The sequence below is a fragment of the Kitasatospora sp. NPDC034035 genome (genome assembly GCF_055575755.1).
In genome coordinates this window covers 516,449-573,200 of record NZ_JBVISA010000001.1, presented here as the reverse complement: position 1 = coordinate 573,200, position 56,752 = coordinate 516,449, and the positions used below count along the sequence as shown (strand labels likewise).

Sequence of the window (56,752 nt, the reverse complement as noted above, 5' to 3'; positions counted from 1 at the left end):
CGCGACCGTCTTGCCCTGCCCCGCATCCCCGTACACGCAGGCGATCCCGCGCGCGGCGACCGTGTGCCCGATGGCCTCCGTCACCTCGCCCAGCTGGCTTGTCGCGACCACCTGAGCGCCGGGAACGTGCAGCCGCACCCCCAACGGCACGAACCCGGCGGAGCCATCGGGCACGACCGCCGGATCGGGTTCGGCGACCGGTGCGGCCCGGCCGACCTCATCGACCGTGCCCGGCAGCGCCAGGTCGGCCAGTGCCTGGTCATACACCGCCGGCTCCACCCGGCCACGCCCAGGCCGCACGCCCTGCAGAACACGGCCGGCTTGCTGTTCCCGGCGCACCGCCCGGTGCAACGTCCCCAACGACGGCACCAGCCCCGCCGGCTCCTGCCCCGGCCCGCACGCCGCCTGTCCGGTCAGCTCCCGGTGCAGAGCCGCCACGTTCCCGCCCAACTCGGAAAGCCGGGCCCAGAACTCGTCCGTGACCGTGAAAGCGCCACGGCGCGGAACCGGTCCCACACGACCCGACCGCCGGGCAATAGCCAGCCAGTTCCACACCGTCCGCACCGACACCCCAGCCGACTCGGCAGCGATCCGCACATGCACCGACGCCAGAGTCCCGGCCTCATCCAGCACGAGCAGACGCCCAACCACCGCCCGCCGCGTGAGCGCCCGTTCCCGCGACCTGGACGCAGGCGGTTCCACAGCCGCCACGGAGGCCGAAGCCTCCTTGAGCGAACCAAGCGGCGAGGACGTGGGCACGGGATCGGCGGTCATGAACACCAGCCCACTCCCCCGCCATGGCTGGCCACACAGGAATGAGCAACCCCATGTCAGCCAACCACCACGTGTGATAGGCGCAACTCGCAGATCATGGCAGCAGGTTGGTCACCCCGTGACAGCAACAACCAGCGAGACCATCAGACAGAAGCCCAGCCCAGCAGTCCCCTGCCCCTTGAAAGCCCGTTGCCGCCCAACCCGCTGACACCACCCCACCCACTCACAATCCGAAAGCCTCGCACGACGCAGCCGACAGAAATCCAATTCAGGCACACCGAAAAGGGGCCTACGGCCCTCGCCACCGACACCGCGACCGCCAATCCAGACCGCCCGGAAAACAGTGCGCGCCGTCAACGGGGCAATTCCCGGAGCAACACCACCAAACCGAACACCGGGCAGGACGGATCAGGACGGCGGCCAGGACGGGCGCGGGCACGGCGGGCAGGACGGCCGAGCCGGGCGCAGCGGGACCGGCCTGGCGGCCGACCAGAACGGCGGCCAGGGCGCAGCAGCGGGGCGGCGTCGAGGCCGGCGGAGCAGCGCGGCGGTGCAACACGGCAGTGCAACACGCCCGCCCCGGGCCCCTCCCGGCCACATAACGCCTGTTCAGACCCGCAACACGGCCCCGTTTTGCACCCCGGCGCAACACCGCGTTGCACCCCGCACCCCCTCACCAGGCCGCCGAGCACCAGCCACCGAACCCCACCACTAGAACAAAGGCCGGCCCCTGCAGCGGCCGCCGTACCCGACGGCCCTTGGGCGGCAGCCCGACCCGCGGCTGTCGCGCCCACCTGTCGCGCCCCCACCACACACAGGGGCAACCCGGCATCCGCCCACGTCACAGGGCACGACAGCGCCCCACGCGACAGGGGGCGCGACAGCACCCACACCCCGGCCACCAACCCCAGCAACAGCCCTCGTGCACGCCCTCAAGGGTGGCCTGACGGCCACCCAGCACCACCACCCACCACCAAGGACCGCAGCCCGCGGACACGCGGCGCAGCAGCCGGACAGAGCCCAGCACGGCCAGCACACCCCGCCCCGGACAACGGCGCCAGGACGGCCCGGACGGCCTGGACGGCGGCCAGCAGGCGGGCACGCTCCGACCGGCGGGCACGACAGCGACAGCGCAGCCCCGACCGGCCCCAACAAACCGAACACCGACCCCCGACCCCCGCCAACGAGCCCTCACCCGGCCATTCCAACCCGAACCCAAAAAACCACGCCGGTCAATTCGGCAAAACACACCACACGAAATTCTAAGCCGAACACACGCCAGAAAAGACCGCCCACCCGCCCGACCTGGCCGACACCACCCCCAACCCCGCCAACCACCACACACAGTCACCAAACCCGCCGGACGCCGACCCGGCCAAGCACCCCCTACAGGTCTAGCCAAAGGTCCAGACAATTTGGCATCCAGGCCGATTCCACGCCCACAACGACCAAAAGGTCACACCCGCGGCCCTTCGCCGGGTAGAGCTTGGCGTGCAGTACCCGGTCCTCCCCACCACGGGTCATCCGGGGCGCAGACCAGCGCAGCCACCAACTCCCGCATGGACGGAGCGGGCAACACCACGGGCCCAAGCCCTTCGCCTCCCGGTCGCTGACGCACCCCGGACACTCCAAACGGCCCGGGGCGGGCGTCGGAAAGTAGACAGGCGTGCCGTGACCTGTGGCGCGTTGGCTCGTTCAGCCGTCTGTGCTGGAAGATATAACTGACGGGTGGTCAGACGAATTCGGCGACTTCGTGGCGCGGTTCGCGGGCCGCTTCGGGCGCGTGGAGCCTCCTCGGATCAGCCGGTCTTGACCCAGTCCTGGCAGGCGGTCGTCTTGAAGAGCTTGTCTCCGGGCTTGATGGTGATGGTGGCGGGGCCCTGCACGTTGTCGTTGGCGATGATGGAACCGACACCGTCGCCGCCGTTGTTGCGTTCCCAATAGCACATCCCGATGCCACCGGCCTTGGGGCCCTTGCTCTTGTAGGTACCGGGCTGGACGTCGACGCCGACCTCGTAGCTGCCGTCGCCACCGATCGTGTCGCCCTTGGGCTTGTCCGGCGTGCTCGGCGCCACGGGGGCCGCAGGGGCCTCGGCTGTCACGGTGGCGGTGACGGTGGCAGCAGGAAGCGGGGCGGGAACCTTGGCCGCCGCAGCGGGAACGGTGGCCATGGCAGTGACGGTGGGTGCGGCCGCCGGGGTGCTGCTCTTCTTGTCTCCGCCTACCGCCGCGCCGACGGCGATGCCGACGATCAGGGCGACGGGGGCGACGACGCGGACCTTTCGGTAGACGGGGCGCTTGGGGGCATTCTGAACAGGGTGGCTCATGAAGGACGTTCTTCCTCTAAGGGTGGTGCTCGGACAGCGGCGCCACCCTCGCGCATCCCGGAGCGGCGGCGAGGGCATGTGATCGAATCGTGTCCCACAAGCAGAGGAATCGTGGCGTGACCGGCCTGCCCGACGGCGCCGTTGCGGTGCCGGCACTCCGGCGCGATTCCTCGTTCCTGCGACCCCCGAGCGGTGACCGGGCGGCTCGACGGCGTGCGGGACGGGTAGGGAGGCCCTGCAGTGGCGGAGTGCCCGGTCGGAGGTCTCGGGCTCAGTCGGCGGACTCCCGCTGGCCGTCGTCGACGGAGAAGACATCGGGTTGCGTCGGAGCTGGTCGCGCTGCCGATCGGTCAGCAGGGCGGCGAACCTGTGGACCTCGTCGCACGCGTGTAGCAGGGTGCCGTCCAGGCCGGCGAGCAGTGCGCGCAGGTCGCCGTCGTCAGCCACGGCAACGGAGTACTGGCCCACGACGCGGTGCGGGCCGAGGACGCGGTGGTAGCGGGCGACGACGCCGACACAGTCGTGCTCGACGTACTCGACCTGGCGGTCGCCACGCAATGCGGCGAGCTGATCCGCGTCCAGGTCCGCCCCCACGATGATGCCGTGGCGCGTCCGGGCGGCGGCGGGGGCGGCCCCGAGCCTGGTCAGGATGTCCAGGACTCCCGGGAAGGCCCGCTCGGTGTGCGGCCAGTACGTGGGGTAGACCAGGAAGCCGCGCTGCGACTGCGGCCACCCCGCCGAGAACAACGGCGCCTCGTACGCGCCCGCCACACGGACCACGGCTCCCCAAGGCTTGGTATCGGCACGAGAGTCTGCTGCACGCCCGGCTGGACGGACAAGACTCCCGCACGCGAGGCCTACGACATGGCCGGTGGGTGCACTACTGTGCGTTCCATCGCCATGGCTGAAGCCTGTTGCAGGAGATCGGGGAACCAGGCAGGGCAGCCGGGCCGGCCGGGCTCCGTACGGCCGGCCCGGCGCGGCGGCCTCAGCGGAAGTCGTCGGCGTGGTCGGCGGCCCACTGGGCGTAGGTGTGGGCCGGAACGCCGGTGATCTTTTCGGCGATGGCGGAGGTCACCGCCGCGACGCCGTCGGCGGCGGCCCACTGGCCCACGATCGCGTCGGCCACGACCGGGTGCATCGTTCTGGCGACGTCCGCACAGGCCTGCTCGTCGGAGATGTGCTCGACCCGGATGTGACGGCCGATGGCCTCGCCGATGTGCTCGACCTGGCGTTGCAGGGTCAGGGACTCGGCCCCGTGGACGATGTAGGCCTGGTGCGAGTGGCCCGGTTCAGTCAGGGCGGTCACCGCCAGCGCCGCGATGTCCTTCTCGTGCACCGGTGCCGACTGGGCGAACGGACGGGGAAGGCGGACGACGTTGTCGGTGCGGATCGATTCGGCCCACCAGGTGCGGGTGTTGGTCGCGAACGTCCCCGGCCTGAGGAACGTCCAGTCCAGGCCGGAGCGTTGGACGGCCTGCTCGATCGTGCGGTTCAGCCGGGCGACCGGGTGGTCGGCGTCAGGGTCCAGGACGACCGCCACCGACGAGAGCAGGACCACCTGCCGGATCCCCGCTGCCGCGGCCGCCGCAGCGACCTTGTCGATGTCGTAGGGCTGCTGGGGGTCGAGCATTCCGTACAGGAACACCCTGTCGGCACCGTCGAACGCTGCAGGCAGCGTCTCGGGACGCCCCAGGTCAGCGACGACCGAGTCGTACCCGGGCGTCGGGCCCGCGGCTGGGACCCTGCTGACCGCTCTGACCTGCTCACCGGCGGCCAGCAGGCCGCCGGCCACATGACGACCGACGTTGCCTCGGGCGCCGAAGACCACTGTCGGCATGATGGAACCTCCTGCTTGTCGTGGACGTGAAGTGCCCCATCGACGTGCCTGGTTGTCGGCGATGGGGCGGGGAACGGGTGGGGAACGAGCCGGGAGCCGGAGCGCGTCAGGGCCGGATGTTCTCCAGGTCCGCCAGGAGGCCGGGGTGCCTCGGCTCCCAGCCGAGCGCCTGCCGGGTGCGGGTGCTGGACGAGGGCTGGTCGGCCCTGAAGATCGGGCCGAGCGGGCCGTAGGTCTCCTCCGGCACCGGCCCGACCGGCAGGCCCAGCCGCCGACCGATGACGGCCGCGATGTCCCGCACCGCGTCCCCCTCGTCGGCCACGGCGTGCCAGGCAGTACCGGCCTGCGCCCGCTCCAGGGCGAGCCGGAAGAGGACCGCCGCGTCGAGCGCGTGGACGGCGGGCCAGCGCTGGGTACCGTCACCGGGGTAGCCGGAGATCCCGCTCCGGCGTGCGATGTCGGTCAGCAGACCGGCGAATCCGCCCGCGCCCTCGTGGTGGACCGTGCGCGGCAGGCGGACGGACGTGCTCCGGACCCCGCGGGAGGCCAGGCCCAGGATCGCCGTGACCGTGCGGCCGCGGCCGCCGACCGGCCCGTCGATCGGCACCGGGTCGGCCTCGGTGGAGGCACGGCCCGGCACCCAGGGCGTGCCCGAGACGGTGACCAGGGGGCGGTCGCTGCCGACGAGCTCCTCACCGAGGGTGGTGAGGGCGGCGGTCTCCTCGGCGACGTTGCGGGCGAGGGCCTCGGGGCTGCTGAAGTCGTTGCCGAAGGCCAGGTGGACCACCCCGTCGGCCCCGGCGGCGCCGGAGCGCAGGACGTCCAGGTCGGCGAGGCCTCCCCGCAGCGGCTCGGCGCCGGCCGCCTCGGCGGCCCGTGCGGAGGCCTCGAAGCGGGCGAGCGCGAGGACGGTGTGGCCGTGGCCGAGGAGTTCGGCGACAACGGCGGATCCGATCAGACCGGTGCCGCCGGTGACGAAGACGCGCATGGAACCCTCCACAAGTGATGGGACTCTTGTCCCATCACCGTAACAGGGGTGACGGGACAAGAGTCCCATCGCATATGCTGAGCCCATGGGTCGATGGGAACCAGGTGCGCGTGAACGCCTCGTCGTGGCCGCGGTCGACCTGTTCACGGAGCAGGGGTACGACGCCACGACGGTCGCGCAGATCGCCGAGCGTGCCGGGGTCACCAAGAGCACCTTCTTCCGGCACTTCCCCGACAAGCGCGAGCTGCTGGTCGCCGGACAGGAGACGCTGAGCCGGCTGCTGGCCGAGGGGATCGCCGACGCGCCCTGCGACGCCAGTCCGCTCGAGGCGGTCGCCGCCGGTCTCCAGCGCGCCTCGACCGCCATGGGCCCCGGGAGCCGCGAGCTCGCCCCCCGCCTGAAGGCGGCCGTCGCCGCCAGCACCGAGCTTCAGGAGCGCGACGCCCTCAAGACCGTGAGTCTCGCGGCCGCGATGACGACCGCTCTGCTCGCCCGCGGCGTGCCCGGTCCGACGGCGGCTCTCGCGGGCGAACTGGGCGTCCTCGCTTTCAAGCGGGGGTACGCCGAGTGGGCCGAGGAGGACCGTGGCCCCGGGGACGGGCTCGCCGGGTGCGCCTTGGCGGCCCTGAACGAACTGCGTGCGGCGAGCGCGTCGCTGGGCTGACCGAACGGGCAGCGTCCGGCACCGGTGCGGCGGGCGGGAAGCGGACCCCCGGGCTCTTCGGGCTCGCCGCCCTCCCCCACCGATCCCTTGACGCCGACGGAGCGGGGGACGGCAGGGCGGGAGCGGCAGTCGGCTCACCCGGGCCGGGTTCAGCGGCACAGGGTGCGCAGGGCGGTGAGGCAGTCCGCGTCCCGGCGCTGGGGGTCGGTCTCGGCGCTGGCCACCTCGGCATCCCGGTCACCGCCCGCACCACCCAGGCGCAGCAAGGGCCGCCCGGCGCCCACTGCACCGCGGCGGCCGACTCCCAGCAGCTGACCCGCGAGCTGGTCCGGTGCGCGGTGATCGCCGACCGCGAGGCCGGCGCGACCTGGGCCACGATCGGTGAAGCGCTCGGACTCAGCGCGGACGCCGCCCGCGCCCGCTACGGCAACGTCCGCCTCCTGTGGCCCCCACCCCCAAAGCCCGCCTGACCGCCACCGCCGCCCGCCCCACCCACACGAGCGGCCGGCACCAGCCGGACGCGAGAACAAGAGCACAGCACAGCGCAGCGCCCGACCACACCGACCAACGCCCCAACCCACCCACCACAACCACCAGGCAGGGGCCCAGGAAGGTAAGTCGGGTGGTGAGTTCGGCCCGTCACCCCCGATGAGCAGCGCAAACAGGCGGCAAGCTCGGTCGGAGGCCGGTGGCCGAACCGCGCTGCGGACCGAACCCCCAGCCGGATCCCGTACCGGACCACGAGCCGAACCCCCGACCGAACAGCCTGGTCCCCCGTGCGCGGGCAACCAGTCAACGGGACAGACCCGCGTCACGTCCGGCGGTGGCGTCCGGTGGGCCGGGCCGGGCCGCCGGGGAAGGAGGTCAGGCCAGGGTGCGCTCCAGCCAGTCGAGGACGAGGGTGTTCCGCAGTTGGGGGGCCATGGGGGCGCAGTGGTCGCCGGCGCCCTGGGCGGTGGTCAGGATGGTGTGCTGTTTGGGGCAGCGGAGGAGGTCGAAGAGGTGCGTGTCCTGGTCCGGGATGAGGGCCTCGGTTTCGTAGCCGAGGACGAGGGTCGGGCAGGTGACGAGGTGTGCCACGTCGTCGCAGCGGAACTGGCGGATGGCGCGGGCGAGTTGCCAGAGGTCCTGGGGCGCCCGGCCTGCGCGGGCGTCGTGCAGGAACTGGGGCCCGAAGATCTCGGCGCGTTTGGCGAGCAGCGGGGTGGCCTGGCCGAGTTGCGGGAGGACGGCCTCCTGCCAGTGCCGGTTGACGGCTTCCGGGTCGGGATGGTCGGCGAGGTTGCGCCAGGTCTTGGGCCAGGCGAGCCAGTTGTCGACGGCGCCTGGGTCGGCGACAACGGCGGCGAGCCGGGGTTCGAAGGCGGCCGCGCGGATGGCGAGGATGCCGCTCATGCTCCAGCCGGTCAGGGCGATCCGGTCGGGGTCGACCAGCGGGGAGCACAGGAGGTGATCGACGACCGGATGTATGACGTGTTCCCAGTCGGGACGGAAGGGGATTGCGTGCTCGAAGAGCAGGCTGCCCTGCCCGGGCCCCTCCAGGATCAGGGCGTTCCAGTCGCGTTCGATCGCTGCGCAGGCGCCGAAGGCGTAGAGGTCGATGCTCTGGGCGTCGCTGCCGTTGACGAGGATGAGGGTGGGCCGGCGCCGGGGTGTCCCCGGGGGCGTGAGGAGGTAGGCGGGCAGTCCGACGCCCTGGTACGGGATGCGGAGCCGTTGTACGGGCGGGTCGAGGAGTTCGCCCGCGCGGTGCCAGCAGGCCTGCATCTCGGCGAAGACCGCCGGTTCGTCGGCCGGCCGGGCGCTGCCGAGAACGGAGAACAACGCCAGGGACAGGTACTTGGCGGCACGCAGGTAGGCGTCGCGGGCGCCGATCGTGCGGCCTGAGCGGAGGGCGGTTTCCGCGGCGACGGCGGTGCGGCGGCCGAGGGCGAGGAACTCCTCGTGGTAGCCGCGGCCGGACAGTCCGGCCCGGTTGATGCGGTCGACGGCTGCCAGGAGCTCCCCGGCTTCGGCGGCCCGGTAGGCGGTGGCACCGAGGGCAGCGCGGGTCTGGAGGTCGAGGTTGGGCTCTGGGAAGAGCCGTAAGCGGTCGACGGGGGCTGTGGTGGTCAAGGGAAGGTCCCGTTCCGCTCAGGCCCGCAGGCCGTGGCGCTTGGTGTACGCGAGGTGGAAGACGAACAGCGGCGTGGCGATGACCGGCCAGCACGCGTGCATGGCCGCAGGGGCGGCGTCCACCGGCAGCAGGTAGGCGAAGGCGAGCTGGGCGAGGGCGTTGAGCAGGCTGGCCGCGCCCCACACCGCGGTGATCACTCGCAGGCCGTGGCGGAAGGCGGCGTCCTGGTGCCAGCGTCCTTCCCAGGCGCGCAGCCCGTCCTCGCCCGCCTTGGCATGCACGAAGGAGCGGAAGACGACCATCAGAGCCGGGCGTCCGTAACCGACCGAGGCCAGCAGCCAGGCGCCGATCAGTCCGCCGAGCATGCCCGTCCAGGCCTCGCGGACCAGCAGGGCGCGCGGGTCGCCGGTGAGCGAGGAGAGCACCAGCCCAAGACCGATCATGCTGAGGATCAGCAGGGCCAGGAAGTCGAGACGGCGAGTGCGAACCAGCCGGACGAGGATCGTGGCCGCCGGCAGTGCGGCCGACCAGAGCAGGGACCACCACTGGTCCACGCCCGCGAGGCGCAGCCCGTAGTAGAGGCCGAGCGGCAGGACGAGGTCGAGCAGCGGCGGTAAGAAGAGGCGGGACCAGGGGCGCGGAGCGGCGTGGACGGTCACGACGTCTCCTGGTTCCTGGTCGCGAGGGCGAACAGGGTGACCAGTTCGCGCCCGTAGGCGCGCGGGTCGAAGTCGTCCCCGGCGGCGAGCCGGCCTGCGGCCGCATCGATCGAGGCGCGGATCGCGGTGGCCATCGCCTCCGCGTCGAACCGGCGGAAGGCGCCGCTGCGCTGGCCGTCCCGCAGGTGCTGCACCAGCAGCGCGACGGGGGTGTCGAAGCCCGCCGAGCTGACCAGCGGGCTGCCGTCCTCCCGGCGGGCGTTGGCCAGGACGTCCACCAGTGCCCGTACCTCCACAGGGTGCTCCGCCAGGAACTCCAGGTTCGCCTCGATGTAGGCGGCCAGCATTGCGGCCGGTTCGGTGTGCGCGCGGATGCGCGGCTGCATGGCGACCCGCGCCTGTTCCTGGACGGTGTCGACCAGGGCCTGGAACAGGTCCTCCTTGTCGTCGAAGTGGTACGAGATCAGCCGCACGCTGGAGAGCTTGGCCCGTTTGGCGATCTGCGCGAACGAGGCGCGGGCGTAGCCGAGTTCGGCGACGGTCTCGATCGCGGCGGCGACGATCTGGGCGCGCCGCGCGTCGGTGGTGAAGCTCCGGCTGTTCTCCGGAGCGGCCGCGTCCAATGGATTTACTCGCATGAGTAAAAACTAACACGTGTCGGCAACACCTGCGTCACGTAAAACACGCAGTCGCTTCTGAGTCTGGGCGTGCGGAGGCGCGGCACCGGCTACTGCGGGCGCGTGACCGTCCCTGGACGGAACGGCGGAGGCTTCGGCGACGGCTACCAGAAATGACGGTCCCGCGCCATGTCGCGTCCCTGGCCACGCACAGGGATCACGGGTGTCCGCGGGAGACGCCGTGCCGATCGCGGTAGCGGGCGGCGGCGAGCGGGTTGATCGCGAACACCTGCCGCCGGCCGGTGCGCAGGACGGCCACCAGCAGGCCGTGGCTGGTCTCGATCGCCACCGGGATCGGCGCCGCCGGGGTGTCGCCGTGTTCGGCGAGCAGGTCCAGCAGCAGCCGGTAGCCGGCCGCGTCGTCGGTGATCCGGCGCTTGGCCACCAGCGATCCGGCGTCGTCGACCAGGGCGACGTCGTGATGCGATTCGGCCCAGTCGATACCGCAGAAGATCTTCAACCGACTCTCCCAACGTTGCCTGTTTTCGCAGGCCACGAGCACACGCGGGTCACGCGGCGCCCTAATCCCAGGACTCTTCGGTCCGCCATCTCAGTAGCCGTTCATGACACCAGCGCGCCCCGGGGCCCCCGTCTGCGTCAGAGCTCGAAGGCTCGCAGAGATCAAGAAGGGGTCATCCCTGGAACGGGCTCGCACCATGACCACGGAAACACGATCACCAGTGGGTTTCGCGGCGGCCCGAAGGGGCCGGACAGCGCCGCTCTTCTTTACGGACCTCGCAGGTCAAGGGTTGTCCAGGCATCGGCCCGGCACCCACGCGACCACCACGAAACCCACCAACCGCGACAGCACCGCTCTGTCTGAAGGCATCATGAGCCACAAGATGATCAGGTGTCGCGCCAGACAGATCCAGGGCCGCCCTTACCGAGCGATCTGGAACCGCCTTCACATCGGATTAGGGGTTGTCGGATTTACCGGCCACCGGGAAATGGCTGGTGACCTGCGGAAACGCGCGGACGCGGCCGGGAGCGGCGTGGTACCTACGGTGGTACCTGCGCAACTGCCCACGGTGCCACCTGCGGTGGTACTTACGGGGAACTCTGCGACCCTGCCCTGGAACGCGCGGACTGCCTTCAGCTGGCAGAAGTGGCAGATGCCGGATTACCGGCCACGGATGGACCCGGCGATCCAGCGCAGAAGGGCGAGGACGGCGAGGCCGAGGATGATCAAAGGGGCCAGGGAAGTGAAGCGGGTGATCAGCTGTCCCGCGTTGCGGCTGAGTTCGCCCCAGAGGACGCCCGTCGGGACGGCCGCGGCACCGGCCGCTTTGATGGTGTTGAAGACGCGGCTCGGGGTGGGGCCCCTGGAGAATGATCTCGTGACGAACAAGGTGAGCCATAGGCGCAGTCGCTCACCCGCGCTTGCCGAGTCCGGTCGGATGTGGAAGTAGGCCCCGAACAGATCCCACTCCTTGTCCTCCCATGTGAGGGGAGCGAGGGCCGCTTCGGTCAGGAGAACGAGGAACGGAGCCATGGAGGTGCCCAGGAGAAATATGGCAAACGCTGTGTGTCCGACGTGGGCTGGCAGGGAGTGGGTTGAGTCCCCATGGGATGCCACCCACCGGTAGGTGCCGAGCTGTGCGGCTATGGCCGTGGCGGCGAGCACCCCCATGACCGTTTCTGCGGCCCGTCCCATCCGCTGCGGGGTATCGGAGACCAATGGGCGCCGGGGCTTGCGGAAAGGGCCGGGGCCGCCTCGTGCGCGCCCACGCGGGGGCACGGGGCGGGTGGTCTGCCGGCCTGCGCCGGCGTAACGCTGATCCGAAGAGTGGACTCGGGCCTGTGCAGTCGCCAGCATTTCCGGACCGGGAACGGCGTCGGCCGGTGCCGGTTCGGCCTGGAGCTGCTCGACCTGGCGGCGAAGCGTGCGCAGTTCCCGCCGTACGGTGACGAGCTGGGATTCGGCGGTGGTGGCGCGTCTGTCGGCGTGCTCGAGGTCGGTGTGCAGCCCGCGTACGAGCGTGGCGGCGGCATCGAGCTGGCCGCGCTGCTCGGCCAGCTGCTTCTCCAGGGCGGTTCGGGTGGCCTCGGAGCGCTCAACGCTGGCGGTGAGGGCCTGGGTTTCGGCGGCCGCGGCGTGCCGCTCGTTGGCACGTTCGGTCCGCTCGCGCTCCAGGAGCTGGTACAACCGCTCGGCCTCGGCTTGGTGAGCGGTGATCCTGGTCTGCAGGTCGGCGGCTGCCGCGCGGCGTTCCTCAGCGTGTTCCACCTGTTCGTCCTGGAGGAGGGACTCCAGTTCCTTGACCTTGGACCGCGCCTGCTCGAGAAACTCCTGCAAGACGAGGACCTGCTCGGAGGCCGAACCCGCCGCCTGGGCTGCGCGGCGCAGGTCATGCAGGCGGCGTGTGTCGTCGACCGGAGCGCCATGGGCGTCCAGGAAGCTCAGGAAGCCGTTCAGGAACTGACGCGGGGCGGTTCTCTGGCCGGACAGGTAACGCGAGACCGTCGCCGGTGCGTACTTCACCGCTCTGGCTAACCGATCCTGCGTAACACCACCGGCTTTGACGCACTGGTCGAAAGCATCCCTCAGTGCGGACGCATAGTCGCGACCTGCCTTGGTGGTCGCCTTGTTCCTGTCCTCGCCGCTGTTCGCTTGGCCTTCCACCCGTTCCCCGCTTGGCAGTTGACATCCGTTCCGGGAATTGTGCCACCTCGTCGCGATGCAGAAATTGCCAGTGCCCGGGAACAGGAGGCTTTCCACTTCCGCAAGACCGGACCACGGTCGACCGTGAAGCCATGGATCAACGATCAAACCGACCGAAGACCGTGGCTCACCGCCGGACGGCCGCGGCATCCATGCTGCCGGGCCTGGGCACCATCGTGTCCGCGACCGCCGGCGCGCCCTGGTGGCTGGTCGGGCTCAGCTCGGTCCTGGCGTTCCTTGCCATCGCCATGCAGCTGATTCTCCCGCAGGACTCCGCCGACCGGCTCGCCTGGTGGAAAGCCCGCTGGTCCCGCCCGACCTCGCCCCGAACACGGACCAAACACACACATCACCCGCCGTCCGAACCGTCGGGCGGAAGCCACTGACGGCCGGCCGGAAGCTGTGCGGTACTCCCCCGCCCGCAGCAGCGCCATCCTCCGCTACACCCACGACAGCGAGACGCAGCCTCACGCCGACCACCTGGCAGCGCACCCACGTTGCCACCCGGCAGTGGTGGCTCGAGTCCGACGGACCACGCCGACTGGCCGGCCCTGCTACTGGTAACCGCCTTCGAGGACGAGCAGCTTGGCCGGTGGATGCGGGCACAGCGGGCCGGCCCGCCGAGCTCGACCAGGAGCAGCAGGCCCTGCTCGCGGCGCTCGGCATCGAGCAGGGCCAGGAGCTGGCTGCCGCGCGGGCGGCGGCCGCGGCGAAGCCGAAGGTGTCGCGCGCTGACCGGTTCGGTGCCGGCCTGGCGGCGCTCGCGGCCTTCGTCGAGCGCGAGGGGCACGTCCGGGTGCCGCGCACTCACAAGGAGGACGGGGTGTCCCTCGGGTCCTGGCTGAACATCCAGAAGGCCCGCCGGGACAAGCTCAGCCCGGAGCAGCTCGGGCAGCTGGAGGCTCTCGGGGTGGCCTGGTAGAGCTTTGAGTGGGCATTTGATGAGAGTAGTTTGCCCTTTATGTCCTAGTAGGTTCCTCGCCAGGTTGGTGTGGTTTCGTCCGTTATGCGCTTGGCGAGGTTGTCGATCGAGGCGATGTGGATCATGGCTTCGGAGCTGGTCGACAGTGTCTCGTAGTCGCGGGCCAGCCGGCGGCGCTGCATGATCCACCCCAGACTCCGTTCGACCACCCACCGCCTTTTCACCACGTGAAATCCGGGGACGTCGGACTTCCGGTGGACGACCTCGACGTCGATGCCCAAGCGTGCGCCGTGCTCGATCACGGCGTTCTTGAAGCCGGTGTCGACCCAGCTCTTGGAGATGCTTGGGTAGGTCTTCTTGGCCTGGTTGAGGAGGCGTATTCCCAGGGCGTTCTCGGACAGGCTCGCGGCGGTGACGGTGACGGCGAGGATGAGTCCGATGGTGTCGGTGAGGATGCCTCTCTTTCGGCCGACGATTTTCTTCGCGGCATCAGTTCCCTGGCTGGTCAGGGGAACGTTGGTGGAGGTCTTGACGCTCTGGGTGTCGATTACCGAGGCGGTCGGCTCAGGCTTGCGCCCTTCCTTCACCCGGGCCAATCCAGTGAGGTCGTAGTTGAGTTGGGCGAAGATGCCCCTCATCGCGCCAGGCGGCGTAGTAGGCGTAGACGGTGCCGTGGTTGGGGAAGTCGTGCGGGAGGTACTTCCAGGGGATTCCGGTCCGGTTGACGTAGAGGATTGCGTTGAAGACGTCGCGAAGTTCGACCTTTGCGGGCTGGCCGGTCGGCCGACGGTCGAGCCTGGCTTTTCTCCATGCCGTCAGAATCGGCTCGATGAGGGCCCATCGGGCGTCGGATAGGTCGCTCGGGTACGGCTTGCGCTCGGTCATGAAACAGCGTCAGCACAGATGGGACGGAGGATCCCGTTCCACTGCCAGATCGGCGTTTCTATGACTTCTTCGAACCAGACGGACTTCAGGGCGTAGATGCAGGCGAGACAGACAGTCGCTCCTCCGGCGAGAGGGAGGACGTTATTCATCTATCGTGCATAACATCACTAAAGCGGCGCTACCATAAGCCACTTACAGGACTGGATATGCCAAAACGCCCACTGAAGCCCCGTTTACCCAGTCCGTCCGGGGCGGGGGCTTCGATGTGTGCGCGGCTGGTGGTCTACCACCAGCCGGAGCACCCAGGGGCGGAATCATCGCCGGAGCAGACCTGCAGCAAGAGATAGCGAGCTCCGGTGAACGTGCCGTGATCGCGATAGACGCGTCGTTCCTGACCGTCCAGGTTGACATAGAACTTGGTAGTGCGGCGGTGGTCGCTGTTGGGGCTCCACCACTTGCCGTTATAGATGCCGGGGCGCACCCGCCACCAGGACTTGCACACCTGGGCTTCCCAGTTCCCGTCGGTGTACAGGTCGGTGCAGGCCGTGGTGGCTCCGGCGGGGGTCGCGGTGGTGGCACCGGCGATCGGTGTCGCGAAGGTGAGGGCAGCGGTGGTGGCTATGGCTATGGCGGCAGCTTTGAGGGTCTTGCGCATCGATTCCTCCCTGAGGGCCACGTGGGTGGTATGTCGAGAGTGGCGGTGTGGGGGCAGTCCAAGGCCGATTCGGGGATCGAGCCGATGAAGCAGAACCGGCCCAGAGTGGCGGTTTCCCTCCAACTTTCGTCCCCTGCTGCCCAGTTGTTCAGAGTGCCAGGAGCATTCCATGAACGCCATCCGATATATGGCCGGGCTCAGGGTGGACTTTCGCTGTTCTGACGGCCCGTCGATTCTTGTGCGGCCGTGTCGAGGCCGGCTGTGGACCATGCCTGCTGGACGGCGCGGATTTCCTGATCGCGGCGGCCGACGGCCGATCGGAGGCCGAGGAGTTGATCCGCGAGGCCATCGAACGCGACGGCATCGTGCTCGAGACCGTGCACGGCGACTGCGGCACCTTGATGACCTCCGAGAAGGTCTCCCAGTTGCTGGTCGGCCTCGGCGTCATCAGGAACCACTCCCCTGCTAGGGGCAGCAATGACAGCCCATAGGGCGAGAGCCGGTTCACGATCACGAAGTACGCGCCGGATTGCCTGCGGCGGTTCGCCTCGCTCGCACACGCCAGCGAGTGGTTCGACGGATTCACCTCGTACTACACCACGAACACCGGCGCTCCGGGATCGGCCTGCGCACTCCCGCCGATCAGGATCGACGACCCTGCCAGGCGCGGGGGTTGTGTAGGACCGATTCTTGGACCGAGGCGCCGCGGGGCCTCGCGCGGTCGACGCGACGAGGGCTCGGTCGCCTGGTGGGGAAGAGCTGTGGGCCGGTCCGGTGTCGGGGCTGGCGGTGCTCGGCGGTCCGTGTGCCGTGCGGTCGCTCGGCGGCCGGTATTGCGCGCGGCAGCGGGTCGTCGTGCGTCATGGTGTTCGGCAGGGTGAGTGGCCGCGCAACGGTTTCCCTTGTGGGGTGGGGGGTGCGGAAGTTGTGCGGTTCGCGGTGACGGCTTCGATGATGCGGCCGGCGACCGAGTGCGCGTGGGTGTGCAGGTAGAAGTGGCCGCCGTGGTACAGGTGCGGTCCGTGGAATCGCCGGGTGTGGGCGGCCCAGGCTGCGAGGCGTTCTTTTCTCACGACGGTGTCCTGGGTGCCGCCGAAGGCGGAGACGGCGACGGGCAGGGGCGTGGTGTCCGGGGCCGGGCGCCAGGTGTTCACCAGCGCGATGTCGTTGCGGAGGACGGGTTCGAAGAGCCGCCACAGGCAGGGGGTGTCGAGGATCTCGGCGGGTGTGCCTCCTGTGGACCTGAGCCAGTCACGCAGTTGGGCTTGGGTCGATGGGTGGGGGGCTTGCGCTTGTTCGGCGGGGCTGGGCGCTGCGCAGGAGGACAGGCCGGTCCACACCGGTGGGTGCTGTCCGGCGTTGGCGAGGCGCCGTGTCAGTTCGTAGGCGACCAGTGCGCCCATGCTGTGTCCGAAGAAGGCGTACGGGCGGTCCGTCCACGGCTCCAGCTCGTGCAGGAAGAAGTCCACGAGGCCCTCGCCGGTGTCGATCAGCGGGTCGCCGCGAAGACGTCCGCGCCCGGGGGCGTCCAGGAGGCACACCTCCCAGTCGGCGGGAAAGGCCGACTCCCAGCCCTGGTAGAGCAGATGTGAACCGCCCGCGTGGTGGAAGAGGAACAGCCGCACGGCCGCGCCGGGGACCGGTCGCGGGATCGTGAGCGCGCCCTGGGCGAGCGGGCGCCGGGCGGCGGTGACGCTCACCGGACGCTTTCCGTCCCGGAGCTCGCGAGGACGCGCATCGTGGCGAACTCGACGACCTGCGCCGCCATCTCCTCCAGCTGTCCTTGGACGTGGCTGTCCTTGCAGTCTCCGGCGGGTGAGAAGCGTGCCACCGACGTGTTGATCGCGGCGCCCAGCGGCGTGGGCCAGCCGCGCAGCGCATGGGTCACGTCGCGCAGCGCGGCCAGTGTGGAGACGGCGCCCTGCCAGCCGTTGGCGACCGCCACGCATCCGACGGCCCGTTCGCTGAAGTAGGGACGGGTGTCCTCGCGTAACTCCTCGACGTAGTCCAGGGCGTTCTTCACCAGGCCGGAGATCCCGCCGTGGTAGGCGGGGCTGGCGAGGACGAGGGCGTCGGCGCCGGCTATGGCCGACAGGAGCCGTCTGGCCTGCGGTGCGGTGACGCCGTGCCGGGGGTCGTACAGCGGCATGGCCAGTGCGGGGCCGGGGATCAGCTGCACTGCTGCGCCGCGTCGTTGCGCCGCGTCCAGGACCACCCGCAGGGCCTGCTCGGCGGTTGATCCGGGCCGGCTCGAACCGCCGACACCGACCACGTTCACGGTCTGGTGCATGGGGTTGTGCCTCCTTCTCGTTCGGGTGCCTGAGGGTGTTCGCGGTGCGTGGTGGGGGGGGTGGTGCGGTGCGTACCTGCCTTGGCGTCACGGTCGGGGAAATAAAAGGTGATTCCACCCGTGCGCAGTGAACACGAAGTGGAATCATCTTTTACTTATTCATGTCAGGAGGTCAGACGGCGGACGCCACGTCGTCGTGCTGCTTCTCGGACACCTCGGGGGCCACGACCGCCGCGTTGCGCCGGAAGTTCAGCGCGACCAGCACGATCATCACCATGCCGGCCACGCCGGCCCACATGGCGGAGCGCACACCGTCGGCGGTGGCGACGCGCAGCGCCTCACCGGTCAGTCCTTCGTGACCGGAGTTGGCGACCGCCACCAGGGCGGCGAGGCCGACCGCGGCACCGACCTGCTGGCCCGTCGCCGCGACACCCGAGGCGATGCCCTGGTCCTCTGCCGCGACCCCGGTGGTCGCCGCCGCGTACATCGCGGTGAACACGGTGCCCTGCCCGAGGCTGAGGATGAGCACGCCCGGCACCAGCTCCAGGTACGTACCGGACGGCGAGACGGAGAACGCGAAGGCCACGGTGCCGACGACACCCATGAGGAGCGCGCCGATCAGCGTGGCACGCACCCCGAAGCGGGTGGCCAGCTTCCCGCCGGACAGGTTGCCGATGAGCACCCCCACGCACGGCACGAGGAAGGCGAGACCGCTCTTCGTCGCGGAGTAGCCGTGCACGCTCTGGAAGTAGAGGGTGTAGAAGTAGGGCAGCGCGCCGAAGGTCCCCATGAAGATGAAGGTGACGACGGTACCGGTGCTCAGGTTGCGGTTGCGGAACAGGCGCAGCGGCAGCAGCGGGTCGCGGCCGCGGCCCTCGATGGTGAAGAACGCGGCGAGCACGGCCACCGCGATGGCCGCGGTGATCAGGATCGTCGGCGAGGTCCAGCCCGACACCGGTCCCTGGACGAGGGTGAACACCAGCAGTGTCGATCCGACGGTCGCGGTCAGCGCACCGGGCAGGTCGAACTTGCGCCCGGAGGCCCCCAGGTCGGTGTCCTTCGGGATGATGGCGAAGGTGAGCAGCATGGCGCCACCGGCGAGCGGGACGTTGGCGAAGAAGATCGACGCCCAGCCGAAGCTGCCGGTCAGTACGCCGCCGAGGAGCGAGCCGAGGATCATGCCGCTGCCGCCGGCGCCGCCCCAGATCGCCAGCGCGCGGTTGCGCTCGGGGCCTTCGGCGAAGGTCGTGGTGACCAGGGAGAGCGTTGCGGGGGCGAGGAAGGCGCCGCCGATGCCCTGCACCGCACGCGCGATGATCAAGGTCGTCGGGTCGCCCGCGAGCCCTCCGGCGAGTGAGGAGACCGCGTACAGGAACAGGCCGAAGGCGAACATCCGGCGGCGTCCGAACAGGTCCGCCGCACGGCCGCCGAGCAGCAGGAAGCCGCCGAAGGCGACGGCGTAGGCGCTGACGACCCACTGGAGGTTCTGCGCGGAGAAGCCGACGCCGGTGCGGATCTCGGGCAGTGCCACGAAAACGATGCTGTAGTCAATGGCGTAGATGCACTGGGCGAAAGCCAGCAGTGCCAGGATCAAGCCGAGGCGTCGGCGGGGTGGCGCCCCGGCGCCGGGGACTGCAGGAGACATGATCTGTCCCTATCCCTTCTGGGTTTTTCGGGTGCTGGTCGGTAACGGGCGTAGGACGGGCGGCGCGGCGTCGACTGGTTCGGTGCTTGCGCCGTGCGTCATCGGGTACGCCTTCGGTGGTGGGACTCGAGACATTCGGTCAGGGGAGTTTCGGCAGGCAGGTGCACCGGCGCGTGGTAGGTCTTCGCGTCGTGCTTCATCAGCAACCCGAGCTGGTCGACGACCTCTTCGTGGAGCGTGGTCGTGATCCGGTGAGGTATCCGTGACAGTCTGTGCAGCTTGTCGTGGATCCGCTTACGCGCCACGGAACCGTCGGAGACGAAGCCGCCGGTCGGCCGGCTTTCTTCGGCGGTGCGTGGTCTTCCCGCCCCCGCAGGCGCCGACGACGGCTGTTTTCATGAATGCGTGCCCCCTCAGTCGTTTTCAGTACCCCTGGCGGGACTGCGCCGGTGCGGCCGTTCTCGCGCCGTTGGGGCGCGGCTCGAGGTGGTCGCGGAACCACTGGACGACAGCGGCGTCGAGTTCGTCCCGTTCCTCGCGGTCGTCCGGGAGGTGACCGCGGGAAAGGCGGATGAACCGCACGGTCTTGTCCAGTCCGGTCAGCGTCTTGTACAGCTGTTCGGTGCCGTTGATGACGACTGTGGTGTCGTCCACCGCGTGTGCCAGCAGCAGCGGCGCCCGGATGTGCGCCGCGTGGGTCAGCGGGCTCGCTGCCCTCAGTCTCGCCAGGTCCGCCGGGTCGTCGACGTCGCCGATCCACTCCACGACCCGTCGGCTCCATGTCGGTGGCAGGGCCCGGACGTCCGATTCGAGGTCCGCCGGCCCGCAGATCACGACGCCGGCCCGCCAGTGGTGCGGCAGCCTCGTCAGGCAGCTGAGCGCGGCGAACCCGCCGTAGGACATCCCGTGGACGCCGAGCCTGTCGCCGTCCACCCAGTCCAGGCTTCGCAGGAACCGTGCGGCGGCTTCGAAGTCGGCCAGGTCGCCGCGTCCCCAGTCGCGGTAGATCAGCCGCTGGTAGGCCAGCCCCCGTCCGGTCGAGCCGCGCACGTTCGGCGCCAGCACGGCGATTCCGGCTCGCACCATGCGCTGGATCAGCGGGTCGTGGACCGCCAGCGCGGCCCACTCCGGGCCGCCGTGGATGGTCAGCACCGCGGGGACGGGACCGGTCGTCGAGCGCGGGCGGTACAGCAGTCCGGATATCTCCAGCCCGTCCGCTCCGGTGAACCAGACCGTCTCCGGTGCGACGAGGTCGTCCGGCAGCTCGTCGCTGAAGTCGGTGAGCCGGTGTGACTCGCCGGTTGCCAGGTCGACCAGGAAGAACTCGGTCGCCCGGTCGCCGGCGCCGACCTGTGCGAGCAGGCGCTCTCCGGCGAACCGCGGCACGAAGCCGTCGTAGCCGAACGGCTGGGAGGCGAATCCGGGCAGTTCGACCGTGGTCTGCGGTGTGCACAGGATCGTGCGCTGGTCCTGGGGCAGGGCCCAGACGACCTGCGGGCCCACGATCACGTTCTCCACGTCGGCGTCCGGCGTGGCGATCCACTGCAGCGGCCGGCCGGGGACGAGCAGGGCGACACCGAGGAAGTCACGGCCCTCGGTGGTGCACACGTAGATCCCGTCCTCGTTCCACCCGCCCGGCTGGTACTTCGCCGGGCCCTCGTGCGGGGTGAGGTGCTGGGTGCGGCCGGTCGCGAGATCGCAGGCGAACAGGTCCTGGTCGGTGTTCTGGTGGAACCTCAGAACGAGCAGGTACCTGGAGTCCGGTGAGAAACATATCGGCACGTACCGGTCGTCGCCCTCCAGGACCATCCTGGACTCGCCGGTCGTCAGGTCCCGTACGTAGACGTCGAGACAGGTGACGTCGCGCGCGCTGGTGGCGTACGCGAGCAGGCGCCCGTCGGGGCTGTACGGCCGGCTTCCGCTGGAGTACGGCACGCCGATCTCGCGCCGGACCCCGGGTTCCGCCGCTATCCACTCCGACTCGCCGGTGGCCGGGTCGAGTTCGGCCAGCCGGTAGTCCTGGCCGCCGGTCACGTCCGTCACCACGAGCAGGCGGGTCTCGTCGGGCCGCCACGCCAGCCGGGTGACCGCGCCGTCGATCGGGAGCATCCGCCGCTGCCCCGCCCAGGTCTGGAACCACGGCTGCGGCCGGCCGGACTCGTCGCTGACGTACGCGAAGCCCTCCTTCGCGGGCCAGGCCCCCCAGACGGTCATGAGTGCGCCGCCAGTGCGAGCTGGATCGTCGCCGCGGCGACGATTCCACGGCGGAACCGGTCGAGGTCGAAGTTCTCGTCGGGTGCGTGGTTGGCCTCGTCGACGTTGGCCAACGGCACGCCGTAGCAGGGGCAGGAGAGCTCATCGCTGAGCACGGCGATCGGCAGGCTTCCGCCGAGCGAGGGAACCAGCAGCGGCCGTTGCCCGAGCACGTCCTCGACCGCCTGGAGAATCGTTGCCGTGTAAGGGGTTTCGGGTAGTGTGGTGGAGGGTGCCATGGCCGCGTCAGTCACGAACTCGACATCGGGAGCGTACTTTGCGACGTGCCGCCGGATGGCGTCGGCGACCTGGTCCGGTGTCTGGCCGCCGACCAACCGGGCCTCACACCGGGCGATGGCGACGTCGGGGATCACCGCGCGGTGGTCGCCGGAATCCGCGCAGGTCAACGAGTTCACGGTCAGGGTGGGCGCGGCCAGGCGTTCGTGGAATCCCAGCTCGGCCGGCGGCTCCATGCCGGCGGCCCCGATCGCTTCGAGCGTGGCGGCCACGTCCACCGGAAGATCCGCCAGGGCGGCACGCTGACCACCGGTCAACGGCGGGACGCCGTCGGCGAATCCGGGCACGGTCACGGTCCCGTCCGCCGACCGCATGGTGGCCAGCAGCTGCACCAGCGCCCACGCCGGGTTCGGCGCGACTCCGCCCCAGTTCCCCGAGTGCAGCGGCCGGTTCGCGCCTCGCGCACGCAGTTCGAACATCAGGATTCCGCGCACGCCGAGGACCACGCACGCCCGGCCCGAGTCGTGCACGGGCCCGTCGCTCCAGATCACCAGATCGGGCCGGCCGACCTGGCGTACGGCCGCGGCCAGGTTGGGGCTGCCGATCTCCTCCTCGCCGTCGAGCAACACCGTGACACGGCAGGGGAATCCGCCGGTCAGGTCCCGCAGGGCACGCAGCCCCAGCAGTTGCGCGAGATGCTGCCCCTTGTTGTCGCCGGTGCCACGCCCGTACATCCGGCCGTCACGGATCGACGGCACGAACGGCGGCGTCGTCCACAGCTCGAGCGGCCCGGCCGGCTGTACGTCGTAGTGACCGTAGATCAGCACGTGCGGCCCGGGCCCGTCCGCCGTCCCCACCAGCGCGGGCCAGCCACCGGTCTCGACCAATCGGGCCTCCAGGCCCGACGCACGTAACAGCCGAAGACCGTGGGCCGCGGCCTCGGCCATGCCCTCGCCGGTCCGGCTCACGCTCGGCCGGGAGATCCAGTCCGCCAGCTCACCATCCAGGTCCCGGCTGCCCACCCAGTCCCGGAGCTGCTCGATCACAGACCCTCCAACCGATTGCACAGAATGAAATCGATAGTAGTCAAGCAAACCAGCGCGGGCTTGGCAAGGTAGGGTGCCGCTGTGGAAGCGACGATCGAAGATCTCAAAGCACTCGGGCACCCGGTCCGCTGGCGCATCCTGCGGCTGTGCCTGGAGCGTGCCTTCACCAACAAGGAGCTGTCGGTCGAACTCGACCTTGCTCCCGCGACGACCCTGCGCCACGTCCGCGCCCTGGTGAAGACGAACTTCCTTGTCCCCGAAGCGGTTTGCACCGGTGAGCACGGCGCGCTGCAACGGCCCTACCGCGCGACCGCACGCTCCCGGGGCCTGATCATCCTGCCCGACGACGCCGGCCTGGCCCAGCAGGTCGACCTGGCCGTGATCGGCGCCCACCGCACCGAACTGATCGCCGCGGGCAAGGACTCCGGCCGTGGCGCCAAGAGGGGCGTACTGCGGTTGCGGCCCGAGTCCGTGGAGTCGCTGCGCAACCGGATCCAGGACCTGATCGCCGAGTACACCGACGAACCCGACGGCGAGCCGCTGAGCTACCTGTGGTCACTCGCCGCCCGGCCCCAGCCCGACGTCAGCCCCCGGGACAACGGCGCCGACCCGATTGACCATTGACCGATAGGCGGGACCGATGCTTGACTCATTCACCATTCGAGTGACGCGTTTGAGGTCGCCACGGCGGCCGGCAGGACGACGGCATCAGTTCCTTGTCAGAACGTGCACGTCAATGACGGGCTGGGCCAGGCTGCCGGCCCTGATCATTCGTCACGGCGCAGGCTCGGCGGGTTAGCGCTACACACCCGCAGCACCGAATCCGGGGAAACCCGAAGCACCGATTCCGGGGAAAAGGGTATCGAATGAAGATTGTCATCGCCGGCGGCCACGGAAAGATCGCCCTGCGGTTGACTCGGCGCCTCGCCGAACGTGGCGACTCCGTCGTGGGCATCGTGCGCAATCCCCGCCACGTCGACGACATCGAAAAGACCGGCGGGGAGGCCGTCGTGCTCGATCTCGAGCACGCCACGGTGGACGAGGTGGCCGCGGCCCTTGCCGGCGCGGACGCCGTCGTCTTCTCGGCCGGCTCGGGCAACAGCGCCACCTCCGCACGCCGGGACAAGATGGACCGGGCCGCTGTCGTGCTCGTCATGGACGCGGCGGAACAGGCCGGTGTGCGACGGTTCCTGCACGTCAGCTCCATCAACGTGGGCTGCGCGGACGACCGCGGCATCGGCGAGGGGTACGCCGTCTACCTGCGGGCCAAGCGAGCCGCCGAACAGCACATCTTCGCCCGGAACACGCTCGACTGGACGGTCCTGCGGCCCGGCGTGCTCACCGACGCGAACGGCGACGGAACCGTCGAACTCACCACCGGGAACCGGGTCGGGCCACAGCACGCCAGGTTCGACCAGGTCGCCAGGGAAGACGTCGCCGCCGTGCTCGTGGCGCTCATCGACCGGCCCGACACCGCCGGCCGCATCTACGTGGTGGTCGGCGGCGAGACCCCCATCGACAAGGCGATCGACAGCTAGGGGGTTCCCCCTGGAAAAGGGTCGCGCGACCCGGGATCACTGCGGTTCCTGACGGCACCGCAGTGACTCCGCGAATACCGGTTGCCGTCCGGGCGTCCCGAATCGTATACAGATCTCGAGAGACCGATTCGGGACGCCGCCACGAATAGTGACGTCACGTCGTTTCGCCCGAACCACCGGGCCGACGGGACGTCACTCACTCACGCACAGTCCAATCCGGACAGTGGGCTCAGCACGAAGGGTCTCATTTTACAGCACAGGGGGGTTACTTTGTTGTGCAGTCAATTGCCAAGAAAAGGCCGGCGGCTCGAGCCGGCGTCGTGATCGCCGGCAACAGCGCCGTCGGCAAGTTACCGGCGAACGAATCGGCCGAACGCCGATTCGGTTCCGTCGCGGTGGCCCCATCGCCACCCCACCGGCCGTCGGGCAACGCCCCGACAGCGCGCTGCACCCACTGGGCAGTGACCGCGGCAGCCATCCCGTACTGGGGAGCGGGCGGTGTCGACACCGCGCACCGGGGCCTGGGCGACATCGGCAGTGCGGTAGCCGAGGCACACTGGACCGGCTTGCTGCTACTGGACGACTGCACCCACGCGGCACCGGCCGCACACGAGAAAGTACCGCGCGACCGCCCGGTGCCCGAGGGGGCGATCCGGCCGGCGGTGACCACCGTGGTCGTCGCGGCCAGCCCGGCCGGCCGGTTCGACCGGGCGTCGGCGGCCGTGGACCGCCCCGACCCGGGCCAGCCCTGGTTCGCCGAGATCGGCTACGCGCACTGCTTCGCGTTGCTGATGGCCGGCCAGGTGCGCCACGCCTGCCGGATAGCCGAGAACGGGTACCGGGACGAGGTGGCCGCCGGAAACATCGCGGTCGCCGGTGGCTGGTTGACGCTGCGCGGCCAGGTCGCCAACGTCGCCACCGCCATCGCCGACGCGGAGGCCGCTTCGCGCCTGTTCGACGGCGGAAACTCGTGCCTCATGCTGGCACCGCGTCTGGCCGAACTCGCCGTGTTCGGCGACCAGGCCGGCGCACACCAGACCCGGCAGCGCACCGACCAGGCACCCGAAAGTCGCCTGTTCCTCCCGTGGCTGACCCTGAGCCAGGCGTGGACCACGGCGGCCTGCGGGGACACCACACTCGCCGCCCGGCAGGCACTCGCCGCGGCCGACATCGCCATGGCCCTGGGCCAGTACGCCGTCGAGGCCACGGCAAGCTACGACGTGGCCCGTCTCGGCAATCCCAACGCCGTACGACACCGCCTCGCCGCGCTCGTCGACCTGGTACCGGGGCCGGTCGTGCCGGCCATGGCCGGCGCCGCGGCCGCGTTGGCCCGCTCCGATCCCGCAGCCCTGGACTTCGCCACGGCGAAGTTCACCGAACTCGGGATGGACCTGCTCGCCGCGGAGACCGCCACCGCCGCGGCCGCGCTACGGCACACCTGCACGCCCCCCGGCACCATCGCGTGTCCGAACGCGACGACCCCGCTGTTGCAGCTCACCGCCCCGCTGGTCGGACTCACCAGCCGCGAGCGGGACGTCGCGCTGCTGGCCGCCAACGGATTCACCAGCCCCGCCATCGGGCACCGGCTGGGGCTGTCCGCCCGCACCGTCGACAACTACCTGGGCCGCGCCTACCAGAAGCTCGGGGTGACCAGCCGCCGCGATCTGGCCCCGCTGGTCGTCGGCGACCGCCCACAACCACCGATCCACGCCGAAGGGAAGCACCGATGACCTCCATGAGCGACCTCGACAAAATATCGGCCAACCGAGAAGGCTTCAACCTGCGAGCGCGGGCACACATGCAGTCCTCGTACTACGACGTGGACAGGTTCAAGCAGGGGCACAACATGCTGCGCCGGCTGGAACAGGAGGAGCTGGGCGACGTCCGCGGTAAGTCCCTGCTGGAACTGCAGTGCCACATCGGCGTCAACGCGCTCTCGCTCGCCCGTATGGGCGCGCAGGTGACCGGCATGGACATCTCCGACGAGGCGATCGACATCGCTCGCAACCTCGCCAGGGAGCTCGACCTCGACGCGAGCTTCGTCCAGGCGAACCTCTACGACTTACCGACAGTGCTCGACGGCCAGTTCGACATGGTGTTCACCGGCTACGGCACCCTCTCGTTCCTGCCCGACATCACCGGCTGGGCCAAGGTCGCGGCAGGGTTCGTCAAGCCGGGCGGCACCCTCACGATCGTGGAGATCCACCCGATGCTCACCCTCTTCGGCGACGTCGACGGGGAGCTGCGGGTGGCCCGCTCGCTGTTCCAGTCCCGGGACGTGCACCACGAGATGTCCGCGACCTACGCCGACCGGATCGAGGACGAGGTCGAGGTCGAGACGCACTCCATCTACGGCTGGCGGTGGTCCGTGGAAGAGGTGGTGAACGCGCTCATCGGCGAAGGCCTGACCATCGAGCGCATCCGCGAGGTTCCCTACGACGCGCGCCAGCGGCTCCCGCTGATGGTGCCCGACGGGGACCACAACTGGCGGATCCCGGGCGACCCGATCCCGCTGTCGTTCGCCTGCGTCGCCAGGAAGTGAGTCGCCGCCATGGCAGATCAGATCATGGCGACACCGGAAATCCGCGAGTACGTCCGCGCCGTGTCCCTGCGGGAGGACCCGATACTGGCCGAACTCCGGGCGCAGACCGCGGGGTTGCCGGCCGGCTCGGCCATGCAGGTCATGGCCGAGGAGGGCCAGCTGCTGGCGCTCCTCGTCGGCCTGACCGGGGCCGGATCGGTGCTGGAGATCGGCACCTTCACCGGCTACAGCACCCTGTGCATGGCGCGTGCGCTGCCACCGGACGGCACGGTCGTCACCCTCGACCTCAGTGACCGGTGGCCGGCGATCGGCGCCGACTACTGGAAGCGCGCCGGAGTCGCCGACCGCATCGACGTCCGCATCGGTGACGCGACCCAGACGCTCGCCGCCCTCGCGGACGAGCGCGGCGGCGAGAGCTTCGACCTCGTGTTCATCGACGCGGACAAGGCCAACTACGGGACGTACTACGAGGCCGCGCTCAAGCTCACCCGACCGCAAGGGCTGATCGTCATCGACAACACGCTCTTCTTCGGCCGCGTGGTCGACCCGGACCGCCAGGACCCGGACACCGCCGCGGTGCGGGCGCTCAACGCCTCGCTGCGCGACGACCAGCGGGTGGACGTCTCGATGCTCACGATGGCCGACGGAATCACCCTCGCCCGTAAGAGGTGACGCATCGGCTCACGGCCGGTCGGACGGCGGTAGCGCGACGCGAACGCTCGCAGCCCCTCTCGGATGAGAGGGGCTGCGAGCGTTCGGGCTTCGTGTGCGTCGGCGCGGACGAGGTCAGGCCGTGGCCAGCCGGACGGCGTTGAGCCGCATCGTGCCGGGCGCCGGCCTCGGTGCCGGTGTGAGGTGCAGCCGTTGCGTCTCCCCGCCGTCCGGCGGCGGCAGTTCGGCAAGGCACGCACAGCGCTCGTCGGTGAACCCGGCGAAGCGGTACGCGACCTCCATGATCCGGTTCCGTGCCGTCGGCCGGAAGTCCGCGACCACATGGGCGCCGGCCGTCGCCGCCTCGTCGACCAGCCAGTTCAGCACGGTGGCGCCGGCCCCGAACGAGACGACCCGGCACGAGGTGGCCAGGAGCTTCAGGTGCCACACCGCCGCACCGGTCTCCACCAGCGCGACACCGACCGCGCCGTGCGACCCGAAGCGGTCGCTCATCGTCACCGCGAGGACCTCGTGGCGTGCGTCGTCCAGGAGCGCGCGCAGGTCGGCGTCGGAGTAGTGCACACCGGTCGCGTTCATCTGGCTCGTACGCAGCGTCAGCTCCTCCATCCGAGACAGGTCGCCGGCAGTGGCCCGGCCGATCTCCATCACGAGGCCCAACGAACGCAGGAACTCCTCCGACGGCCCGTCGAACGACTCCTGCTCGGCCTGGCGCCGCACGTTCGCCTGGTACATCTGGCGGCGACGGCGCGAGTCGACCGTCACCGTCGCCGGGGTGAACTCGGGCAGCGTCAGCAGCTCGGACACCGACTCGGCCGGGTAGCAGCGCACCTGCGGCAGGTGGAACACCACCTCCGCGCGTTCCGCCGGCTGGTCGTCGACGAAGGCGATCGTGTGGTGGGCGAACTTCAGTTCGTCGGCGATCTCCCGCACCGACGACGACTTCGGGCCCCACCCGATCCTGGCGGCCACGAAGTACTCGGCGACGCCGAGCTCCTCGAGGCGCTGCCAGGCGGGGCCGTGGTCGTTCTTGCTGGCGACGGCCTGCAGGATGCCGCGGGAGTCGAGACCCACGATGGTCTCGTAGACCCGGTCGTCGACGACCACGTCGTCACCCTCGAGCAGGGTGCCCTTCCACAGCGTGTTGTCCAGGTCCCAGACGACGCATTTGACGGTGGTGATCGGTTCGCTCGGTGGCACTGGTCCGTTCACTGCGCCTCCTCCTGCCGCACTGTGCTGTTCCCGGTCGCCAGGGCGTGTCTGGCGAGTTCGAGTTGGCATATCTCGCTGCTGCCCTCGATGATCTCCATCAACTTGGCGTCCCGGTAGGCGCGGGCGACCACGTGGCCGTCCGACGCGCCCGCCGAGGCCATGACCTGCAGAGCCGACGCGCTCCCCCGCACGGCCTCGGTCGCGCTGACGTGCTTGGCGAGAACCGTGGCGATCACGAGGTCCGGCGACCCCGACTCCCAGCACTCACTGGCCTGCCGACACACCGCGGTGGCGACCCGCTCCGCGGCGTAGAGCTCGGCGACCCTGCGGGCGACCAGCTGGTGCTCCGCGATCGGTTTGCCGAACTGCCGCCGCGACCGCGCGTGTTCCGTCACCGCGCCGAGACAGCCGCGCAGGATGCCGACGCAGCCCCACGCCACCGACATCCGGCCGTAGGCCAGGGCCGTCGTCACCAGGAACGGCAGCGACAGCCCGGTGCCGCCGAGGACGTTCGCGGCCGGCACGCGTACCCCGTCCAGCCGCACCTGCGCGTGCCCGGCCGCACGACAGCCGACCGGGTGCGGGATCTTCTCGATCCGGACCCCCTCGGCGTCCGTCGGCACGACCACCGCCGCCGCGTTGTCGCCCAGCTTTCCGATGACGACGACCAGGTCGGCATAGGCCGCCGCGGTGATCCACGCCTTGCCGCCGTCCACGGCCACCGTGTCACCGTCGAAACGCAGCTCGGTGGTCATCGCACCGAGGTCACTGCCGGCGTCCGGCTCGCTGAAGGCGACGGCCGCGAGCCGGCCGCCGGTCAGCTGCGGCAGGAACACGGCCCGCTGCTCCCGGGTGCCGAGGCGCTGTACCGTCCACGCCGCCATGCCCTGCGAGGTCATCACACTGCGCAGGGAACTGCACAGGCTGCCGGCATGAGCGGTGAGCTTCCCGCTCTCCTGGCTGCCCAGGCCGAGTCCGCCGTACTGCTTTCCCACCTCGGCACAGAGCACGCCGGCGGCACCGAGTTCGCTCAGGACGATACGCGGGATCTCGCCGGCGATGTCCCATCCGCCGGCGCTGTCCCCGACGAAGCGCCAGATGTCCTCGTGCCCTGAGGAGAGTGCGTCAGACATCGCTGTCTGCGGCAGACTCTGCCTGGAGTCGGCCGACGAGCGTGGCCATGCTCTTGACCGTGCAGAAGTTGGACAGCTGCAGGTCCGGTCCGGCGACCGTCACGGAGTAGGCCTTCTCCAGGAACACGACCAACTGCATGGCGAACATGGAGTTGGCGACCCCGGTGGTGAAGAGGTCCTGGTCCACCTCGGGCCTGGTCCGGGTCTGCTCGGCCACGAACCGGGTGATCTCGTCGACGACGGCGTCCATGTCGAAGGGCGCCTTCTCGGTCTGCTGTTCCGGGGTCATGACTGTGCCTCACTGTAGTTGTAGAAGCCACGGCCGCTCTTTCGGCCGAGTTCGCCTCGCCGGACCTTCTCGAGGAGAAGCTCACTGGGACGGCACCGCTCGTCCGCGGTCCGGGCGTACAGCGCCTCCAGGGCGTCGACGAGGTTGTCGATGCCGATCAGGTCCGCGGTGCGCAGCGGGCCCGTCGGATGGCCGAGGCAGCCCTGCATCAGGGTGTCCACGTCCTCGACGGTGGCGGTGCCGGCGCCGACCACCCGTGCGGCGTCGTTGATCATCGGGTGCAGGAGCCGGCTCGTCACGAACCCGGGCGCGTCACGGACCACGACCCCGCGCCGGCCGATCCGGGTCAGCAGTGAGAGCACCGACTCGACGGTCTCGTCCGCGGTCTGGGGGCCGCGGATCACCTCGACCATCGAGATCAGGTAGGCGGGATTCATGAAGTGCGTTCCGATGAGGTCACCGGGGCATTTCACCCACGCCGCCATTTCGTCGATGGGTATTCCGGAGGTGTTGGAGATCAGGGGGGTTCCGGGCCGGACCAGTGCCGATACGCCGGCGAGCACGTCGGCTTTGTTCTCGGGCAGTTCGGTGACCGCCTCGATGACCACGGTCGCGTCCGCGACGTCGCTCAGTGAGAGTGTCGTGCGCAGCTTCGCCGGAGTGGTCCCGGCGGGCAGGGCGCCGGTCAGCTGGGCGTGCCGCAGGCCGTTGGCGGATGCCGCGGCGGCGCGGTCCAGTACGCCCTCGTCGACGTCCACCAGGACGACGGGCAATCCGTGCCCGACGACGAGCGTCGAGATCCCGGTGCCCATGACGCCCGCTCCTACGATGGCTACAAGCTGTTCGTCGTCCATGAGGCCTCCTCCAAACCCAGGGGTTCGTAACTGCCGGAGTCGGGGCCGATCCAGTACCGGCTCCGTTGGAAGGGGTAGCCCGGCAGGGACACGCGCCGCGGTCGCGACGTGCCGTTCAGGGCCTCCCAGTCGATGTCCACGGTGGACTGCCACAGCGTGCCGACGGCGTCGAGCAGGGCGGCGAGGTCGGATCGGTTCGCCTGCGCGGGTGGCAGTGAGGCCACTGCCACCAGGTGCTTCGCGGTGTCCTGCCGTGCGACGGTTTCGGTCAGTGTGCTGCCCGGTCCCACCTCCAGCAGGATCCGGCCGGGCTCGCCGGCCAGTTCGCGCAGGCCGTCGGCGAACGGGGCCGGCTCGCGCAGGTGGCGGGCCCAGTGGGCCGGGTCCACGGCGTCCTGCGGGCCGATCCAGGTGCCGGTCGCTGCGCAGATGTAGGGCACCTGCGGTGGCTTGAGTTCGTGGCGCGCCACCTTGGCGGCGAACTCGGACGCGTGCGCGTCGGGGATCCGGCCGGCTCCGGCGCGGGAGCGGATCTCGGCGCCGGTGACCGTGACGTCGATGGCGTCCGCCAGGTCGATCACGCCGGCCAGGCAGGCGGCCACGTACTGGCCGTCGCCCTCGCCGATCATCGCGGCGGGGTGTACTCCCCACGACTGCCACAGCCGGGCGAGGGACCACTGCAGGGTGAAGGCCGCGGCCGCCACGCCGCGCGGGTCGTCCTGCGGTGCCTTCGGACCGTCCCAGGTGGAGGGGAGGAGCAGGGCGCGCAGGTCGTACCCGAGCAGTGGCCGCGCCAGTTCGGCGCAGCGGTCCACCTGCTCGGCGAAGGCCGGTTCGCGGCGGTGGATCGCCGGGGCGGCGTCGGGCCGGTGCGAGGCGCTGCCGGGGAACATGAAGGCCACCTGGCGGGCTTTCACGTCGTTGGCGGTGTCGACGGCTCCGGGCTTTGCCAGCGCCCGGAGGGCGGCTGTGGCTTCGGCCCGGTCGCGGCAGACCAGGTGCCGGCGGTGGGGGAAGGCGCGGCGGCCGACCTGGAGGGTGTAGGCGACGTCGGCGAGGTCGAGGTCGTCCTGGCGGTCCAGGCGGTCGGCGAGGTTGTTCGCCGCGTCGGCCAGGGCCTTGCCGGTGCGTGCGGACAGGACGAGCAGTTGCCGGTCGTGTGTGTGCGGTGCGGAGGCCTGCGGTGTCGGTGTCGGTGCGGGTGCCTCTTGGAGGACCACGTGCGCGTTGGTGCCGCCGACCGCGAAGGCGCTGACGCCGGCGCGTCGCGGTGTCGCGGCGCGCGGCCAGGGGCGGGCGGTGGTCGGGACGTAGAAGGGTGTGCGGTCCAGTAGGAGCGCTGCGTTGGGCGTGTCGTAGTTGATGCTCGGCGGGATCTCGCCGTGTTCGAGTGCCAGTACGGCCCTGGCGAAGCCGGCCGCCCCTGCGGCGGCGTCCAGGTGGCCGATGTTGGCCTTCGTCGAACCGATCGCGCAGTAGTTGCGCTCCTTGGTGTCGAAGGCCTTGGTGAGCCCGGCCACCTCGATGGGGTCGCCGAGTGGGGTGCCGGTGCCGTGTGCCTCGATGTAGCCGATGGTCTCCGGCGGGACGCCGGCGACGGCCTGGGCGGTGGCGATCACCTCGGCCTGTGCCTGCATGCTGGGCGCGTTGAATCCGAATTTCGCCGAACCGTCGTTGTTGACCGCGCTGCCGAGGATGAGCGCGCGGATGTGGTCGTTGTCCGCGAGCGCGTCGCTCAGCCTGCGCAGCGCGACGACCGTGACGCCGTAGCCGGGGACGGTTCCGCTGGAGGCGGCGTCGAACGGCCGGCAGTGGCCGTCACGGGCGAAGATGCCGCCCGCGACCACCGGGTAGCCGCCGATCAGCGGGACGGGCAGTGCCACTCCCCCGGCCAGTGCCATGTCGCATTCGTGGCTCAGCAGCGACTGGCAGGCGAGGTGGATGGCGACGAGCGAGGTGGAGCAGGCCGACTGCACGGTCATCGCGGGGCCGCGCAGGTTGCACAGGTAGGCCGCCCTGGTGGCGAGGAAGTCCTTGTCGTTGTAGGGGCGGGCGGAGAAGGCCGCCAAGGATCCGCGGAACTTGGCGTTCGCGAGGAGGTTCAGCGGCAGGTACTTGCTGGCGAACTGGCCGGCGTAGACGCCCACGGCGCCGTCGAAGCGCGCCGGGTCGTGCCCGGTGTCCTCCAGGGCGTGCCAGACGGTCTCGACGAAGATCCGCTGCTGCGGGTCGCTGATCTCGGCCTGTTCCCGGCTGTACCCGAAGAACTCCGCGTCGAAGTGGTCGGCGTCCTCGATGACGGCGGCGGCGGGCACGTAGTCGGGGTGGGCCACCATGTCTACCGGCCAGCCGGCGTCGGTCAGTTGCCGGGTGCTGAACCTGGAGACCGACTCGACGCCGTCGCGCTGGTTGCGCCAGAACTCCTCGATGGTGGCGGCTCCCGGCAGTCGTCCGGCGATCCCGACGACCGCGATCGGCTCCATCCCGTCTTCCATTTCGGTACTCACCCAAGGCCCCCAACGGCTCGATGCCGTGTCGAATTGTTCGTTGGCACTGTCACACCCCCGTCCTTCCGGCGCGCCGTGCTGCGTGTCCGGCGACGCGGCGGGCGGCTCCCCGGGCGGCGGCCGCGCCGACCGCCTCGTCGGGCCCTTCGGCCGGCTTGTGGTCGATGGCCTCGGCGAGGGCCCGTGCGGACGGGTACCGGAACATGTCGACCAGCGAGAGCCCGCTGTCCCGGTGTTCGAGCAGCCGGGCCCTGGCCACCACTACGAGCAGCGAGTTCCCGCCGAGGTCGAAGAAGCTGTCGTCCAGGCCCACCCGGTCGACGCCGAGTACCTCGCGCCACACGTCGGTGACCAGCCGCTCGGTCGCGTTCGTGGGCGGCGCGTACGCCGTGGTGCCCTCGGGTCGCGTGTCCGACAGGTCGGGCAGTGCCCTGCGGTCGACCTTTCCGTTCGGGGTCAGCGGCATCGCGTCGATGGGGTGGAACGCGCTGGGCACCATGTAGGTGGGCAACCGTGTGGCGAGGAAGGCGCGCAGTTCGGCGCCGGTCGTCGGCCGGCCGGTTGCCGGAACGTGGTAGCCGATGATCCGTTGTTCCGCGCCGGTGCCCCGGATGACGGCGACCGCCGAGCGGACCCCTTCGTGTTCGGCGAGTGCCGTCTCGATCTCGCCGAGTTCGATCCGGTGGCCGTGCAGCTTCACCTGGTCGTCGAGCCGGCCGAGGAACTCGAGTGCGCCACCGGGCGTCCAGCGGGCGAGGTCGCCCGTTCGGTAGACCCGGGCGCCCGGCCGGCCGGCGAACGGATCGGGCTGGAAGCGTTCGGCGGTCACCTCGGTACGGTTGAGGTAGCCGCGGACCACGCCGCCCCCGCCGAGCAGCAGCTCTCCGGGTACGCCCGTCGGGCACAGCCGCATGTCGCGGTCGACCACGTAGGCGCGGACGTTCGCCAGTGGCCGCCCGATGGATACCGGGCCGCCTCCGGGCGGGGCCTGGGACGTCGTGGCCCAGACCGCGGCCTCGGTCGGCCCGTACATGTTGTGCACCGTGCCGGTGACGGCGTCGGCGAGCTCGCGGGCCAGGTCGGCGGGGAGCGCTTCGCCGCCCACCAGCAGCCGGCTGAGCCGGGGCAGTTCGGCGCGAGCGTCCTGGTCCGCGAGCAGGGCGCGGGCCAGTGAGGGTGTGCACTGCAGGTGCGTCACGGCGTGCTCGCGCAGTTGTGCGGCGATCGGTTCCTCGGCCTTCGCCAGTGCGGCGTCCCGGCGCTCGTCGCTGATGTCCCGGACGGTCGTCAGGTGTGTCAGGGCGTCGAGTGCCGCCTTCTCGTCGACGCCGAAGTCGATCAGGCAGGCGACCTCGTCGACGCCGGCGGCCTTCATCCGGTCCACCATGTCGGCGCAGACCTGCGGTGTGCCGAGCAGGCTGGCGGTGGCGAAGAACCGGTCGAACGCCCGGTCGACCAGCTCGCGCAGTTCCCGGGGCGGCAGCGCCTTGAAGTCCTGGGCGCTGCCGGTGGTGGCGCCGAGCGAGGCGATCAGGTCGAAGGAGGTCTCCAGGTACCGGCTCATCGGCTCCCGGACCAGTTCCCGCACCTCGTCGAGGTCCGGACCGACGAACGTGTGGACCATGACCGCCACATGGCCGTCCCCGGGGTGCCCGTGCTCGCGCCAGGTCCTGCGGTACAGCGCGATCTTCTCGGCCAGTTCCTCCAGGCTGTGTCCGAGGAGATGGGTGAGCACGCCGGTGCCGGCCTCGCCGGCCATCCGGAAGGTCTCCGGATGCTTGGCGCTGGTCAGCCACACCGGCAGCTCCGGCTGGACGGGCCGGGGGAACACCCCGACCTCGACTTCGGCGCCGACGCCGTTGCGCCGCGGCACGTTCTCGCCGCGCCACAGCTTGCGGACCTCCGCGAGGCCGTCCATCATCAGCTGCTTGCGCTTGTCGTACCGGTCCGGTGCGAACGCGAAGTCGTTGGCGTGCCAGCCGGACGCGAGGGAGATGCCGACCCGGCCGGCCGAGATGTTGTCCACGACGGACCATTCCTCGGCCACCCGCAAGGGGTCGTGCAACGGCAGGACCACGCTGCCCGCGCGCACCTGGACCCGTTCGGTGATCGCGGCGACGGCCGCCGCCGTCACCGAGGGGTTCGGGTACAGCCCGCCGAACCGGTGGAAGTGGCGTTCGGGGGTCCACACGGCCGTGAAGCCGTTGCGGTCGGCGAACTTCGCGCCGTCGAGCAGGAGGCGGTAGCGGTCGTCGGAGCCGGCTTGCGAGTCGCTGCCGAAGTAGAGCAGGCTGAAGTCGATGGGGCGGGCGCGGGCCTGGGCCACCGCGGCCGATTGCGCGGCGGCCGAGGCCGACGGCAGGGGCGGTTCGGCGCGCAGCACGACCCGGTGGCCGTGCGTCAGCGCCCACAGCAGCTCGACCACGGAGATGTCGAAGGAGACGCTCGTCACGGCGAGCCAGGTGCTGGGCTCGTCGGCGCCGAAGACGTCGTTCATCCCGGCGAAGAGGTTGGCCACGTTGCGGTGGGTGACCATGACCCCCTTCGGCTGTCCGGTGGATCCGGACGTGTAGATCACGTACGCCAGGTTGTCGGGGGTGAGCACCGCGGGCGGATCGTCGGGCGGGTCGTCCGGTGCCCCGGCCGGATCGGGCACCACGACCTGGGCGGCGCCGAGCCGCCCGGCGGCCGCGGCGGACCGGGAGTCCGCCACGACCAGCCGCACGCCGGCGTCGCCGACCATGAACGCCAGCCGATCGCGCGGGTAGCCGGGGTCCAGCGGGAGATACGCGGCACCCGCCTTGAGGATCCCCAACAGGGTGACCATCAGCAGGGAGGTGCGGCCGAGGTGGACGCCGACCGGCTCGTCCGGTGCCACGCCGAGCCGGCGCAGCCGGCCGGCGAACCGGTCGGCGAGCCGGTCGAGTTCGCGGTAGGTCAGGGTGGCGTCGGCGGCGACCACGGCGACCGCGTCGGGTGTCGCGGCCACCCGCTGCGCCAACACGTGGTGGACCAGGACGTCTGCGGTACCGGTCCGGGTGCCGGCCTGCCAGTGGGCCAAGGTGGCGAGCTCGCCCGCCGGCAGCACCGCCAGTTCGTCGACGGGCCGGTCCGGGGCGTGCGCGGCGGCGGTCACGACCTGGACGTATCGCTCGGCGATCCGTTCGGCGGTCGCGTCCTCGAACAGGTCCGTGCTGTACTCCAGCCGGCCGGTCACGCCGGCCGGGGTTCGCGTGAGGCTCAGCGTGAGGTCGAAGCGCGCCGCGCCGGTGTCGCCCAGTACCGGGTGCACCTGGCAGCCGTCCAGGCGAAGCCCCGCTCCTTCCTCTTCGTAGCGGTAGCTGAACAGCACCTGGAACAGCGGGTTCTGGGCGAGGTCACGGTCGGGGTGCAGCTCTTCGACGAGCTTCTCGAACGGCAGGTCCTGGTGGGCCAGCGCTGCCTTGACTTCCGCCCACAGCCGCCGGATCAGCTCACGGAACGTCGGGCCGGACCCGAGGTCGCAGCGGAGCACCAGGGTGTTGGTGAAGAATCCGATGAGACCGGCCAGTTCGGGCCGTTCGCGGCCGGAGACCGGGGTGCCGACCACGACTTCGTCCCCGTCGACGTGCGCCCGGAGCAGCACCGTGAAAGCGGCGAGCAGGACGCTGTAGAGCGTGATGCCTTCCGTTCTGCCCAGTTCCTCGAGCCGCTGGACCGATGCCGAGGGCAGCTCGAACGTGAGCGCGGCGCCGCGGTGGCTCTGTACCGGCGGGCGGGCGTGGTCGGTGGGCAGTTGCTGGGCGGGCATGCCGGCCAGCTTGTCCGTCCAGTACGCCAGCAGCCGGTCGAGCTCGGGCCCGGCCAGTGTGTTCTGCTGCCACTCGGCGAAGTCGGCGTACTGCAGGGGCAGGTCGGGCTCGTGCCGTTCCTGGCCGTTCAGGGCGGCCAGGTACTGGACTTCGAGTTCCCTGCCGAGCGTGCCGACCGACGCGCCGTCACAGGCGAGGTGGTGCACGGTGAGCAGCAGCCGGTGCTGCTGTTCGCCCAGGCGCAGCAGGCGGGCCCGGATGACCCGGCCGGCCACCAGGTCGAACGGGGTGCCGGCTTCCTCGTCCGCGAGCCGTGCCACCTCGTCCGCGGTGCGGCCGGGTGCGGTGAGGTCGACGACGGGCAGGGGCACGGGGGCGGGTGGCAGGACCACCTGGTGGGGTGTCCCGCCGGTCGAGCGGAAGGCGGTTCGCAGGATCTCGTGGCGTCGCACGACTTTGGTCAGCGCCTGTTCGAGGGCCGTGTGGTGCAGTGGGCCGGTGATGTCGTAGCCGAGCGGGACGTTGTAGATCGCGCTGCCCGGCTGCAGCTGGTCGAGGAACCACAGTCGCCGTTGCGCGTACGACAGCGGAGCCGGGCCGTCCTCTTCGATGGCTCCGCTCACTGCTGCACCTCGGGTTCCTGCGCCGCGCGGCGGTTGCGGGGCCTGATCGGTGCGGGGCCTGTTTCCGGTCCTGCCGTCGCGGCGGTCACGGCGTCCGCCAGGCTCGCCACGGTGGGTCGCTGGAGGAATGTGGCGATCGGCACCTGGACGCCGAAGGCGTCGTTCACCTGGGCCACCAGGCGGGCCGCGAGCAGGGAATGGCCGCCGATGCGGAAGAAGTCGTCCGCGCGCCCCACCGGCTGGTCCTGGAGCAACGCTGACGCGAGTTGCGCGACGCGTTGTTCCGTCGGTGTGCGCGGTGCCTGCTCCGCCTCGGGTTCGGCCGGGGTGCTGGGTGCCAGAGCGGCCAGCGCGTCATGGTCCACCTTGCCGTGTTCGGTGAGCGGCAGGGCGGGAAGCACCATGACCGCGTCCGGCACCATGTAGGCGGGCAGCCGGTCCCGCAGGAACGCCAGCAGCTTCTCGTCGGGGGCGGTTTCGCTCAGGCCGGCGCCGCAGGCGTACGCCACGAGTGAGACCTCGGCCCCCGCCGCGCGGGCGACGACGACGGCGTCCCGTACGTCCGGGTGTTCCCTGAGCGTTGCCGCGACCTCTTCGGGCTCGATCCGGAAGCCGCGGATCTTCACCTGTTCGTCCGCGCGGCCGAGGAATTCCAGCTGCCCGTCGGGACGCCAGCGGGCCAGGTCGCCGGTGCGGTAGAGGCGTGCGCCGGGTCGGTCGGTGAACGGGTCGGCGGGGAAGCTCTCGGCGGTGAGCGCCGAGCGGTTGACGTAGCCGCGGGCCACCGCCGGACCGCCGAGGTACAGCTCGCCGCGGACACCGGTGGGCACGGGTTGTCCTTCGGCGTCCAGCACGTGGGCGTCGATGCCGCTGATCGGCCTGCCGATGGGCGGGCGCAGTGCTGCCGGGTCCGGCGCTACGAGGCCGGCCGTGGCCACCACGGTGTTCTCGGTCGGTCCGTAGTGGTTGTACAGCCGGAACGGCAGCCCGGTGGCGGGCGCTGCCGGCAGCACGTCGCCGCCGGTCAGCAGCGCGCGCAGTGCGGTGTCGGCCGGCCACGGCTCGGCCAGTACGGCCGCGGCGACGGGGGTCGGCAGGAATGCCGCGGTGATGCGCTCGCCGCTGAGCCAGCGCACCAGTTCCGCCGGTGCGGCCCGGAATTGCGGCGGGACGACGCTCAGGGTGGCGCCGGCGGCGAGGGTTGGCCAGATCTCCCAGGTCGACGCGTCGAACCCGGGACTGGCGAACAGCGTGGTCCGGTCCTGCGGGCCGAGCGCGTACGCGGCCAGGTGCCAGGCGACCAGGTTCGCGAGTCCCCGGTGCGCCAGTGCCACGCCCTTGGGCCGGCCGGTCGATCCCGACGTGTAGATGAGGTACGCCAGCCGCTGCGGGGTGACCTGGTCGGCGTGGACCGGCTCGTCCGTGGTGTCGGATTCCAGGTCGAAGACGTGGAGGCTCTCCGTGGACGTCGGCAGCTGCGGCAGCGTCCGGGGGGTGACGAGGACCTTGCGGACGCCGGCGTCCTGCAGGATGTAGGCGGTTCGCTCGGCCGGGTAGCTCGGGTCCACGGGCAGGTAGCAGCCGCCGGCCATGAGCACCGCGAGTTCGCCGACCACCAGTTCGACGGAACGGTCGGCGTACACGGCGACCGGTTCCTCGGCGGTGATGCCGGACTCGCGGAGCCGGTGGGCCAGCCCGCCGGCGCGCCGCCAGAGCTCTCCGTAGCTGAGCTGTCCGTCCGGCCAGCGCACCGCGACGGCGTCCGGTCGGGTCCGGGCCTGCCGTGCGATCAGTTCGGTCACCGGCTGGGTGTCGGCCGCGGCGGGCCCGCGGGACCAGCGGTCGAGCTGGTCCGCCTCCGTGTCCGGGAGCAGGCGCAGCGCTCCCACGCGGGTGTCGGGCGCGGCCATCGCGTCGGCGAGCAGGGTCAGGTAGTGCGTGACCATCCGCTCCATGGTGGCCTCGTCGAACAGGTCGGACGAGTGCTCCCAGATCATGTAGAGGTCGTCGTCCTCGGGCCGGGCCTCCCGGCCGAGGCGCTGCTCGGCCCGCGGGATCACGATCACGTTGAGGTCGGCCTTGGCCGTGCGGTTCGAGCGTTCGGTGACCTTGCCGGTGAGCCCGCCGAAGTCGACGTCGGGCACCGCGGAGTCGTGGAAGCTGAACATGACCTGGAACAGCGGGGTGCGTGAGGGGTCACGGGCCGGGTCGATGGCGTCGATCACCGAGTCGACCGGGGTGTCCGACCAGGCCAGCGTCTCGGCGACGCTCTGGCGCACCTGCGCCAGCAGCCGGCTGAACGGCTGGTCGGCCGACACCTTGGTGCGCAGGACCAGGGTGTTGACGAGCATGCCGAGCAGCGGCTCCAGCTCGGGGATGTTGCGGTTCGCCGCGCCGGTGCCGACGAGCATGTCCTGCTGGCCGGTGTAGCGGTACAGCAGGGCCGCGAAGCCCGCGTACATGGTGGAGAACAGCGACACCCGGTTCTCGCGGCTGAAGGCCCGCAGTTCCCGGGCCAGTTCGGCGGGGATCAGGATGCGCGGTGCCCGGCCGCGGAAGGTCATCACCGGCGGGCGGGGCCGGTCGGCGGGCAGCTCCAGGATGTGCGGGGCGCCGGCCAGTCGGGCGGTCCAGTGGTCGACGTGGGCGCGCAGCACGTCGCCGCGCATCCAGTCCCGCTGCCAGATCGCGTAGTCCGCGTACTGGACGGGCAGTTCGGGCAGCGGTGAGGGCTTTCCGGCGGCGAAGGCCGGGTAGATGGCGCGGAACTCGGACAGGAACACCGAGAGCGACCAGCCGTCGTGGACGAAGTGGTGTTCCACGTGGAGGAAGGTGTTCTGGCCGTTCCCGTGTCGCAGCAGGACCCAGCGGGCCAGCGGCGGCTTGGTCAGGTCGAACGGCTCGCGAAGCTGTGCGGCGACCACCTCGTCGGCCTGCTCGGCGGGGACGTCGATCACCTTCAGCGAGGCCTTGGCCTGCGCCAGCGGACGCTGGTAGCCGACTCCTTCGACGGCGACGAAGGCGGTCCGCAGGACCTCGTGCCGGCGGACGATCTCGTCCAGTGTCGCGCGCATGGCGTCGACGTCCACCTCGCCCTGCAAGGAGACCGTGGCCTGGAAGTTGTAGGCCAGGTTGCCGGGCGACAGCTGTTCGAAGAAGAAGACCCGTTCCTGTGGCAGGGACAGCGGGATCGGCCGGTCCCGGTCGGCTCGGCGCACCGGCGGCGCGGTCGGGGCGATCACGTGGGCGGCGGGTGCCCGGCCGTCGTCTCCGGCCACGGCGGCCCGCTGGTCGATGATCGCGGCGAGGGCGGCGACGGTGGGCGCGTCGAACAGGTCGGGCATGCTCACCACGGTGTGCAGTTCCGCCGCGATGCGGCCGGCCAGGCCGGCGACGAGCAGCGAGTTGCCGCCGAGTGCGAAGAAGTCGTCGTGGGCGCCGACCTCGGTGCCGCCGAGCAGCCTGGACACGATTGCCGCCAGGGCCACCTCGGTCGGGGTGCGGGGCGGCGCGGCGACGTCGGCCAGGCCGGCCGCGGTCCGGTCGGGGGCGGGCAGCGCGGCGCGGTCGACCTTGCCGTTGGGGGTCAGCGGCAGCGCGGGCAGCACGACGACCGCCGCCGGCACCATGTAGGCGGGCAGCCGGGCGGCGACGAAGTCGACCAGCTCGGCCGTGGGGACGTCGGTGACCACGTAGCCGACCAGGCGCGCGTCCGGGCGGCCGGAGTGTTCGACCGCCACGAAGGCGTCCCGGACGCCGGGGTGCTGCTTGAGGACCGTGGCCACCTCGCCGGGTTCGATCCGGAACCCGCGGATCTTGGCCTGGTCGTCGTAGCGGCCGATGTACTCGAAGACCCCGTCCGGCCCGCGGCGGACCTTGTCGCCGGTCCGGTACATCCGCTGCCCGGGGGCGCCGATGTCCGGCACGAACGCCGCGGCCGTGCTCGCCGGGTCGTCCAGGTATCCGCGGGCCACGCACGCGCCGGCCAGGCACAGCTCGCCGGCTTCGCCGTCGGGCACCGGGTCGAGCCCGTCGAGCACGTAGCAGCGCACGCCGTCGACGGGCACCCCGATCGGCGGCGGCACGGGTCCTCCCGCCAGCACCTCGCCGGCCGTCACCTTCACCGTGCCCTCGGTCGGCCCGTAGAGGTTGATCACGGTGAACGGCAACCCGTCCGGCACACCGCGCTGCATCGCCGAGCCGCCGGTGTGCAGGAAGCGGAGCACCGTGTGCGCCGGCCAGGTCTCGTCGAGGACGGCCTCGGCCAGCGGTGTGGGCAGGAAGGTCACGGTGATCTGCTCGTCGGCCAGCCAGGCGGCGAGCGCGGGGGGCGAGGTGCGCACCTCGGCGGGCGGCACCACCAGCGTGGCGCCGGCGGTCAGGGTGAACCAGATGTCCTGGACGGACACGTCGAATCCGGGACTGGCCAGCAGGGTCGACCGGTCCTCCCGCCGGGTCCGGTAGGTCTTGTGGTGCCAGTGCATCAGGTTGGCCAGGCTCGCGTGGGTCACCGCGACGCCCTTCGGCCGGCCGGTGGAACCCGACGTGTAGATCACGTACGCCAGTTCGGCGCCGTTCAGTGGGGGCGGTGCCAGGATGGTCGCGTCGGACGGTTCCTCGGTCAGATCGACCACCAGGACGTCGTCGCCGAGCGGTGCCCCGCCGGACACCAGCGGCGCGGTGCTGAGGACCGCGGCGGCGCCGGAGACTTCCAGCAGTTGGCGGATCCGCTCGGCCGGGTGGGCCGGGTCCAGCGGCAGGTAGGCCGCGCCCGCCAGCAGGGCGGCCAGCTCGGCGACCACCAATTCCGCTGACCGGTTGGCGTAGACGGCCACGACGCTGTCCTGGCCCACCCCCCGCTCGGTGAGCTTGATCGCCAGAGCGGACGCGTGCGCGGCAAGGCTGCGGTAGGTCAGCCTCAGGTCGCCGTCCTGCACCGCGACCGTGTCCGGTGCCTCGGCCACCCGGGCGTGAAATTCATTGAGCACCATCTCGCACGTATCCTTCACTGCTGAGAGTGGGCGGCTAAACCGGCGTGCTTCACGGCCTGGCGCAAACTCAGCGGGCGCATGTCCGTCCAGACCTCGCCGATGTGGGCCAGGCATTCCGCCTTGGAACCGCTGACGCCGTCACCGCGCCAGCCGAGAGGCAGGTCGCGGTCGGCGGGCCAGATCGAGTACTGCTCCTCGTCGTTGAGCACGACCACATAGGACTGGGTGTCGCCGTCCATGGGTTCCTCCGGTTCGGCGGGATACGGGTTGATCTGCTGCTGGTCGTGCCCCTGCGGCCGTCATGTCGGGCGTCGCGGCCGTGGACGCGGGGTGACGGGCATGGTGAGTGCTGCGGGCACGGTTAGTGCTGCGGGAGGTCGCGAAGACAAAATGCGTTCGGAGCCTCGCAGCCGAGTTCTCCTTCGAATGCGGCCCGGAAACGGCTGGTTGCCACCTCGGCACCATCAAGGCAACCGGACCGACCCCGCACCCGATGACCGACGAGCACCGGTCGCGTGCGGACTCCGGGACCACCGCTGTCGGAGAAAACCACCCCCCATGCGTTCCACTCCAACAGCATGGGTCGCATCGGTTCGCGGCAATAGAGTATGGCAATTACTCCGGCAGTCCGTTAGATCAAGGATTGGGCGGATAGGCGGTATTCGCTTTCGCTCACCGCCGGTCGCCGGCCAGGTCGGCCGCGGCCTCGGCGAACGCCCGGACGCGGGCGGTGGCGTGGCCGTCGGGCCAGATCAGGCCCCACTCGAGCGGCGGCGCGCCGTCGAGGGGGACGTAGGCGACGTCGGGGCGCGGGTAGTAGCGCCGGGCGTGGGCGCCGACGGGCAGGACCCCCTGCCCGGCCCCGACGAACATGAGTGCCTCCTGGACGGTCTCGGCCACCGGGCCGGGCGCGGCGGGTGCCCGGTCCGGGCGCTGCGGCGGCACGGCGACGGCGTCCGGGCGCTGCGGCGGCACGGCGACGGCGTCCGGCAGCAGCCGCACCACCGGCTCCTGCGCCAGGTCCCCGACCGAGACGCCGCCCGGACGGTCGAAACGGTGTCCGACGGGGACGGCGAGCATACGGGCCTCGCGCACCAGGACCGGGCCGCAGCCGATGCCGGGCTCGTGCACCGGGAAGGGCCCCAGGCACAGGTCGACGTCGCCGCCACGCAGCCAGCGGATCGTCTCCGTCATCCGGGCCTCCCGCAGGTGTACCTCGCAGTCGGGGGCCCGTTCCCGGAACAACTCGGCCACCCCGATGAGGAGTTGCCCGGCGGCGGCACCGACGTAGGCGACCCGCAGGCTGCCCGACAGGCCCCGCCCGGCGTCGACGGCTCCCTGCAGCGCCGCCCCGACGGCCGCCCAGGCGGGCCCCAGATCGTCGGCCAACCTGCGCCCGAGCGGCGTGAGTTCGACCCGGCGGCTGGTGCGCTCGAACAGCGCCGCCCCCACCCGCCGCTCCAGCTTGCGGATCGTCTGGCTGACCCGCGCGGTGGATACCCGCAGTCTCTCGGCGGTACGCCCGAAATGCAGCTCCTCCGCGAGCGTCAGAAACGACTCCACTTCGTACCGCTCGATCACACGCCACCCCGTCGTTAAGCCCGAGTTCACGATCATTGCGCAGAGCGCCGTTGTTCGCCAACGATCACGGCGGCAGAGTGGATCACGTCGAAACCGGCCTCTCCCACCCGACGGAGGACACCATGACCACCAACCCGCTGCAGGCCCTGACCGCGAAGCCCGACGACACCGCCTCGGTCGTCGCCGAACTGCGCGACCGCGCCGAAATCACCGACGCCCTCTACCGGTTCGCCCTCGGCCAGGACCTGAAGGACCGCGAACTCTTCGCCTCGGCCTTCACCGCCGACGCGGAACTCGACTTCCGCCCCGCCGCCGCCCGCTGGGGCGGCGAGCCGCCCCTGATGACCGGTCGGGACTTCATCGTCGACACCATCCTGGCCATGTTCACCGGACGGGTGGACACCACCCACCAGGTCACCAACCCGCGCATCGACATCGACGGGGACACCGCCCGCCTCACCGCCCTGGTCGAGGCCCAGCACCTGCTCACCGCCGACCCGGACACCCACGCCCTGCTCAAGAACCCCTACACCCTCGACCTCGTGCGCGACGGCGGCCGCTGGCTCATCCGGCGGATGCGCATCGACAACACCTGGTACACCGGCGACCCCGCGGCCGTCTTCGGCGCCTGACCGAACGGAGACCGGGACCGGAACGGGAAGGGAAGGGGAAGGGGAAGGGGAGCAGGCGGCGGCCAGCAGGGAGCAGGGAGCAAGCGGCGGGCAGGGCGGGCCGGGAGGGGTTCAGCGGCGGTAGGCGGCCGCCGCGATGCGGACGAACGAGGGGATCAGCGGGTTCGTGTCGCCCTCGTTCCACACCGCCACCACCCGGCTCGGCGCCACGCCGGCCAGCGGCACCACGGCCAGCCCCTCGGGCACCCCGTGCCCGAGGGGGGTCATGCCGACCGTGCCGTTCCAGAGCACGGCCTGCCGGCATTCCTGGACGGCCCGCACCACCGGCCCCTCGCGCGGCTCACCGCAGTTCCAGTACGACTGCCACAACGGGTCCGTGCCGTCCGGGAACCGGAACCAGCGCCGGCCCGCCAGGTCGGCCGGCTCCAGGGACGCGTGGCGGGCCAGCGGGTCGTCCGCGCGCAGCACCACACCGACCGGGTCGGCGCGCAGCTCGCGCACGGTCAGGCCGCGCTCGTCGAACGGCGCCCGGGTGAGGGCGATGTCGACCAGTCCGGCGCGCAGCCCGCAGGTCGGATCGGTCAGGTCGGCCTCGCGGATGCGGACCTCGACGCCCGGGTGGTGCTCGCGGTAGGCGGCGGCCAGCCGGGCGGCGCCCGGGTCGGTGCCGTCCCCGAGGAGGCCGACGGTGACGGCCGCGGGGCCGGCCTGCGCGGCCACGCGGGCGCGTACCCGGTCGGCCCGGTCGAGCAGCTCGCGGGCCTCGGCCAGCAGCACCGCCCCGGCGGGGGTGAGGGTGACGCCCGCGGCGCGGCGGTGCAGCAGGGTGGCGCCGAGGCTCGTCTCCAGCTGTCTGATCGCCCGGCTCAGCGGTGGCTGGCTCATGTGCAACCGGGTGGCGGCACGGCCGAAGTGGAGTTCCTCGGCGACCGCGACGAAGTAGCGCAGTGTCCGCAGCTCCATGCTGCGACGATACCCGTTCGGTATCGGGGGTTTCCGAACCGGTCTTGGACGGCCGGGCCGCCGGGGCGGTGGAATCGAAGCATGACCGACACGCTGCTTCCCGACCCCGCCGTACACGTCTCCGGTGCCCTGGAGATCGCCCCCGACCTGCTGGTGATCCCGAACCGCGGGATCCCGCTGGTCCCCAACATCGGCATCATCGGCGGCACGCGGGCCGTCCTCGTCGTCGACACGGGCCTGGGCACCGCCAACGCCGAGCAGGTCCTCGCCTTGGCGTCCGAGGTGGCCGGGGGGCGCCGGCTGTACCTGACCACGACGCACTTCCACCCCGAACACGCCCTCGGCGCGCACGTGTTCGACGGTCAGGCCACCTACCTCGCCAACCGCGCCCAGGCGGACGACCTGCGGACGAAGGGGCCGGGCTACCTGGAGATGTTCCGCGGCTTCGGCGGGCCGGTGGCCGACCGCCTCGACGCCGGCGTCCGCGTGCCTGCCCCCGACGCGGTCTACGACGGCGGGTACGACCTGGACCTCGGCGGCCGCACCGTGCGGCTGCGGCCCACCGGCCGGGGCCACACCAAGGGCGACCAGGTGGTCGAAGTACCCGACGCCGGTGTGTTGTTCACCGGGGATCTGGCCGAGACCGGACAGTTCGCGATCTTCCCCTGGTTCCCGCCGCACGACACCGACGTCTCCGGGGTCGGCTGGCTGGCGGTGCTGGAGCGGCTGGCCGCCGGCCGGCACCGGGTGGTGGTTCCCGGTCACGGCGGCGTCGGCGGCCCGCAGGTGCTCGCCGACGTCCGCGACTACCTGCGCGAGCTGCGCGACGAGACCTGGCGGCGGCGCGACTCGGCGATGGACGAACGCGCGATCACGGCCGAGGTCCGGGCGCTGTTGATCGAACGCCACCCGCAGTGGGCCGGACAGGAGTGGATCGAGAAGGGCGTCGGCTGCCTGTGCGCCGAACACGCCGGGTGACCCCCCGAGGGTCGGCTCCCGCTGCTGCCGTCGCGCGGTCCCGTCGGCCGCCCGCGCCACGGCGTCACGGCCCTGGGTTCACTGCACGGGGTTCACGGCCCTGGGTTCACGGCCCGCCTCGCACCGATACCGTGCCGTGCAGGACCCGGCCCGCCGCCCGCTGCTCCTCGAGCCACCGGGTGAACGCGTCGATCCGCGCCTCGGGTTCTTGCCCGGGCGGTCCGGCCGGCCCGGTCCGCGGCGGCACGATGACCACCACGGCTTCGCCCCGCTCCCGGGCCGCCGCCAGCCAGCCGGGCGACGCCTCGACCCGTGAGCCCGGCTCCCACCCCTGGCGGCCGCCGACCAGCAGGAGCCGTTCCACCCGGCCGTCGGCGACCTCGACGGCGCCGCTCGTCGGCGGGGGCTCACCGGCGGCGACCACGAAGCCGCTGTCGACCGCGGCCTCCACCAGGTCGGTGTGAAGGGCCGCGCCGACCTCCACGATCAGTTCCGCGACCGGCGGACCCTGCGCCGCCTCGCGGACGACCAGCGCCCACACCACCGGTTCCCGGGCCGCACCGTCACCGTCGCCGTCGCCGTGGTCCGTCTCGTGTGCCATGACTGCTCAACGAGCCGCATCCGCCGACCGCCCGGGTTTCACACGACCGGCCGACGGCGCCCGCAGGGGCACGCGCGGGATCCGGGGCGGCGGGGGGTGCGGCGGGCGGTGCGGCGAGCGAGGTTCGGCCGGTCAGCCCCGGGCTGGCGCGGCGGCGACGCAGAACTCGTTGCCCTCCGGGTCGGCCATCACGATGTGGTGCCCCTCGAACTCCTCCAGGACACTCCCGCCCGCTTCCACCAGCCGCTCGGACTCCGCCCCGATCCGCGCCCACCGCTCCCCCGGGCTGCCGTGGCCCGGCACCCGGATGTCGATGTGGAGCCGGTTCTTCGCGCGCTTCGGCTCGGGGACCCTGAGGAGGCAGAGCCGGGGCCCGGCCCCGTCGGGGTCGCAGAGCCAGGCGCCGTCGTCCGCGCCGTCGCCCTCCGGGAGGTCGAACTGCGCGAGCCACTCCTCACGGGTCCGGAACGGGGCGGGCGGCGGCTCGTCCACGTACCCCAGGGCCGTCTTCCAGAACTCGGCGAGGAGTTTCGCGTCCGCGCAGTCAAGGGTCAGATCGATTCCGGCTGCCATGGCAGGACCGTAGTACGAACCTGCGACAGCCGCGGCCGAGCAGGCCTGCCACACGGCGACGTCTTTCGACCGCCGCCCGGGACCGCCACAATCACCGTATGACGACCGCCACGGACGCGCCGCCCGCGCACGACACTGCCGTCGGCCTCGCCCGGGGGTTCCTGACGGGCGGTGTGATCGGGGTGTCGCTCGCCGCCTTCGTCGTCGGCTGCGTCCTCGAGCACCCCCCGCTGCTCGTCACGGCCCTGGCCCTGCCCACGGCCTACGGCCTGCTCCTCCTGCTCGCCGGTGCGCCGCGGCGTGCCCGGGAGGCGGCCGTCGCGCCCCGCACGGCGCTCGCGGTGATCGAGAGCATGGAGGCCGTCCCGGGCGAGGTGAGCGATGTGCCGGTGCGGTTCGATCTCACCGTCGCACCGCAGGACGCGCCCGCGTACCGCGTCGGGATCACGCAGGACATCCACCTCTCCGAGCTGCCCGACTACCGGCCGCGCGGCGTCCTGGTGGTCCGGTACCCGCCGGACCGGCCGTTGCGGGTGCGGATCGTGACGCGGCCGACACCCGAGTGGGAGGAGCGGGCGGCCGGGGCCCGCATCGACTCGGCGCCCGGGCCGGCCCCGGCGGGAGACCCCGAGCAGGGCCGGGCCGGCGGTTTCGTCACGCTCCTCGGCCTGCTGCTCGGCGCGGCCGCCGTGGTCCTGTTCTTCCGCGCCGACCTGTTCGGCCCGGACGGCACCGCGCAGCCGCCTCCCCCGGAGTCGTCCGGCTCCGTCACGTCGTCCACGACGGTCGTGACGTCCTCCACGACGGTCGTGACGTCGGCGTCCGGCACGGTCGCCCTCGGCCCGGACGGTTCGCTGCTCGAGCGGGGCGCACTGCGCCGGGCCGTCGACTCGCTCACCACGGGCGAGGCCACCCACCAGGCGCTCACCGTCGTCGTGCAGGAACGCCTGCTGACGATCGTGTACTCCCCCGGCGGTACGGGCGTCCCCTCCTTCGACCCGCGTTCGCTGCCCTACGACCGCGTGCCCGCGCTGGTCGAGGAGGCCGGGACCACGCTCGGCCTCGACTCCCCGCAGACGCAGACCTGGCAGCTCGCCGCCGACCGCCTGACCGGCTCCCTCACGATCAGGGTCACCGTGACCGGCCCCGCGGGAACGGCCTCGCTGGAGGCGGACGGACAGGGCACGGTGGTGCGGCGCAGCCCGGCACGCTGAGCCCGCGGGCCGGCCGGTCCGTGCGGCCGGTCCGTGCGGGTGGGGTGGGTGGGTGGTTGGGTGAGTGGTTGGCCGGTTGTCCGCCGGTGTCAAGGGCGGGCACAGTGGGGTGACTTGGGGACTTGGCGACTTGGGGACTTGGGGATCTGATGCGGCGTCGCCGTGGCCGAGCTGCCGGGGCCGGCAGCGGTGCGTGGGGAGGCCGGCCCCGGAGCGGCAGGAGGAGGGCTGATGGGCTGGCACGGGTATCTGGCGTTGTGGTGTGCGGTGTTCGGCGCGGTGGCGTTGTTCGGCTACGGGCGGTCGCTGGCCGGGATGACCCGGGCGCAGCGGACGGTCCGGGTCCGGGGGCGGATCGAGCGGGTGCGGGAGCCCCGGCACGGCGGTTCCCGGCGCGGCGGGATATCGGTGGTCGTCTCGTACCGCGACCCGTCCACCGGTCGGGGGGTCACCGTGACGAACGACGGTGAGTGCGGCGAGTCGATCACCGCCGCGTGGACGGGCCGGGAGGTCGGGGTCCACTACCCGCGCGGGAGACCGCACGCCTACCGGCTCACGAGCGACCTCGGGGAGGGCGGCCGCGGGCTGGGCTGGCCGAACTTCGCGGTGTTTCTGATCTACGTCGGGGCGGTGGTCGTCGCCGCGGTCGACTGGGGCTGGCCCTGGGCGCTGATCGGCGTCGGCGGGCCGTGGGCCGTCTTCGGTGCCTGTCGGCTGCCCGGGAACATCCGCGACACGCGCCGCCGTCGCGAGAAGCTGGCCGCCATGGTCGCCGCCCAGGGCCGTGTCGTGGCGGTGCTCAGGGATGTCAGCACCGACGCGGAGGGCGGCACCTCCACCAGCATCACGCCGGTCGTGGCGTTCACCGCCCGCGGCGGTGCGGCCGTCACCGCCCACTGCGCGTCGGGGGTGCCGGACCCGGCGGGCGCGTACGGCCGGGAGGTCACGGTCCACTACGCACCGGACGACCCGGCCGTGTTCACGCTGGACCGCGCGGGCGAACTCCGCTCCGTGGGAACGGACACCGCGGTCAACGTCGTGGCCCTTCTCGTCGTCGCGGCGGCGGCCGTCGTGGGAGCGGTCCTGCTTTGACGGCGCCGCGGCCCGAGGACGACGAGTACCCGGACGCCCGGACGCCTGCCCCGCGATGACGATCTGGCCGCGGTGACGGCTGCCGCTACAGGATGACGAGCAGCTTGGTGTTCGGCACCAACTTCCGGTTGACGGAGGTCGATTGGACGAACACGGTGTACGCCGGGTTGTCGCCCGGCTTCACCGTGGCTTCCGACTCCGGCAGGCCGAGGAGGCGGCGGGCCGCCGGGCCCGAGAACACCCGGCCCGTCATCCGGCCGGTGGCCGGGTCCTTCTCCGCCACGGCGAGCTGCTTGCCGCCCTGGATCTTCTCCCGCTTGGACAGCTCGTAGAAGGCGCAGCCGGAGGTGTACGCGTGGCCGGCGCGGGTGACGAAATCGCGGATGGGTGTCTGCTCGTCGACCGGGATCAGGATGTACTTGCCGGTGTCCAGGGCGTCGAGATTGGCCTTCACCTCGGCGGTGTTCAGGTCCTGGCCCATGGCGAACAGGTTCCTGGTGCCGCGTACGCCCTGTTCGCGGCCCCGCAGGAAGCTCGTGGCGGCCGTCTTGACGGTGCCGATGGCCTCCTCGACGCCCTTGCTGGAGTCCGCGTCCCAGATCGCGATGTTGCCCGCCGGGAAGCCGTACTCCTGGGCGGTGCGCTTGGCCAGGGAGTTCGGGACCAGGATGGCGGAGGTCCAGTGGTCGGGGAGGTCGTCCATGGCGCCGTGGATGCGGTCGATCCAGGTGCGCAGGACGGTCTTGCCCTTTCCGGCGGGCACGCGGGTGTGCATCTGGCCGGTCTGGGAGTAGCCGGAGGCGTTCTCCTCGCCGTCGGTGACGACGACTTGGAGGAAGGAGTGTTCGCCGTAGCCTTCCCAGATGTTCTTCAGGTCGTCGATGGACTTCACGCCTGCTTCGATCAGCGCCGTCGCCCCGTTGTCGACCTGGTAGAGGCCTCGCAGGGACGGCAGGTGCTTGACGTCCATGTCCCAGACCAGGTTCTGCACCTCGTGGTCGAAGGCGTAGAGGCTGATGCGGGTCTCGTGGCCGAGGCGGTCGGACTCCTCCTGCAGGCCCTTCACGAACTCGTCGACCACGCGGACGAGTTGTGCCTGGTGCTGGCGCATCGAACCGGACTTGTCGACCACGAGCGAGACGTGGTTGACCTTGTGCTTGATCCTGTTCGCGGACATGGCTCTCCCCGATTCCAACGCCTCTTCCGACGCCTTTTCCGGCGCCCCTCCGACGTTGTTTCCACCCTATGAGGGGGCTCTGACATCGGGTTCGGGGCCGGGTTCGCGCGGCTGCCGGCCGTCCGTCGGGGGCGGCCGGGACTTCGGGGGGCGGGGGCGTCCCGAGGTCCCGGCCGTGGGAGGTACCGGCCGACGTGGGGGCGTGGCCGGTGTGCTCAGCAGCCCGGCGAGGGGGTGGTGGGGCTGCTGTGACGGGAATGCTAGACCCGGCCGGTATCTCTGAACAGGCCTGTGACCTGCTATTTTCCGGGCGCGAACATGCCAGGGTCGGGCCCGGGGCGGGAACCGGCCGGAAGCGGGCCGGCCGGCGCGGGGTCAGCTGTCGGCGCGGGGGGCGAAGACGCCGAAGGTGGCGCCCTGCGGGTCGCGGATCACCGCGAGCCGCGGGCCGTTGTCCATCTCCACGTCGACGGGCCCGTGCAGGACCTCGGCGCCGAGGCGGGTCGCGGTCGCCGCGGACGCGTCGACGTCGGCGACCGCGAAGAACGGGTTCCAGTGGGACGGGACCTCGGGCGGGATGGAGGCGTCCATGGCCATGACGCCGCCGAACATCCGGTCGGCCAGGCCGACCATCGGGTAGGTGTCGTGCGGCCAGACCTGCCAGCCGAAGAGGTCCTTGTAGAAGGTGAGCGCGGTGTCCTTGTCCCGGGTCGACAGGTCGGCCCAGCCGAAGGCGTTCGGCTCGTCCACCACGCCGAAGCCGGCGAACCTCCGGGTCTGCCAGACGGCGAACGGCGCGCCGGTCGGGTCGCTGAGCAGGGCCCAGCGGCCGAGGTCGCCGACCTCCATCGGGCCCATCCACACCTGGGCGCCCGCCTTCTTGGCGGACTCGCAGGTGTCGTCGACGTTGTCGGCGGCGAAGGACAGCAGCCACATCACCGGCTGCTGGGGGTTCATCAGCGGGGCCACGGCCGCGGCGGGCGCGCCGTCGTGGGAGAAGGTCGTGTAGCCGCCGTACTGCGGGTCCGGGTCGGCCTGGGCGGTCCAGCCGAACAGTTCGCCGTAGAACTGCTCGGCTGCGGGGAGGTCGCGGGCGCTCAACTGTGCCCAGCACGGGGAACCAGGGACGATCTCGGTTGCCTTCAACGCACTGCCTCTCGACGCGGTTTCCTGGGACTGCCGCCACGGACAGCGCCGACGGTTTCGCCGTTCCCGCTGGTCAGGCGGCTGGCGGTGAGCCTAGTGGACCGACGGCCTCCCGGCCGGGCACCTCGCGCAGCGCGTCGGGTGCGCGTTACCGGGCGACCCAGGTGGCGGTGAGGGCCTGGACGGCCGATCCGTCGAGGTCCCCCAGCTTGGTCCCGGCGAAGGCGCGCGCGGCGTCGGAGGTGAGCAGCCGGAAGGCGGGCCGTTCGGCCGTGAGCTGGTCGACGATGCGCGCGGCCACGTCCTGGGAGGTCTGGGCGTTGGCGAAGGCGTCGCGGGTGCGGTCCAGGTAGGCGGACAGGGCCGGGGCGTACGGTCCGGCCTGTTGCGGGGCGTCGGCGGTGAGGCCGACGTTGGCGACGAACTCGCTGGCCACCGCTCCCGGTTCGATCACGCCGACGGTCACGCCGGTGGTGGCCGCGACCGGCGCGAGGGACTCCATGAAGCCTTCGACGGCGAACTTGGCGGCGCAGTAGGCCTCGTTGAAGGGCTGGCCGATGACGCCGCCGACGCTGGTCACGGTCAGCACGCGGCCGCGGCTCGCCCGCAGCAGGGGCAGGGCGGCCTTCGTGACGTGCAGGACGCCGAAGAAGTTGACCTCCATGACGGCGCGCACGTCCTCGACGCTCTCCTGTTCGAGGGTGCCGACGTGGCCCGCGCCGGCGTTGTTGACCAGCGCGTCCAGCCGGTCGAGGCCGGCCAGGCAGGCCGCAACGGAGGCGGGGTCGGTCACGTCCAGGGCCCGGACGTCGACGGTGACGGCGGCTTCCTCGGCTGCGGCGAGCAGTGCGCCGGCCTTGGCGGTGTCGCGCATCGTGGCGATGACGTGCCAGCCGGCGCGGGCGGCGGTGACGGCGGTGGCCAGGCCGATGCCGGAGGAGGTGCCGGTGATCAGGACGGTCTTGGTGCTCATCGTGAGGCCTCTCATATGCTTATGGTTCATAACCAATATGAATCATAACTATGTGAGGTGACATTCAACCCTGTCAAGCACCTGGCTACGCTGGACCCCATGCCCGACTCATCGGATGAGCTCACCAGGGAGGTCGTCGGCCTCTTCGCGGCCGTCAACCGTCGCTACACCCAGGAGTCCGAGGCCGCCGCCGCGGCCCACGACCTGACCCCACTGCAGGCCAAGGCGCTGCTCGCGGCCGAGAGCCCGGTCCCGACGCGCCGCATCGCCGAGCGGCTGCACGCGGAGCCGTCCAACGTGACCGTGATCGTCGACCGGCTGGAGTCGCGCGGCCTGGTCGAGCGCAGCCTCGACGAGACCGACCGCCGCGTCAAACTCGTCGCCGCCACCGCGGCCGGCCGCACCGTCGCCGCCGACCTGCGCGCCCGGATGCCCTTCGCGGCGCAACCGCTGGACCGGCTCACCGCGCGGCAGCGCGAGGCCTTGCGCGAGCTGCTGCAGCTGGTCTTGTCGTCACCTTGACGAAAACCGGGGGTGCCCAATATCGTCGTCATGACGAAAAGGGGTTCCTCCGATGGCCGACATCACCAGACGGTTCGGGCTGCGCCACCTGCGCGCCGTTCCCACCGCGCACATCCGCCACCTGCGGCGCGGCCGGGTCGCCCACGACGGGGCCGGGCTGGCGTTCTGGTTCCGGCCGCTGACCGCGGCGATCTCCGAAGTGCCGGTGGACGACCGGGAACTCGCCATGCTCTTCCACGCCCGCACCTCCGACTTCCAGGACGTCAGCGTCCAGGCGACGCTCACCTACCGGATCACCGACCCGGCCACCGCCGCCACCCGCGTCGACTTCGGGATCGACCCGGACACCGGCGCCTGGCGCGCGGCGCCGCTCGACCAGCTCGCCACGCTGCTCACCGAGACCGCCCAGCAGCACGCCCTCGGCCTGCTCGCCCGCACCCCGCTCGCCGCCGCCCTCGCGGACGGGGTGGACGCGGTGCGCGAGCGGATGACCCAGGGTCTGGCCGGCGAGCCCCGGATCACCGAGACCGGACTCGCCGTGATCGCCGTCCGGGTGGTGGCGCTGCGCCCCGAGCCCGAGGTCGAACGGGCGCTGCGCACCCCCGCCCGCGAGCTGGTGCAGCAGGAGGCCGACCGGGCGACCTTCGAGCGCCGCGCGGTGGCCGTCGAGCACGAGCGCGGCATCGCCGAGAACGAGCTCGCCAACCGCATCGAACTCGCCCGGCGCGAGGAGCAGTTGCTCGCCCAGCAGGGTGCCAACAGCCGGCTCCAGGCGGAGGAGGAGGCCGTCGCCGACCGGGTCCGCACCGACGCCGAGGCGCAGCGCCGCACCCGGCTGGCGTCCGCCGAGGCCCAGGCCGCCCGCGAGCTGGGCGAGGCCCGGGCGTCGGCGGAGGCCGCCTGGCTGGCGGCCCACCAGCAGGCCGACCCGGCGGTGCTGCGGGCGCTGGCGCTGATGCGGCTGGCGGAGCACCTGCCGCGGATCGACAGCGTGACGCTCACCCCGGACGTGCTCACCGGGCTGCTGGCCCGCCTCGGCGCCGGCGGGGAGCGGCGGTGAGCCTCGCCCCGCGGGTGGTGCTGGTGCACCGGCGCACCGAGTACGAGGAGCTGGTGGCCCGTCACGGCACGCCCGGGCAGGCCGCGTTCTTCCTGGCCTCCCGGGGCCGCTCGGCGCGGGAGGTCGAGGAGCGCCACCGCCGGGCGGCGGCGGCGCTCGCCGAGGCGGCGGCGGCCGTGCCGCTGGACTGGCGGCGCAGCCGGGTCGAGCGGGCGGACCTGCCGCGTTTCCTCTTCGAGCCCGGGGACGTGGTGGCCGTGGTCGGCCAGGACGGCCTGGTGGCCAACGTCGCCAAGTACCTGGACGGCCAGCCGGTGATCGGTGTGGACGCCGACCCGGGCCGCAACCCCGGTGTGCTGGTGCGTCACCGCGTGGACGGCCTCGGCGCGCTGCTGCGGGCGGTGGCGCGCGGCGAGGGGGCGCTGGAGGAGCGGACGATGGTCGAGGCCGTCGCGGACGACGGCCAGCGGCTGCTCGCGCTGAACGAGGTGTACGTCGGGCAGCCGGGCCACCAGACGGCGCGCTACCGCCTGGGCACGGACGGCGCACCCGACGGCACTGGGGCACCCGACGGCACCGGGGCACTCGACGGCGCCGGGGCGGCGGAGGCCCAGGCCTCCTCGGGTGTCCTGGTCGGCACCGGCACGGGCGCCACCGGCTGGTGCCGCTCGGCCTGGCTGGAGCGTGGCGGCCCCGTCGCACTGCCCGCCCTGCCCGCCCCGGGCGCGCCGGCCCTGGCCTGGTTCGTCCGGGAGGCGTGGCCCTCCCCCACCACCGGCACCAGCCACGTGCACGGCCTGCTGGAGGCCGGGCGGCAGCTGGTGCTCACTGTCGAGTCCGAGCACCTGGTCGCCTTCGGCGACGGCATCGAGGCGGACGCCCTGCAGCTCGCCTGGGGCCAGAGCGTGCGCCTCGGCGTCGCCGCCACCCGCCTGCGCCTGCTGGGGTGACGCGGACGCCGGCCTCTGCCGAGCGCGGCCGAGCGCGGCCCGGGGCCGGCGGGGGCCAGGGCGGGCGGGGGTCAGGGGGTCTCGTGGACGATCCAGAAGCGGGACCGGCGGTACGCGGGGCCGTTGGGGTCGTCGGCCGCGACGCGGACCGGGGTGTGCAGGCACAGGACCCGGCCGCCCAGCCGCTTCTCCTCGGCCGCCAGCCACCGGGACTGCCAGAGCATCGCGCCCGCCATGCCCGCCAGGAGCATGCCGGCCGGGATCCCCGTCGTGTAGCTGAGCGCGAGTCCGATCAGCAGCACCAGGAGCAGGGGCGTGGCGAGGCCTCGGGAGAACAGGTCGAAGGTCTTGTCCCGCGCGACCGTCTGCGCGTCCGGCGGCGGCGGGCTCAGCCGTTCCAGCCGCTCCCGGTACCAGGGCCGACGGGCCTCCAGGAGGCCCCAGAACGCCGTCGCGAAGAGGATCAGGGCAACTGCCGCGCCCGTCACGGGGTCCAGCCGG

48 protein-coding genes and 2 pseudogenes (2 of these 50 cut by a window edge) are annotated in these 56,752 nt (G+C 71.5%); 16 read left to right on the top strand and 34 right to left on the bottom strand.

Annotation, left to right across the window (positions count from 1 at the left end; translation table 11 throughout):
• The 4 genes from ACZ52J_RS02720 to ACZ52J_RS02705 all read right to left on the bottom strand — a co-directional run.
• Positions 1-774: the 5' portion of an AAA family ATPase gene (locus ACZ52J_RS02720; protein WP_465615296.1), read on the bottom strand. It extends 594 nt beyond the left edge of the window; the window shows 774 of its 1,368 coding nt (coding positions 1-774); it begins with the start codon at positions 772-774; the stop codon falls past the left edge of the window.
• A gap of 1,799 nt (positions 775-2,573) precedes the next feature.
• Positions 2,574-3,881, bottom strand: a complete 1,308-nt coding sequence (locus ACZ52J_RS02715; RefSeq protein ID WP_465615258.1) for a hypothetical protein — start codon at positions 3,879-3,881, stop codon at positions 2,574-2,576.
• Positions 3,882-4,089: 208 nt separating this feature from the next.
• Positions 4,090-4,941 carry an NAD(P)H-binding protein gene (locus ACZ52J_RS02710; protein WP_465615256.1) on the bottom strand — a complete coding sequence of 284 codons (852 nt, stop codon included), beginning with the start codon at positions 4,939-4,941 and terminating at the stop codon, positions 4,090-4,092.
• 106 nt (positions 4,942-5,047) lie between these two features.
• Positions 5,048-5,929, bottom strand: coding sequence for an SDR family oxidoreductase (locus ACZ52J_RS02705; protein WP_465615254.1), 882 nt, complete (start codon positions 5,927-5,929; stop codon positions 5,048-5,050).
• 85 nt (positions 5,930-6,014) lie between these two features.
• Between ACZ52J_RS02705 and ACZ52J_RS02700 the strand changes: the two genes are divergently transcribed.
• Positions 6,015-6,593, top strand: coding sequence for a TetR/AcrR family transcriptional regulator (locus ACZ52J_RS02700; protein ID WP_465615252.1), 579 nt, complete (start codon positions 6,015-6,017; stop codon positions 6,591-6,593).
• 338 nt (positions 6,594-6,931) lie between these two features.
• Positions 6,932-7,063: a hypothetical protein gene (locus ACZ52J_RS02695; protein ID WP_465615251.1), complete on the top strand. Its 132-nt coding sequence runs from the start codon at positions 6,932-6,934 to the stop codon at positions 7,061-7,063.
• 394 nt (positions 7,064-7,457) lie between these two features.
• On the opposite strand, the gene ACZ52J_RS02690 is transcribed toward ACZ52J_RS02695, so the two are convergent.
• The 6 genes and pseudogenes from ACZ52J_RS02690 to ACZ52J_RS02665 all read right to left on the bottom strand — a co-directional run bounded on the left by ACZ52J_RS02690 (position 7,458) and on the right by ACZ52J_RS02665 (position 12,957).
• Positions 7,458-8,708, bottom strand: a complete 1,251-nt coding sequence (locus ACZ52J_RS02690; RefSeq protein WP_465615249.1) for an alpha/beta hydrolase family protein — start codon at positions 8,706-8,708, stop codon at positions 7,458-7,460.
• An 18-nt stretch (positions 8,709-8,726) separates the two neighbouring features.
• On the bottom strand, positions 8,727-9,368 hold the full coding sequence (locus ACZ52J_RS02685; RefSeq protein WP_465615247.1) for a VC0807 family protein: 642 nt from the start codon (positions 9,366-9,368) through the stop codon (positions 8,727-8,729).
• Positions 9,365-10,006: a TetR/AcrR family transcriptional regulator gene (locus ACZ52J_RS02680; protein WP_465615245.1), complete on the bottom strand. Its 642-nt coding sequence runs from the start codon at positions 10,004-10,006 to the stop codon at positions 9,365-9,367. Before ACZ52J_RS02680 ends, ACZ52J_RS02685 begins: the two co-directional genes overlap by 4 nt.
• Positions 10,007-10,214: 208 nt before the next feature.
• Positions 10,215-10,505 (bottom strand): annotated as a pseudogene (locus ACZ52J_RS02675) (IS110 family transposase); the annotation flags it as partial.
• A 660-nt stretch (positions 10,506-11,165) separates the two neighbouring features.
• Positions 11,166-12,764, bottom strand: coding sequence for a helix-turn-helix domain-containing protein (locus ACZ52J_RS02670; RefSeq protein WP_465615243.1), 1,599 nt, complete (start codon positions 12,762-12,764; stop codon positions 11,166-11,168).
• A gap of 70 nt (positions 12,765-12,834) precedes the next feature.
• On the bottom strand, positions 12,835-12,957 hold the full coding sequence (locus ACZ52J_RS02665; protein ID WP_465615241.1) for a hypothetical protein: 123 nt from the start codon (positions 12,955-12,957) through the stop codon (positions 12,835-12,837).
• Between the two features lie 342 nt (positions 12,958-13,299).
• Here ACZ52J_RS02665 and ACZ52J_RS02660 point away from each other — a divergent pair, with 342 nt between their 5' ends.
• Entirely contained in the window at positions 13,300-13,629 is a 330-nt protein-coding gene (locus ACZ52J_RS02660; RefSeq protein WP_465615239.1) for a helicase associated domain-containing protein, read from the top strand.
• 44 nt (positions 13,630-13,673) lie between these two features.
• Here the strand turns inward: ACZ52J_RS02660 and ACZ52J_RS02655 are convergent.
• Positions 13,674-14,514 (bottom strand): annotated as a pseudogene (locus ACZ52J_RS02655) (IS5 family transposase).
• Between the two features lie 283 nt (positions 14,515-14,797).
• Positions 14,798-15,169 carry a hypothetical protein gene (locus ACZ52J_RS02650; RefSeq protein ID WP_465615237.1) on the bottom strand — a complete coding sequence of 124 codons (372 nt, stop codon included), beginning with the start codon at positions 15,167-15,169 and terminating at the stop codon, positions 14,798-14,800.
• A 236-nt stretch (positions 15,170-15,405) separates the two neighbouring features.
• Here ACZ52J_RS02650 and ACZ52J_RS02645 point away from each other — a divergent pair, with 236 nt between their 5' ends.
• Positions 15,406-15,660, top strand: a complete 255-nt coding sequence (locus ACZ52J_RS02645; protein ID WP_465615235.1) for a hypothetical protein — start codon at positions 15,406-15,408, stop codon at positions 15,658-15,660.
• A 369-nt stretch (positions 15,661-16,029) separates the two neighbouring features.
• Here the strand turns inward: ACZ52J_RS02645 and ACZ52J_RS02640 are convergent, their stop codons facing one another.
• The 5 genes from ACZ52J_RS02640 to ACZ52J_RS02620 all read right to left on the bottom strand — a co-directional run bounded on the left by ACZ52J_RS02640 (position 16,030) and on the right by ACZ52J_RS02620 (position 22,640).
• Entirely contained in the window at positions 16,030-16,869 is an 840-nt protein-coding gene (locus ACZ52J_RS02640) for a thioesterase II family protein (RefSeq protein ID WP_465615233.1), read from the bottom strand.
• A complete protein-coding gene (locus tag ACZ52J_RS02635) occupies positions 16,866-17,459 on the bottom strand; it encodes an NADPH-dependent FMN reductase (RefSeq protein ID WP_465615231.1) in 594 nt (197 codons plus the stop codon). Before ACZ52J_RS02635 ends, ACZ52J_RS02640 begins: the two co-directional genes overlap by 4 nt.
• A 172-nt stretch (positions 17,460-17,631) precedes the next feature.
• Entirely contained in the window at positions 17,632-19,104 is a 1,473-nt protein-coding gene (locus ACZ52J_RS02630; protein WP_360497280.1) for an MFS transporter, read from the bottom strand.
• Positions 19,105-19,527: 423 nt separating this feature from the next.
• Positions 19,528-21,318 (bottom strand): S9 family peptidase, encoded by a 1,791-nt coding sequence (locus ACZ52J_RS02625; RefSeq protein WP_465615229.1) that lies wholly within the window; start codon positions 21,316-21,318, stop codon positions 19,528-19,530.
• The gene (locus tag ACZ52J_RS02620; RefSeq protein WP_465615227.1) at positions 21,315-22,640 is read right to left on the bottom strand and encodes a M20/M25/M40 family metallo-hydrolase; all 1,326 of its coding nucleotides are present in this window, start codon (positions 22,638-22,640) and stop codon (positions 21,315-21,317) included. Before ACZ52J_RS02620 ends, ACZ52J_RS02625 begins: the two co-directional genes overlap by 4 nt.
• A gap of 81 nt (positions 22,641-22,721) precedes the next feature.
• Here ACZ52J_RS02620 and ACZ52J_RS02615 point away from each other — a divergent pair, with 81 nt between their 5' ends.
• On the top strand, positions 22,722-23,264 hold the full coding sequence (locus tag ACZ52J_RS02615; protein ID WP_465615225.1) for an ArsR family transcriptional regulator: 543 nt from the start codon (positions 22,722-22,724) through the stop codon (positions 23,262-23,264).
• 143 nt (positions 23,265-23,407) lie between these two features.
• Here ACZ52J_RS02615 and ACZ52J_RS02610 read toward each other — a convergent pair whose 3' ends face one another.
• Positions 23,408-23,668, bottom strand: a complete 261-nt coding sequence (locus tag ACZ52J_RS02610; RefSeq protein WP_360497824.1) for a hypothetical protein — start codon at positions 23,666-23,668, stop codon at positions 23,408-23,410.
• Between ACZ52J_RS02610 and ACZ52J_RS02605 the strand changes: the two genes are divergently transcribed.
• The 4 genes from ACZ52J_RS02605 (at position 23,552) to ACZ52J_RS02590 (ending at position 27,392) form a co-directional block, all read left to right on the top strand.
• Positions 23,552-24,178 carry an NAD(P)H-binding protein gene (locus tag ACZ52J_RS02605; protein WP_360497792.1) on the top strand — a complete coding sequence of 209 codons (627 nt, stop codon included), beginning with the start codon at positions 23,552-23,554 and terminating at the stop codon, positions 24,176-24,178. The genes ACZ52J_RS02610 and ACZ52J_RS02605 overlap by 117 nt on opposite strands.
• A 461-nt stretch (positions 24,179-24,639) precedes the next feature.
• A complete protein-coding gene (locus ACZ52J_RS02600; protein WP_465615223.1) occupies positions 24,640-25,908 on the top strand; it encodes a helix-turn-helix domain-containing protein in 1,269 nt (422 codons plus the stop codon).
• Complete coding sequence (locus ACZ52J_RS02595) at positions 25,905-26,720, top strand: class I SAM-dependent methyltransferase (protein ID WP_465615221.1); 816 nt, start codon at positions 25,905-25,907, stop codon at positions 26,718-26,720. The genes ACZ52J_RS02600 and ACZ52J_RS02595 overlap by 4 nt, the downstream gene beginning before the upstream one ends.
• Positions 26,721-26,729: 9 nt before the next feature.
• The gene (locus ACZ52J_RS02590; protein WP_465615219.1) at positions 26,730-27,392 is read left to right on the top strand and encodes an O-methyltransferase; all 663 of its coding nucleotides are present in this window, start codon (positions 26,730-26,732) and stop codon (positions 27,390-27,392) included.
• A gap of 114 nt (positions 27,393-27,506) precedes the next feature.
• Here the strand turns inward: ACZ52J_RS02590 and ACZ52J_RS02585 are convergent, their stop codons facing one another.
• The 9 genes from ACZ52J_RS02585 to ACZ52J_RS02545 form a co-directional block, all read right to left on the bottom strand.
• A complete protein-coding gene (locus ACZ52J_RS02585) occupies positions 27,507-28,601 on the bottom strand; it encodes an HAD-IIIC family phosphatase (RefSeq protein ID WP_465615217.1) in 1,095 nt (364 codons plus the stop codon).
• Positions 28,598-29,734 carry an acyl-CoA dehydrogenase family protein gene (locus tag ACZ52J_RS02580; RefSeq protein WP_465615215.1) on the bottom strand — a complete coding sequence of 379 codons (1,137 nt, stop codon included), beginning with the start codon at positions 29,732-29,734 and terminating at the stop codon, positions 28,598-28,600. Before ACZ52J_RS02580 ends, ACZ52J_RS02585 begins: the two co-directional genes overlap by 4 nt.
• Entirely contained in the window at positions 29,727-30,023 is a 297-nt protein-coding gene (locus ACZ52J_RS02575; RefSeq protein WP_360497305.1) for an acyl carrier protein, read from the bottom strand. The genes ACZ52J_RS02580 and ACZ52J_RS02575 overlap by 8 nt, the downstream gene beginning before the upstream one ends.
• Positions 30,020-30,877 (bottom strand): 3-hydroxyacyl-CoA dehydrogenase family protein, encoded by an 858-nt coding sequence (locus ACZ52J_RS02570; protein WP_360497308.1) that lies wholly within the window; start codon positions 30,875-30,877, stop codon positions 30,020-30,022. The genes ACZ52J_RS02575 and ACZ52J_RS02570 overlap by 4 nt, the downstream gene beginning before the upstream one ends.
• Positions 30,856-33,360 carry a type I polyketide synthase gene (locus ACZ52J_RS02565; protein WP_465615212.1) on the bottom strand — a complete coding sequence of 835 codons (2,505 nt, stop codon included), beginning with the start codon at positions 33,358-33,360 and terminating at the stop codon, positions 30,856-30,858. Before ACZ52J_RS02565 ends, ACZ52J_RS02570 begins: the two co-directional genes overlap by 22 nt.
• A gap of 73 nt (positions 33,361-33,433) precedes the next feature.
• Entirely contained in the window at positions 33,434-37,798 is a 4,365-nt protein-coding gene (locus ACZ52J_RS02560; RefSeq protein WP_465615210.1) for a MupA/Atu3671 family FMN-dependent luciferase-like monooxygenase, read from the bottom strand.
• Positions 37,795-42,789 carry an amino acid adenylation domain-containing protein gene (locus ACZ52J_RS02555; RefSeq protein ID WP_465615208.1) on the bottom strand — a complete coding sequence of 1,665 codons (4,995 nt, stop codon included), beginning with the start codon at positions 42,787-42,789 and terminating at the stop codon, positions 37,795-37,797. Before ACZ52J_RS02555 ends, ACZ52J_RS02560 begins: the two co-directional genes overlap by 4 nt.
• Positions 42,790-42,803: 14 nt before the next feature.
• Positions 42,804-43,028, bottom strand: coding sequence for an MbtH family protein (locus ACZ52J_RS02550; protein WP_360497320.1), 225 nt, complete (start codon positions 43,026-43,028; stop codon positions 42,804-42,806).
• Positions 43,029-43,461: 433 nt separating this feature from the next.
• The gene (locus ACZ52J_RS02545; RefSeq protein WP_465615206.1) at positions 43,462-44,352 is read right to left on the bottom strand and encodes a LysR family transcriptional regulator; all 891 of its coding nucleotides are present in this window, start codon (positions 44,350-44,352) and stop codon (positions 43,462-43,464) included.
• Positions 44,353-44,492: 140 nt separating this feature from the next.
• Here ACZ52J_RS02545 and ACZ52J_RS02540 point away from each other — a divergent pair, with 140 nt between their 5' ends.
• Positions 44,493-45,002 carry a nuclear transport factor 2 family protein gene (locus ACZ52J_RS02540; RefSeq protein ID WP_465615204.1) on the top strand — a complete coding sequence of 170 codons (510 nt, stop codon included), beginning with the start codon at positions 44,493-44,495 and terminating at the stop codon, positions 45,000-45,002.
• A gap of 111 nt (positions 45,003-45,113) precedes the next feature.
• Here ACZ52J_RS02540 and ACZ52J_RS02535 read toward each other — a convergent pair whose 3' ends face one another.
• Positions 45,114-45,965 carry a LysR family transcriptional regulator gene (locus ACZ52J_RS02535; protein WP_465615202.1) on the bottom strand — a complete coding sequence of 284 codons (852 nt, stop codon included), beginning with the start codon at positions 45,963-45,965 and terminating at the stop codon, positions 45,114-45,116.
• Between the two features lie 81 nt (positions 45,966-46,046).
• On the opposite strand from ACZ52J_RS02535, the gene ACZ52J_RS02530 reads away from it, so the two are divergent.
• The gene (locus ACZ52J_RS02530; protein ID WP_465615200.1) at positions 46,047-46,943 is read left to right on the top strand and encodes an MBL fold metallo-hydrolase; all 897 of its coding nucleotides are present in this window, start codon (positions 46,047-46,049) and stop codon (positions 46,941-46,943) included.
• A 106-nt stretch (positions 46,944-47,049) separates the two neighbouring features.
• Here ACZ52J_RS02530 and ACZ52J_RS02525 read toward each other — a convergent pair whose 3' ends face one another.
• Together ACZ52J_RS02525 and ACZ52J_RS02520 are read right to left on the bottom strand one after the other, a co-directional pair.
• Positions 47,050-47,544: a hypothetical protein gene (locus ACZ52J_RS02525; protein ID WP_465615198.1), complete on the bottom strand. Its 495-nt coding sequence runs from the start codon at positions 47,542-47,544 to the stop codon at positions 47,050-47,052.
• A 132-nt stretch (positions 47,545-47,676) separates the two neighbouring features.
• Positions 47,677-48,117 carry a VOC family protein gene (locus ACZ52J_RS02520; protein ID WP_360497336.1) on the bottom strand — a complete coding sequence of 147 codons (441 nt, stop codon included), beginning with the start codon at positions 48,115-48,117 and terminating at the stop codon, positions 47,677-47,679.
• Positions 48,118-48,215: 98 nt separating this feature from the next.
• Between ACZ52J_RS02520 and ACZ52J_RS02515 the strand changes: the two genes are divergently transcribed.
• Positions 48,216-49,331, top strand: coding sequence for a hypothetical protein (locus tag ACZ52J_RS02515; RefSeq protein ID WP_465615196.1), 1,116 nt, complete (start codon positions 48,216-48,218; stop codon positions 49,329-49,331).
• A 231-nt stretch (positions 49,332-49,562) separates the two neighbouring features.
• Complete coding sequence (locus ACZ52J_RS02510) at positions 49,563-50,423, top strand: DUF3592 domain-containing protein (RefSeq protein ID WP_465615194.1); 861 nt, start codon at positions 49,563-49,565, stop codon at positions 50,421-50,423.
• An 85-nt stretch (positions 50,424-50,508) separates the two neighbouring features.
• On the opposite strand, the gene ACZ52J_RS02505 is transcribed toward ACZ52J_RS02510, so the two are convergent.
• The 3 genes from ACZ52J_RS02505 to ACZ52J_RS02495 form a co-directional block, all read right to left on the bottom strand.
• Positions 50,509-51,600 (bottom strand): VWA domain-containing protein, encoded by a 1,092-nt coding sequence (locus ACZ52J_RS02505; protein ID WP_465615192.1) that lies wholly within the window; start codon positions 51,598-51,600, stop codon positions 50,509-50,511.
• Between the two features lie 375 nt (positions 51,601-51,975).
• Positions 51,976-52,701 carry a VOC family protein gene (locus ACZ52J_RS02500; protein ID WP_465615190.1) on the bottom strand — a complete coding sequence of 242 codons (726 nt, stop codon included), beginning with the start codon at positions 52,699-52,701 and terminating at the stop codon, positions 51,976-51,978.
• A 193-nt stretch (positions 52,702-52,894) separates the two neighbouring features.
• On the bottom strand, positions 52,895-53,719 hold the full coding sequence (locus ACZ52J_RS02495; protein WP_465615188.1) for an SDR family oxidoreductase: 825 nt from the start codon (positions 53,717-53,719) through the stop codon (positions 52,895-52,897).
• 99 nt (positions 53,720-53,818) lie between these two features.
• On the opposite strand from ACZ52J_RS02495, the gene ACZ52J_RS02490 reads away from it, so the two are divergent.
• From ACZ52J_RS02490 to ACZ52J_RS02480, 3 genes are read left to right on the top strand one after another with little or no spacing between them, the layout of a single operon-like run.
• Entirely contained in the window at positions 53,819-54,241 is a 423-nt protein-coding gene (locus tag ACZ52J_RS02490; protein WP_465615186.1) for a MarR family winged helix-turn-helix transcriptional regulator, read from the top strand.
• Between the two features lie 52 nt (positions 54,242-54,293).
• Positions 54,294-55,301, top strand: a complete 1,008-nt coding sequence (locus ACZ52J_RS02485) for an SPFH domain-containing protein (RefSeq protein WP_465615184.1) — start codon at positions 54,294-54,296, stop codon at positions 55,299-55,301.
• Entirely contained in the window at positions 55,298-56,251 is a 954-nt protein-coding gene (locus ACZ52J_RS02480; protein ID WP_465615182.1) for an NAD(+)/NADH kinase, read from the top strand. Before ACZ52J_RS02485 ends, ACZ52J_RS02480 begins: the two co-directional genes overlap by 4 nt.
• Positions 56,252-56,322: 71 nt before the next feature.
• Here ACZ52J_RS02480 and ACZ52J_RS02475 read toward each other — a convergent pair whose 3' ends face one another.
• Positions 56,323-56,752: the 3' portion of a hypothetical protein gene (locus ACZ52J_RS02475; protein WP_465615180.1), read on the bottom strand. The gene runs 116 nt beyond the window's last position; 430 of the gene's 546 nt are visible here — the last part of the coding sequence; its start codon lies off the right edge, out of view; the stop codon is at positions 56,323-56,325.

Bases quoted from the DNA above. Each gene is read 5' to 3' on its own strand.
- ACZ52J_RS02710 (WP_465615256.1), bottom strand. From the start codon at position 4,941: ATGCCGACAGTGGTCTTCGGCGCCCGAGGCAACGTCGGTCGTCATGTG.
- ACZ52J_RS02705 (WP_465615254.1), bottom strand. From the start codon at position 5,929: ATGCGCGTCTTCGTCACCGGCGGCACCGGTCTGATCGGATCCGCCGTT.
- ACZ52J_RS02700 (WP_465615252.1), top strand. From the start codon at position 6,015: ATGGGTCGATGGGAACCAGGTGCGCGTGAACGCCTCGTCGTGGCCGCG.
- ACZ52J_RS02680 (WP_465615245.1), bottom strand. From the start codon at position 10,006: ATGCGAGTAAATCCATTGGACGCGGCCGCTCCGGAGAACAGCCGGAGC.
- ACZ52J_RS02665 (WP_465615241.1), bottom strand. From the start codon at position 12,957: ATGGCGATGGCAAGGAACGCCAGGACCGAGCTGAGCCCGACCAGCCAC.
- ACZ52J_RS02650 (WP_465615237.1), bottom strand. From the start codon at position 15,169: ATGCGCAAGACCCTCAAAGCTGCCGCCATAGCCATAGCCACCACCGCT.
- ACZ52J_RS02635 (WP_465615231.1), bottom strand. From the start codon at position 17,459: ATGCACCAGACCGTGAACGTGGTCGGTGTCGGCGGTTCGAGCCGGCCC.
- ACZ52J_RS02630 (WP_360497280.1), bottom strand. From the start codon at position 19,104: ATGTCTCCTGCAGTCCCCGGCGCCGGGGCGCCACCCCGCCGACGCCTC.
- ACZ52J_RS02625 (WP_465615229.1), bottom strand. From the start codon at position 21,318: ATGACCGTCTGGGGGGCCTGGCCCGCGAAGGAGGGCTTCGCGTACGTC.
- ACZ52J_RS02595 (WP_465615221.1), top strand. From the start codon at position 25,905: ATGACCTCCATGAGCGACCTCGACAAAATATCGGCCAACCGAGAAGGC.
- ACZ52J_RS02590 (WP_465615219.1), top strand. From the start codon at position 26,730: ATGGCAGATCAGATCATGGCGACACCGGAAATCCGCGAGTACGTCCGC.
- ACZ52J_RS02580 (WP_465615215.1), bottom strand. From the start codon at position 29,734: ATGTCTGACGCACTCTCCTCAGGGCACGAGGACATCTGGCGCTTCGTC.
- ACZ52J_RS02575 (WP_360497305.1), bottom strand. From the start codon at position 30,023: ATGACCCCGGAACAGCAGACCGAGAAGGCGCCCTTCGACATGGACGCC.
- ACZ52J_RS02570 (WP_360497308.1), bottom strand. From the start codon at position 30,877: ATGGACGACGAACAGCTTGTAGCCATCGTAGGAGCGGGCGTCATGGGC.
- ACZ52J_RS02565 (WP_465615212.1), bottom strand. From the start codon at position 33,360: ATGGAGCCGATCGCGGTCGTCGGGATCGCCGGACGACTGCCGGGAGCC.
- ACZ52J_RS02555 (WP_465615208.1), bottom strand. From the start codon at position 42,789: ATGGTGCTCAATGAATTTCACGCCCGGGTGGCCGAGGCACCGGACACG.
- ACZ52J_RS02550 (WP_360497320.1), bottom strand. From the start codon at position 43,028: ATGGACGGCGACACCCAGTCCTATGTGGTCGTGCTCAACGACGAGGAG.
- ACZ52J_RS02540 (WP_465615204.1), top strand. From the start codon at position 44,493: ATGACCACCAACCCGCTGCAGGCCCTGACCGCGAAGCCCGACGACACC.
- ACZ52J_RS02535 (WP_465615202.1), bottom strand. From the start codon at position 45,965: ATGGAGCTGCGGACACTGCGCTACTTCGTCGCGGTCGCCGAGGAACTC.
- ACZ52J_RS02530 (WP_465615200.1), top strand. From the start codon at position 46,047: ATGACCGACACGCTGCTTCCCGACCCCGCCGTACACGTCTCCGGTGCC.
- ACZ52J_RS02525 (WP_465615198.1), bottom strand. From the start codon at position 47,544: ATGGCACACGAGACGGACCACGGCGACGGCGACGGTGACGGTGCGGCC.
- ACZ52J_RS02520 (WP_360497336.1), bottom strand. From the start codon at position 48,117: ATGGCAGCCGGAATCGATCTGACCCTTGACTGCGCGGACGCGAAACTC.
- ACZ52J_RS02515 (WP_465615196.1), top strand. From the start codon at position 48,216: ATGACGACCGCCACGGACGCGCCGCCCGCGCACGACACTGCCGTCGGC.
- ACZ52J_RS02510 (WP_465615194.1), top strand. From the start codon at position 49,563: ATGGGCTGGCACGGGTATCTGGCGTTGTGGTGTGCGGTGTTCGGCGCG.
- ACZ52J_RS02505 (WP_465615192.1), bottom strand. From the start codon at position 51,600: ATGTCCGCGAACAGGATCAAGCACAAGGTCAACCACGTCTCGCTCGTG.
- ACZ52J_RS02495 (WP_465615188.1), bottom strand. From the start codon at position 53,719: ATGAGCACCAAGACCGTCCTGATCACCGGCACCTCCTCCGGCATCGGC.
- ACZ52J_RS02490 (WP_465615186.1), top strand. From the start codon at position 53,819: ATGCCCGACTCATCGGATGAGCTCACCAGGGAGGTCGTCGGCCTCTTC.
- ACZ52J_RS02485 (WP_465615184.1), top strand. From the start codon at position 54,294: ATGGCCGACATCACCAGACGGTTCGGGCTGCGCCACCTGCGCGCCGTT.